This is a genomic window from Legionella longbeachae, from assembly GCF_004283175.1.
GTDB classification, from domain to species: Bacteria; Pseudomonadota; Gammaproteobacteria; order Legionellales; family Legionellaceae; genus Legionella; species Legionella longbeachae.
The window spans coordinates 115,344-173,014 of the sequence record NZ_RXNW01000005.1; the positions used below are offsets into that span (position 1 = coordinate 115,344).

Below are 57,671 nucleotides of genomic sequence, written 5' to 3' on the forward strand. Positions count from 1 at the left end.
TTCCAAATACAGATCAACGTTCCAGAGATTATGAAGAAATCAAAAATTTATTTCGTCCAGGGCATGCCGATTTTACCTATCATCATAAATACGGCCATAGGGATTATCGAGGTGGGGGCCGATCTTCAGCACGCGAAACTGCAGCTCGAGTTGCAGCTGGTGCAATCGCCCGTTTGTACCTACGCCATCATTTAAATGTTGAAATTGTGGGTTACTTACAACAAATGGGTGATTTGGTTTTAAGCGTTGAGGATGAAACAGAGATTCATAATAATCCTTTTTTTTGCCCTAATAATTCACAAGTCCAGAATCTTGCGGATGCAGTGGAACAACTAAGAAGGCAGGGGGATTCAGTTGGGGCCCGGGTAAAAGTTATTGCCCGTAATGTACCTGTAGGGCTGGGCGATCCTGTGTTCGATAAATTGGATGCGACTTTAGCCTATGCAATGATGTCAATTAATGCGGTTAAAGGAGTTGAAGTGGGAGCTGGTTTTGCAGCTGTTAGTCAGCTTGGTTCAGTACATCGAGATGAGATGTCGCATTTTGGCTTTTTGAGTAACAATGCAGGTGGGGTTTTAGGTGGCATCTCTACTGGACAAAATATAGAAGTAAGCATCGCATTAAAACCTACATCAAGCATTACTACTCCTGGAAAAACGCTCAATATTTTTGGGGAAGAGGTTTCTGTAGTAACTAAGGGACGACATGATCCTTGTGTGGGAATTAGAGCAGTACCTATAGCCGAAGCAATGATGGCTCTGGTATTAATGGATCATTATTTGAGGCATAAGGCATTAATGGGATAACCTATGGTGGGGTGTTTGGACTTATCAAGGATACAATTAATAGAACATAGAGTGAGGTTATAATGAGTAGAGAATTAAATGTAGCCATCGTGGGAGCTACGGGCGCTGTAGGGGAAACTTTTTTAACGGTATTGGAAGAAAGAAATTTTCCTGTGAAGGCTCTTTATCCTTTGGCGAGTTCTCGCTCTGTTGGCAAAACAGTAATGTTTAAAAACAATGAATTAGATGTTTTAGATTTAGCAGAATTTGATTTTAGCCAGGCAGATATTGCTTTATTCTCAGCAGGAGGAGCTGTATCTAAAGAATATGCCCCCAAAGCTGCTGCTAGTGGTTGTGTCGTTGTTGATAACAGCTCATGTTTTCGTTATGAAGATGATATTCCTCTAGTTGTTCCAGAGGTGAATCCTCATCGCATCGCTGAATATAAAAACAGAGGTATTATTGCTAATCCCAATTGTTCGACCATTCAGATGGTTGTTGCTTTAAAACCTTTATATGATGCTGCAGGAATTTCTCGTATCAATGTTGCAACTTACCAGTCTGTTTCGGGTACTGGAAAAAAAGCCATTAGTGAACTTGTTTCACAAGTGGGGGATTTATTAAATGGTAAGCCTCCCCAGGTCAATGTTTATCCCCAGCAAATTGCTTTTAATGCTATTCCCCATATTGATCAATTTGAAGATAATGGTTATAGCCGTGAAGAAATGAAAATGGTATGGGAAACACGTAAGATTATGGAGGATGAGCATATTATGGTGAACCCTACGGCTGTTCGAGTCCCTGTTATTTACGGGCATTCAGAGGCCATCCATATAGAACTAAACAGAGCAATGACCGCAGAAGAGGCTCGTACTATTCTTTCTAAAGCGCCGGGTATTAAGGTGATAGATAATATAAGTAAAGCAAGTTATCCAACGGCAATAAAAAATGCCATAGGCCGTGATGAAGTATTTGTAGGTCGAATTCGTACGGATATTTCACATCCAAATGGACTAAATTTATGGGTTGTAGCAGATAATATTCGTAAAGGTGCCGCATCTAATGCGGTGCAAATTGCTGAAATTTTGCAAAGGGAATTTTTGTGATTGGACCCCTGGTTTTGGTTTATTCCATTTAAGATCTTGAATCGAGCTTCGATATGCTCAAATCCAGGCTTTATGAATGAATGCTATAATAAAAGTATCTATTGACGATTTTGGTCACCTTCTCCGTGATGGGGAAGGTGGGTTGTTTTTCTATCATTCATTGTGATTGATAATTAGAACACTTAAAAATCCTCCTACTTTTTATAACCTAAGTTATACTTTGATTAACGCGATTGGATATTTTGAAGTATATGCTAAATGAATATTATTTAACTGATGATATTGAAGAGCCGGTTCTTGCTCACGCAGTTTTATCTTATGTGACGCCGAGTATATCTGGTAAGCAATTTCATGAATTAAAAACAGGACAAGTTCCCTGGGATGCAAAGTTAGATCTTTCAGGTTTACAGGCAGAAGATGCCCGTAAGGCTTTGTTAAAATTTATTCAAAAACAGGTAAAAAATAAGAAACACTCATTACTCATTATTCATGGTACAGAAAGTCGCAAAAATGCTTTTCCTTTATTAAAGAATTTAATTAATCATTGGTTACCCCAGATTGCAGATGTGGCTGCTTTTCACAGTGCAAATCCTAAAGATGGCGGTATTAATGCCGTATATGTTTTGCTTAAAAAAATATATGAGTTGCCTGAACTCTCTCGTATAGAAAAAGAATCCATTTTAGTCGCGGAAACTAAGGCAATGGAAAGACAAAGACGTTTAGCAGAACAGCAGGGGGAGCGGCGGCTGGCATCGGTAAAAGCGCGTGAGCATTCTAACCAGGAAGCGCAACCTGGCCCTGAAGGCGAATTGCAAAATAGTATTTTGCAACATCCAGAGCTAAACAGTCAGCGTTTTGATGGCGTTGATTCCCCCTTAAATCCTGAACCTCCTTTAAATACTGAAGCTAGGCGAGAATTTGATAATGAGCGCCGTAACCAAGAACAAGAAAAGCAACTGCGTTTAGGGCATATGCCAAAATTTACGAATACACCTAAACCTAGAGGACCTCAATGACAATTGCAAGTGACATAATCAGTCATCAAATGCCTGATTTTGAATCTTATCTTAGGGCAGGGGAGTCGTTAGATGACATTGATGAGTATGGTTTTACGCCTTTAATCGAGTGTGCTATTACTCGTCAAATTGAAATTGCCGAGCAATTAATTATTCGTAAAGTGGATGTGAATAAAACTGATGTAACTGGACGTACCCCTTTGCATTGGGCTGTAGATAATAATGATGTGGCGTTCGCACGTCTATTATTAGAAAATGGAGCAGACCCTAATGCCTATACACGCAATGGACTTTCTGTATTGGTCTATCCGGTACTCCGTGGTCAGGATGTACTCAAACACGTGCTCTATAATTATGGGGCAAAGCTTGATTTTGCGCTGGATTTCATTAATGGCAAACTTTTGGGGCATCGGTTCGAACTACAAGGAGATGTCGATATCGTAAATTCCAGGGATGAGTTTATTGAACTGGATTATGAAGGCTTTATACTGGAATTTACTGTTTCTGCAATAAAAGATGCTTTAAGGCGTTTTATTAGTAGTTTTTCAACACGGCATTTACGGGAATTTTTCCCATTTGCTCATACCATAATTGATGCATTTACTATTGCTGAGGAGCTTTTGCAATATCAGCATTTGCCATTTTTGGACAGACAACATCTTGTACGGTTGCAAACACTCGTAAACGCATCTATGTTAATATTGCCCGCAGCAAGTCGTGGCCATGCTATGGGCTTTATCCGTTTGAGGCAGTGGTGGGCAAAAATTGACAGGGGTGAAAATAGTCTAAAAGAAGGGAGTGTCAATATTTATAAGATCACGAGACCAGAGGCTTTTGATAGTTACTTTTTGCACGATTTTTTATATAAAAAACAAGCAAGGACTTATTTTCATCAAATGATCAACCAACAATTAGGGTTAGTTCCTGTAGCAAAAATGCCCATTAGTTCACAGATTAGTGGTAATTGTTCCTGGGCTAATATCCAAGCTATAGTAGCAGTGGCTTATGCTATTCAAGAGTTGGAGAAAACGAATCAGTTTAACCCTGATCCGGCCCTCGCTTTTTATAATGAGTGGGTTGTGTGGGATAAAGAAAGGGCAATCGATGAGTGCATTCAACGCTTTCATTTGGCAGGGCCAACCCGCAAGGCAAGTCTTGCGGCAATGCTTGGAGGTGTTTTATTTCAAGCGTGTGATTATGGGAAGAAGCGCGACCTGGAAATGGCTGAAAAAATACTCAAAGTTCTAACCTTACCCGAATATGAATACATTTTGAAAAGCTACCTTGAAGAATATTGTATTAAACGGTTAACCAAAAGAGGGAATAATTTACTTAAAATCCTTGATGACTGTGGCGTAAATCCTAACATAGGTATTAATCCTATTGCTACAGGTTTATAAGCTTACTATCCTCTAGTGTTATACCCCATGATTTCATAGTGTTTTCTTGGTTATTTCATTTTTCAGCTATAATCAAAAGTAAGGTGCCATTCATGCCTAAAAGAGCTTCTTTTCTCATTGCATGAGGACGCAGATTCTGAGATAAAATTTTCAATAAGAAGGATATTTAAAGAATATTTATTTTCTCGATAAGGAGATTATCATGCTAAAGTGGGCCCTTATATTCTTAGTTATTGCTCTAGTAGCAGGCCTGTTTGGTTTTCGAGGTATTGCATCCACAGCCACTAATATTGCGAAAGTACTCTTCTTTTTATTTATCGTTATTTTTTTAACGTTTTTAATTTTGGGCCTATTTGGATCTGCAACACTAACTGCAGTACCTTAGCTGAAATATTGATTTGACCTATAATTGGGTCGAATATATCTGTTTCCCTTTCCCTAGTTTAACGAAATAATCCTTTCGTTGAAAGGATTATTTCGTTAAGATGGATACTGGATCTAAATCAATTCTTTATCCCAAACTCACATAATTTTATGAAAGTGAGGCCATATCAATAACAAATCGATAGCGAACATCACTTTTCAAAACGCGTTCATAAGCTTCATTAACTTGGTGCATAGGAATTAATTCAATTTCAGAGACTATGTGATGTTTGCCGCAAAAATCAAGCATTTCTTGAGTTTCTTTGATACCACCAATCAACGAGCCTGCCAAATTTCTGCGGCGCTCTATCAAAGAAAATGAATTAATCAGGGCTGGTTCTTCTGGAATACCAACAACCACCATAGTTCCATCACGTTTCAGCAGTTTGAGATACTCATTCCAATCTATTTTTGCAGAGACAGTACAGATGATGAGATCAAAATAATTAGTTAGTTGTTCAAAAGTTTTTGGATTAGAAGTTGCAAAAAAATGATCTGCTCCCATGCGTATGCCATCAGCTTCTTTGTTCAGTGAATGGCTAAGGACGCTCACTTCAGCTCCCATTGCATGGGCGAGCTTTACTCCCATATGTCCAAGGCCGCCTAAGCCTAAAATCCCCACCCGTTTTCCAGGACCTGTTTGCCAATGTTTTAGTGGTGAATAGAGAGTAATTCCTGCGCACAGCAGGGGGGCTGCTGCATCTAAGGGTAAGTTGGATGGAATTTTTAATACATAATTCTCATCTACAACTATTTTAGTGGAGTAACCACCTTTGGTCGTATTCTTTCCATTGGGTTCTGTAGAGTTATAAGTTAAAGTCATGCCTTTATCACAAAACTGTTCAAATCCTTCATGACAATTGTCACACTGACGACACGAGTCAACAAAGCAACCAACACCTACTCGATCACCTATTTTAAATTGAGTAACCGCAGACCCTGTTTGGCTTACAAGGCCAATAATTTCATGGCCAGGAACCATTGGAAAGATACTTCCACCCCATTCGCCTCTTACAAGATGAATATCAGAGTGACAAATACCACAATAATGGATATCAATTAAAACATCATGTTCGCCTACTTCACGACGATTAAAAGAATAAGGAGTAAGGGGGGCTTTTGCACTTTGGGCGGCATAGCCTTTGACAGGTATCATTTCAAACTCTCCATGTTGGTGTATAAGATAAATGAATATTATTACATAAAATGCACCGTATTGGGCTCCTCAGTAGAACGTAATTCAACTGAGGGCACAAACTTATTTCTATTCTTTTATCGCAGGTTCCCTTTTTTTATTGCTTTCATTCCGAGCAGAGGGCGCTTTATTTGATTGTTGTGGCTGGTTTGATTTTTTACGATGCATGCCAGAACTTGATGAGCCACTATTTGTGTTTGCTCGTTGTTGTGATCCAATCGATCGACGTCTACGGTTGGTCGATTTTTTGTCACCAGAAGAGCTCTTGGAAGACTTGGCATGAGTGTGGCCGCGGTTTTGTGCCCTTGGAGATTGACTTTGAGTCGCTGAAACCGTTGACTCAGTGTGTCCACCAAATAAGCTGGTCCATAATCGTTTGATGAAGCTTGTTTGTGAACTTTTCACTGGTTGATGTTCAACAAATGATTTGACCGCGGGTTCATCATGTGAAGAAATATCAGTTTCACTGCTCGAAACCTGTAATTCAGGTTGTTGAATTAAGCTATAACTTGGTTTTTTAGATTTGCCTACGTTATCTTCTTTCAAACGAGTAATTGAATATTGAGGTAAGTGCATATACGGATTTGCAATGATCATTACCGACACACCATGTCTTTTTTCGATATCTCTAATGTAATTGCGTTTTTCATTCATAATGAAAGTAGCCATCTCAGGAGGAAGCTGTACCTGAATTTCGGCAGTTTTTTCTTTTAATGCTTCTTCTTCGATAAGTCGTGTAATGGATAATCCATGCGATTGGATATTACGAACGGTACCACGTCCTTCGCAGCGAGGACAAACCTCCTGGGCACTTTCACCAAGAGATAGCCTCAGACGTTGCCGAGACATTTCTAAAAGCCCAAAACGAGAGATCCGACCAACTTGAATACGCGCGCGGTCGGCTTGCAAAGCTTCTTTTAAGCGATTTTCAACTTCGCGTTGATTTTTACTGGAGCTCATATCAATAAAATCAATCACTACTAAACCGCCTAAATCGCGTAGACGTAATTGACGTGCAATTTCGTCTGCTGCCTCTATATTGGTATTTAAAGCGGTTGCTTCAATATCGGCGCCGCCTGTTGCTTTGGCCGAATTTACATCAATTGAAACCAGTGCCTCAGTTCTATCAATGACCAATGCACCTCCAGAGGGTAACATAACCTGTCGCTGGTATGCAGTTTCTATTTGGCTTTCGATTTGATAGAAATTAAATAAAGGAATGCTGCTGTTGTAGAGTTTTAGGTTGGGTAAAAACTCAGGTTTAACGCGTTCAATGTATTGTTTTGCTTTAATATAAGAAATCTGATCATCAATGATGATTTCACTAATTGATTTGCGTAGATTATCACGAATTGAACGGATAATTACGTCACCTTCCTGGTGGATCAAGCAAGGAGCCAGCTCTGTATTATAAGCTTGTTTAATGGATTGCCATTGATTACAAAGCATGTCCAAATCATCTTGTAATTCTTCCTGACTTTTGCCAACACCAGCGGTTCGAATGATAAGCCCCATGTCTTCAGGGAGAACGAGCGCGTTAAGTGTTTCCCGAAGCTCATCTCGCTCTTCACCTTCTATACGACGCGAAATGCCGCCTGAACGCGGGTTATTGGGCATGAGAACCAAATAGCAACCTGCTAAAGTAATAAAGGTTGTAAGCGCTGCGCCTTTGCTGCCCCGCTCTTCTTTATCAACTTGAACTAATAATTCCTGGCCTTCGCGGATTAACGAAGTGATTGGTGGTTTTTCATCGCCAAACTCATCGGGACTTTTACTTAAATATTCAGGTGCAATTTCTTTTAGTGGCAGAAATCCTTGACGCTTGGCGCCATATTCTACAAAAATGGCATCGAGGCTAGGCTCTCTCCGGGTAACCGTCGCCTTATATATATTACCCTTTTTTTTCACTTCACCGGGACATTCAATATCCAGATCAAATAAATATTTATCTTTAACAAGTGCAACACGAACTTCTTCAGTTTGCATTGCATTAATTAACATTTTTTCCATCTATTACCCCATATTTAGGGCGCTGTCATTTAAGATGAGATAGGGACTATTTTTAAATCTGCTATTTTGAACAAAATGTCTTGATTTTCTTTGCTACGATGCTTGCATATTTCGTGTATGCTGCACTTAACTGCTCGAAAACCATAATATTTTGTCCCAAATTAGCAAATAGTAAATAGGCCTGCTTATAAGGCTCAAAATTCCTTAGAGGTTCAATGTGATGGCTGACATTCCTATTTTTTTGGGTGGTTGCTAAATTTTCGATGCTTCGTTGCTGCATGAAGAGGCATGCTTTATTGCAATTGCTTGAAAATTTAGCCATTTCACCATAAGCCGTTAATAGGTCAGTGTCACCTGGGATTGAACAATAAGTGAAGTGATCTTTAGGCGAGCCCATAGCCTTGTGGACAGACCTCATGCATGTTCCCTGTATATTAGACTTTCGAGACGCTAAGGTAAAAGCAAATTGCTTGGTCAACACCATACCCAAGTCCCCGTGTTTTGTCGTGGACGATTTGATTGGGTATTTCGTATTTTCTTGCACTTCCTTCTTTGCTGAGTATTTCGAAAAAGTTCTAATGAAAGGTGCATACTGTGAGATATACTGGTTACGAGCTAAGTGGGTTGAAAAAGTAAGCCAACGGCGTGTGATAGCCCGGAAATAATTCGTAATCGGTATAAAGCATGTCTGGCATGCATAGGTTTCTGTCAAAAATGTGATCAATTTAGCCCTGGCACTGGGTCGCTTCCTTATATCTTTAAGCTTAAATGGAAGCGCTATTTTTCTTGTAACTACGTTTAAAATATATGTAGGTTGGCTGAATGGCCCAATTTCTACAATTGTCTATATATACTTTAAAAGTAAATAGTCACGCTTTTTTTCTATTTATGCGTTATAATTCGGTAGCATGAAAATTTTCCATGCTATTGGCGATCATATCAAAAAAATCGCACACAGCAAACAGGTTTATTGACAATGAGTGAAGTAAGTTATAAAGAAATTAGTAATGAAGAAGAAGGACAACGTCTGGATAATTACTTAATTCGTGTTTTGAAAGGTGTTCCCAAAAGCCATATTTATAGAATTATACGTGCAGGCGAAGTTCGGGTTAATAAAAAAAGAGCGCAAATTAATTCAAGGTTGCATGCTGGTGATAGTGTACGAATTCCTCCAGTTCGTGTGTCAGAACCAAAAGAAGTTTTTGTGGGTAATAATTTAGCAAAGCGATTACAAGAATCTATTATTTTTGAAGACAGCAGTCTGCTGGTAATTAATAAGCCAGCAGGTATTGCCGTTCATGGAGGAAGTGGTTTAAGCCTTGGGGTGATTGAAGCTTTGCGAAAAACACGATCTGACTTGGCTTACCTCGAATTAATACATCGTTTAGATAAAGAAACCTCCGGGTGCCTTTTACTCGCAAAAAAAAGAAGTGTTTTAAGGGCAATACATGCTTTGCTTGAAGCTCGAGAAGTGCAGAAAACCTATTGGGCATTATTGACTCATCGCTGGGAAGGAAAAAAACGAGTAATTGTTCAGGCTGCACTTGAAAAAAACATTTTAAAATCAGGGGAACGCATCGTTAAGGTCAAAGAAGAAGGCAAGGCCTCGGAAACGGCATTCAAGCTTCTTGAAAATTATGAGCAGGCCTGTTGGGTTGAAGCGAGTCCCAAAACGGGTCGTACTCATCAAATCCGTGTGCATAGTGCTCATTTAGGACATGTTATTGTCGGAGATAAAAAATATGGAGCACTTGCAGGACAAGTAGAAGGGATAGATAATCAGCAAAATCGTCTTTTTTTACATGCACGATCCATTCAATTTGAATTGAACGGTAAAAAGCATTTGTTTCAAGCCGATGCAGATGAACAATTTTCTACTACACTAAAACAATTGCGTGCGAGGAGCGTAGTGTTCGATGAGCAATCCATATGAGTTGGTAGTATTTGACTGGGAAGGTACTATTGCAGATACTTTAGGAGTAGTCTTACATGTAGTTTCTACCGAAGCAAATTTGCTGGGGTTTGGTGATTTTGATACTTTTGAGGCGAGAAATTATGTAGATTTGGGTTTAGTACAAGCATTGAAGAAAGCATACCCTCACTTATCCTCAGTACAGCACCAACAATTATTGCATGCGGTGCAGCAAGCCATGTATTCTCGTCCATTAGATGTGTTCTTGATGCCAGGTGTTCATGAGCTCATTTCTCAATTACATGAAGCTCAGATAAAGTTAGCTATTGCGACGAATAAAGGGCATCAGTCTTTATTGCGATCCTTGCAAGCCACAGGACTTGATAAGATGTTTAAAGTAACTCGTTCTGCAGGGCGGGTGCCGGCAAAACCTTGCCCGCAGATGTTGGAAGAAATTATAGAAGAAACAGGCATTAGCCCTGATAAAACGTTAATGATAGGTGATTCACCTACGGATATGGAAATGGCACGAAATCTTAATGTAGCGGCAATAGGAGTAGATATTTACCATCAGCAAGAAGCCGTACTTAAAGCAGCAGGAGCCTTAGTCGTATTTGATGATTATAAGCAGGTTGCTGATTTTTTAAATTTAGCGAGAGATAATTGAGTCTTAGTACCTATAGTTATTTGGGGGCTACTCATTGGATGGAGTGTGCTCTATTTAGTCATATGTAAAAGGGAGTATCAAGCGTTGAGTACATTAACCAGTTTACCCAATTTATTAACTTTGCTGCGCATTGTTCTGATCCCAGTATTAGTGATTGTTTTTTATTTGCCATTTAAATTTGCCTATACTTTGGCCGCAAGTATTTTTGCTTTAGCAAGCTTTACTGATTGGTTGGATGGTTATTTAGCAAGGAGGCTGCACATGATGTCTCCTTTTGGTGCTTTTCTTGATCCTGTTGCAGATAAGTTATTGGTTTCTACCAGTTTGTTGCTATTAGTCGGTGCTAACAGTATCCATTACATCACGATTCCTGCAATCGTTATTGTTGGACGCGAAATTGTGATTTCAGCATTACGTGAGTGGATGGCTGAGATAGGCCGCAGGGCAAGTGTCACGGTAGGCTATGTAGGTAAAATAAAAACTTTTTTACAGATGGTCGCTTTATTTTTATTACTGGCATTTAATTCATTAGATTCTTGGGGGGGGATTTTCGGCTTTGTGCTGCTTTATGTGGCTGCAATTTTAACTATTTGGTCTATGATTATCTACTTAGCGATTGCTTGGCCAGAATTAATGAAAAAAAATTAATTTTATTATTGACAGAGAATTAATTTTAGGTAGAATCACACCCCGTAGAGACGCGGGAATAGCTCAGTTGGTAGAGCACAACCTTGCCAAGGTTGGGGTCGCGAGTTCGAGTCTCGTTTCCCGCTCCAGATTAAGCGACGACCATGTCGCTTTTTTTTTAGAGCGTGTCGATTTAGAAGTATCAAAATGAGGCTGTGTGGCAGAGTGGTCATGCAGCGGCCTGCAAAGCCGTGTACGCCGGTTCGATTCCGGCCTCAGCCTCCATAAAATGATTGCCCAGGTGGCGAAACAGGTAGACGCAAGGGACTTAAAATCCCTCGGTGGTAACACCATGCCGGTTCGATTCCGGCCCTGGGCACCAATCAATACTTATTCTGTAGCAAATAAAATTAAAGCAAGAATTGCAAAAATCATTCCTAATCCATGTTTTAAGCTGAGTCCTTGTTTGAGAAATATAACCGACAATAATAAAGTAATCATGGGATACATAGATGTGACTAACACTACGGGCATTGTAGGTCCATTACGTAAGGCCATAATAAAGAAAATACAGGCGATGCCGCTCGCTAAACCATTCAATAAACCATAGGTGCCCCCTTTAGGACAAATATCCAGTTTAAAGTCAAGTAATATCAAAGCTATAATACCAGAAATAAGCACTCCTATACTGGAATAAAAGGTAATTGAAAGAGGGTTAATAAAACTTGATGCTCTGGTGCCCCAGTATCCCCAGGCACCATAAAGGCATAAGGCAATTATAGATGGATAATACCAAGAGCTAGGATTCATACAGATACGTTACCTTATAAGTATTTTTAGATTCTTGGCATAGAATAACTGGTCGTTAATTAAAATAATACTACTAAGTGTTCTCTTTTTAATTAATCCTTGGCTTGAATAGTGGCAATATATTTAGACTCCAGGTCGTTAGGTTAAGTTGGCATCCTGCCTTATTAAATATCCACAAAATCTGTGGATAAGTCTGTGTGATAAATGATGAAAAGGGATAGTTTATTTAGCAACGTCCCTTTGGTTCATGTCTTATTGGATAAAGCATATGCTTTGCGCTTTCTATTTCTTTTATTCGAAATAGATTGAATGGATACAAGAACTGTTTATAGGGTATATCGCTTGAGCGATTTTTTCTCTACAATATGGGTTTAACCAAAACCAAAGTAATTATGTATAAACCATTAGCCCTTTTTATGGGTTTACGCTACACCCGTGCTAGAAAGAAAAATCATTTTGTTTCTTTTATTTCTCTTAGTTCAATGCTTGGCATTGGCTTGGGAGTGATGGTTCTTATTACTGTTTTATCAGTAATGAATGGTTTTGATCAACAAATACATAAACGATTTTTTGGTATGGCTCCTGAAATTACCGTTTCTGGTCCCAATGAGCGGTTAAACAATTGGCCAGAAATTGCTAAAAAAATTGAAACGATTCCTGAAATCAAGGCATTTTCACCTTTTGTGGGAGGCCAAGGGTTACTGGTTCATGATGGGCAAGTGCTGCCTATTGTCCTAACGGGCGTATTGCCGCAAGAGGAAGAAAAAATGAGTCATCTGCAAGATAAGTTGCTTGCAGGCGATATTAATAATTTAAAAGATTTTGGCATTATTCTTGGACGAGGCTTGGCAGATAGTATGGGTACCATGATTGGGGATAAAGTAACCGTTATGATTCCCCAAGCGACGGTTACACCTGCTGGAATGATTCCTCGTTTTAAACGATTTACTGTTGTAGGTGTTTTTTCTGCAGGGACTGGATTTAATTTTGATACAAAATTAGCGTTTATTAACCTGGGAGATGCCCAGAAATTATTACAAATGGGCAATGATGTCACTGGTATTAAGATGAAAATCGATAATGTGTATCAAGCACCGGAATTGTCTTCTCGATTATCGCATTTGTTAGGTGAAGAATATCAAGTAGGTAATTGGACAGAGCAATATGGATCTTTTTTTCAGGCAGTTAAAATGGAAAAAACGATGATGTTTATGATCTTGTTACTGATTATTGCAGTGGCAGCATTTAATTTAGTATCTTCATTAGTTATGGTTGTAAATGACAAGCAAGCAGAAATTGCGATTTTGAGAACTATAGGAGCGACTCCTTCTACGATATTATGTACCTTTATAGTTCAAGGAATGATGGTTGGAATAGTAGGGACTTTTTTGGGGTTGATTGGTGGGATAATCTTAGCAGAAAATGCGACGACTATTGTGAATCATCTACAAACATGGTTCCATTTTAAAATTTTATCATCCAGTATATATTTTGTGGATTATTTACCCTCTGAAATTATGCTGAGTGATCTATGGAAAGTTTGTCTTATGGCATTATTAATGAGTTTTGTTGCAACTATTTATCCTGCTTGGAGAGCCTCAAGAACAGTGATTGCGGAGGCTTTACACTATGAGTAATCTTATTTTCAATGTTACAAAACTCTGTAAATCTTATAATGATGGTGCCTCCAAAGTTCATGTATTGCGAGGGATTAATTTGAGCATCACTGAAGGGGAGCGTTTGGCAATTATAGGCCCATCAGGATCTGGAAAAAGCACCTTATTACATTTACTTGGTGGACTAGATAAACCAACAAGTGGTGATGTATGTATCAAGGAGGTAAATTGGCAAAAAATAAATGAAAAAAAACGCTGTCAATTAAGAAATCAAGGCTTAGGGTTTATTTATCAGTTCCATCATTTATTGCCTGAATTTACTGCGCTTGAAAATGTTTCCATGCCTTTACTTTTAGCAAAAAAATCGGTTAAAGATGCCGAGGCTGAAGCAAGTCAAATGCTCGATGATGTCGGGCTTAAAGAAAGAAAAACGCATAAACCAGCTCAACTTTCGGGGGGAGAGCGACAAAGGGTCGCTATCGCTCGAGCTTTAGTCCATCAACCTTATTGTGTTTTAGCAGATGAACCTACTGGCAATTTAGATCAGGTTACTGCAACAAAGGTTTTTGAGTTAATGCTGGAATTGAATCGAAAAATGAATACGGCTTTGGTTATTGTTACTCATGATCATCAGTTAGCAAAACAAATGGATAGGGTATTAGTATTAGGAGAAGGGCTTTTATCTGACTTTAAGTAGATCTTAATAAACAGAACTTTTCTGCGGATGTAACTTGATTGTTTGCTACGGCACCTACTCACAAATTAAAAATTTGGGGAAAAGCTATCTTTGATTAATTATGCAGAAATCGTAGCTGATTTTAGTGATTCTCTTTTTAGATATCTCATTCTATCTTATAGAGATATTTATTAGAGATATTTATTTTTTAAACCGGAATTAATTAATAGGAGTACCAAAATGTTTACAAAAATTGAAGTGCTTGGAAATAATTCCGCAACCCGTTCAGCGTTAGAGCAAAATGAGAAAAAGATTGGTTAGTGAAGGGCAAACAAAACAGACCGCAACTCGAAATCATAGATACTGGTGTCCAATTAAACCCGCATCATTTTTTTCCCTTAAAAATATGTTTAAGAGTCAATTAAAAGTGACTAATCTTTTAAGCCCTGAAAGTAAAGAGTTTTCTAATTTATCGCCAATAAAAGGATAACCTGTGTTGCAGGAGTATCAGTACTAATAAAATTGTTCACTGATCAGAAGTTTCTTATTATAAATTCATTGTGACAATTATAAAATATCGCTATGATTTGCTTGCAAATTTTATCTATTTGCTATTAGTTTATCGGACTTTTTTCATACTATAATAAGGATATTTATGTTAAAGTTTAAATTGAGTACACTTGCAATTTTATCTGTAACCTCTTCTTTATGCTTCGGAGCTTTGCCAACTGATGGAATTTTCCCAGCCGCCCCAGGCATCTACCCTCCATTATTTGGAAAGAAAACTTATGATGTATTAGTTGATTTGGTACCCGGTGGAGCCAATCCATTAAATGCATTTGGTGCAGACGGTGGCGTGCAAGGCATGATAAGAAATACGGGTGCTGTTGACCTCTTTGGTGTAGCAGTTCCTTCGCCACAAGGACCGTTACCTCTGACTAGGGGTTATCAGTTTTTGGTCGCGGGGTATGTCTATCCTGCCAATTCCTTGGATTCATGTACCAAAAATCCTTCAACATCCTGTAATCCCAGTCAGAAACCAATAGGGAATTGGCTATGTTCGGGATGGGCACTGGCTGACGCTAATCAAAACCCATGGCCCAAAGGTAAAGCTTTAAATGCTGCCACAATGATGTTTAATATAACTCAGACAGTGCCTAATGAGCCTCAATATAAGGGTATTTTTACTTCAACGCTTTTTGAAGCGAATGCATTCGCAGATGTAGGTACTCAATTTGAGGCACCAATAAATGGTGGAACAGGAAGCTTCACTCATATTAATGAGATGACTGTAGTGCCTCTTGGTTTTGTGGGTGCTCAAGGCTTTCAGCCTGGCCTTAAGGTAGCATTAAGAGTCACTGTAAAAAAAGCGCTGTTTTTAGATGAATCAGAAAAATCGACTCAATAATTCATACCCTAAAATTAATTGCCGCCAAAACGTAATGCTAAGTTTTGGCGGCAACGCTTACATTTGCTTATGTGTTAGAGGGGCGCATGAAAATAAATTATAAGGATTAAAGCCTAATAATCTGCATGACCTGGGGTGCGTGGAAATGGAATTACATCACGTACATTCCCTAATCCAGTAACATAGCTTACAAAACGCTCGAGACCCAATCCAAAACCAGCATGTGGTACAGTACCATAACGACGTAAATCTCTATACCATTGGTAGCTTTCCTTATTGAGATTACTTTCTTCAATGCGTCTATCTAAAACATCTAAACGGTCCTCACGTTCACTACCCCCTATAATTTCACCAATTCCAGGAGCCAGGACATCCATGGCAGCAACCGTCTTTTCATCATCGTTAAGGCGCATATAAAAGCCTTTAATTTCTTGAGGATAATTAGTCAATATGACTGGTTTTTTGCAATGTATCTCTGCAAGGTAACGCTCGTGCTCTGATTGTAAATCAAGTCCCCAGCTGACAGGAAAATCAAATGACTGTTCACTTTTTTCCAAAATCTTAATGGCATCGGTATAGGTCATAATTTCAAAATTTGATTCAGCGATATGTTCTACACGCTCAATACAGCCAGGAGCAACAAATTGATTGAAAAAGTCCATATCGTCTGCCCGTTCTTCAAGAACAACTTTGCATAAGTAACGCAACATGGACTGACTCAAATCACATAGATCAGATAATCCTGCAAAAGCGATTTCAGGCTCCACCATCCAAAACTCTGCCAAGTGGCGACTGGTGTTGGAGTTTTCTGCACGAAAAGTTGGACCAAAAGTATAGACCTTAGACATGGCCAGGCAATAAGCTTCCACGTTTAATTGTCCAGAAACCGTAAGGAAAGTTTCTCTACCAAAGAAATCCTTGCTAAAGTCAATTTGGCCTTGTTCACCTTTAGGCACATTGAGTAGATCTAAAGTCGATACTCGAAACATCTCTCCAGCACCTTCGCAGTCGCTTGAGGTAATAATGGGTGTATGAATCCAAAAAAAACCTTGTTCGTGGAAAAAACGGTGTATGGCTTGTGATAAACAATGACGAATTCGTGTAACAGCACTAATTGTATTAGTACGAGGACGTAAATGTGCTACTTCCCGTAGAAACTCAAGTGTATGACGTTTTGCTTGTATGGGATAGGTATCAGGATTTTCTACCCAGCCAACGACGATGACTTGTTCTGCCTGAATTTCAAAAGTTTGGCCTTTTCCCTGGGAAGCGACTAATTTCCCTGAGACAATTAATGAACAGCCAGCGGTAAGTTTCGCCACGTCATCATGATAATTTGTTAATTTATCAGTGGCTACGATTTGAATGGGGGAAAAACACGAACCATCGTGCATACTGATAAAAGACAGTCCCGCTTTTGAATCACGCCGGGTTTTTACCCAGCCTCTGACAGTAACGTATTCATCAACACTGATTTCACCATCTAAACACTGTCTTATGGTAAAAACTTCGGTCATTTTTTACTCCTAATTATAAATATTCTTAGCTTGGTCACAAAGTAAGACTTTGCATTTCTATTTGCTTGTAAGATCCCGAAGTAGAAAAAGACAGAGGTGTATTTGTGTTACATCAGCATTTTCGATTGGAGAATCCACAAGCACAACACAGGTAGGTGATGCCAAAATCGCAATTTTGTGATCACGCGAAGATAGATACCTTTTACTTAAATTGAGATGATACACTGGGCATATCGGCATTTCTACTCTCTTGGCTAAAACGGGTTGATTTTCTTGGTTTTTATGGACTCTAAAATCATTTTATGCCCTAATACCTTGAGTAAAATCATTGAGGGATAACTATGATGCAAAAAATATTGTATTTATTTCTATTCATATACTCTTTTGACGTGGGCGCAAATGATACGATATTAAAATTATACAGACCCTATGGCGATGTGGAGAACCAGATTGCTCCCCAAGTCAGAAAGACGCTTAGAGGGGATTGTTATTCGCAATCTCGATTAATTGTTCGTGAAGATGCGTGGCGTTGCATGGCAGATGGCAAAACTTATGACCCTTGCTTTGTTAAATCTGGCCCTAATAGGACTACTGCTTTGTGTCCTCAATCTCCCTGGGTAGGTGATAGCGTGCAAATCATGGTAAAATTACCTTTGAATAATGAACAAAATAAAACCTTGGATATGTCGCGTACTTATCCTTGGGCAATAGAGCTAACCAATGGCGAACATTGTCAGGCTATCAATTCAGATAAAATTTATGACAAGATGCCCGTGCGTTATAAATGCAGTAAAAAGAATTACTTGATAGGGCATTTACAACGCTGTAAACCGGTATGGAGCATACTTGAAAAAACACCTTCTGGGGTTGTTACTGTAGAAATCAACAAGGCTTGGTTCTGATCAGAATGGTGTTGCTGTAACGTTCAACTGGCTCAACAAAAAAATTATTAAAATCCAGGTTGTCAGATATTGAGGCTTAAAGATATGAATGGTCTTACTTAGCTTTTTCAATACGATACATTTTGGAATCAGCTAGAGTCAGCATATCTTCTAGCGTTTGGTGTGTCTCTTGATTATATTGGACGCAACCCACACTGAATTCAAGGGGATAATCCTTTGTTTCCAGGGATTTTAAAGAAGTGTGTAATCGGTTAACAATTCTTGCCACATCTTTTTGATTTAACCCAGTACAAAATACACAAAACTCATCCCCGCCTAAACGTGCAACTACATCGTAACATCGAAAATTCTGGAGAAGAAAATTAGAAAATATCTTTAATACTTTATCCCCTTCTGCATGTCCAAATTTATCATTGATGTGTTTAAATTTGTCTAAATCAAAAAATAACAAGGTAAACTCTTTATTTTCTTTTTGGCATTTATGAAACAAATAGCTGGCAAGTTTTAAAAATCCACGCCTGTTAGTTAAGCCTGTTAATAGCAATGAGAATAAAGAGTAAAAGATGACGGTTTTGACCTGGTTTGGTGATTAATATCAGTACATAAATCGTTAATCTGTTTCTTTCTTACCTCTTTTGGGAGCAGTCGAAAAAATCTTGTCATGGCTATTCGTAATTATCAATAACTGAGGTAATTAAGGAAAAAGAGTTGGTGCAGTTTAGCAGAGTCGAACTGGTATGGAAAATCCCTCTGCTGCCTGTTACTTTTTTTAATTGCCTAAGGATTAGGAGCAAAAATTAATTGCTTGGCTAGTGAGTTGAATTTCATGAATCCTCAGGGACTGCTTTTTGAAATGCTTCAAGTGTTAAGCAATGGGTATTAATTTCATTTATAAGGGGATAATCATCCATTGCAAAGTGAAAACGATGTGCATTGTATACTTGAGGGATGAGGCAAAGATCTGCTAAAGAGAGCATATCACCAAAACAAAAAGGTTTTTGGCGAGGGAGTGTTTGTAGTTTAGCTTCAAATGCATCAAATCCGGCTTTAAGCCAATGGTAGTACCACTGTGTTATTTGCGATTCACTGGGATTAAATTGATTTTTTAATTGATTTAATACTCTCAAATTATTTAGAGGATGGATATCGCAGGCAACAATTAAAGCCAAAGATTTAACAGTGGCTCTATCTATGGCATTCTGAGGCAATAAAGGGGGGGTAGGGTAAATTTCATTGAGATAATCGATAATCGCCAATGATTGGCTTATAACATGGCCATTAATTTCTAAACTGGGCACTAAGCCTTGAGGGTTAACTTTGTGATATTCAGGGCTATGTTGTTCTCCTCCATGATTGATTAAATGAATATTTATTTTTTCGTAGGGAACATTTTTTATATTGAGTGCGATTCGCACTCGATAACATGCGGTTGAACGATAATAGTCATAAAGTTTCATAGCTTATACCTTTCAACAATTTGATCAATTGCACCAAATAGGCTGTTTTTTTGATGGTTTAGCATTTCAATGCGAATCCTGTCTCCAAAGCTCATAAATGAAGTTGTCGCTTGTCCTTGTTCTATGATTTCCAGCATTCTTTTTTCAGCAATGCAGGAAGAGCCTTTACTGCGATCAGTGTTAGATACAGTACCTGAACCAATAATGGTGCCCGCACTTAATTTCCTCGTTTTTGCAGCGTGTTGAATCAGTTCTGGAAAGGAAAAGGTCATATCCACACCAGCATTGGGTTGACCAAATAATTGTCCATTTAAATGACTTAATAGCGGCAGATGCACGCGTTGCCCATCCCAGTCAGAACCTAATTCATCAGGAGTAATGGCCACAGGAGAAAAGCTGCTGGAAGGCTTAGACTGAAAAAAACCAAAACCTTTCGCGAGTTCATTGGGGATTAAATTGCGTAATGATACATCATTAACTAACATCAACAATTTAATATGAGGTCCTGCATCCTTATGATTGATACCCATAGGCACATCATCGGTTATGACCGCAACTTCAGCTTCGAAATCAATTCCAAATGCTTCATCTGCAACTAAAATGGGATCTCTTGGACCCAGGAATGAATCTGCGCCTCCTTGATACATGAGTGGATCAGTCCAAAAATTAGCGGGGAGCTCTGCACCACGGGCTTTGCGAACCAGTTCGACATGATTAACATAAGCACTGCCATCCGCCCATTGATAAGCACGGGGCAGGGGAGAGGTACATTCTTGCGGATTAAAGGCAAAAGTATTTGCTAATTGCCCTTCATTAAGTTGTTGATATAGTTCTACTAACTTTGCTTCTACTAAATGCCAATGATCAAGCGCATATTGTAAGTTAGGTGCAATTTGGGGGACAGTGATTGCAGTAGTTAATGACTGATTAACTACACATAGTTGCCCATCTCGAGATGATGTTGATTTTAAACTTGCAAGTTTCATAAGATCCTCATTATCAGCCTAATTTAACCAGCAACTGGGTGTCGTTATCGCTCCATTTTACTGGTATAAACGCCTGGGTTTAATAGGTAAGATAGCCCAGGCTACAGTTTATATTTGTTGTAATAGAGTTTGCTTTCCCCCTGTCATTTGCTTTAAGGGGTTCGTCATTTTCGCGAGGACGACCTACAAATTTTTAAGTCAAATGCAGTACTTCTCCTGGCGTTTACGTCAACCACACATAGAGGAACCGATCTATTACTGTCCATTTATACAGATGTTTCTTTTAAAGTACCTCGTTTGATTTGGTCTCTTTCAATCGCTTCAAATAAAGCCTGGAAATTGCCCTCTCCGAAGCCTTGGTTTCCTTTACGCTGGATAATCTCAAAAAATACGGGGCCAAAGATATTTTCGGTAAAGATTTGCAGCAATAAACCATGTTTAGGATCTTGCTCTCCATCAATTAATATTTTTTCTTCATTCAGTTGCTTGACGGGTTCTTGGTGCCAAGGAAGACGATCATGCAGCATTTCGTAATAAGTATCGGGGACATCAAGGAATTTTACACCTTGCTCCCTTAAAGTGTGTACTGTATGGTAAATATTGTTGGTAGTTAACGCGATATGCTGGATGCCTTCACCTTTGTATTCATGGAGAAACTCTTCGATTTGTGAGAGATCATCTTTGGATTCATTTAAAGGGATCTTAATTTTTCCACAAGGACTACCTAATGCTCGACTTAACAACCCAGTCATCTTACCCTTAATGTTAAAATAGCGAATTTCTTGAAAGTTGAAAATCGATTCGTAAAAATGAGCCCATTTATCCATATTGCCACGAAATACATTATGGGTTAGGTGATCAATTAGAACTAAACCATTACCCTCTATTTTCTGATTGGGTTGATGTTGCCAATGATCCGCGAAGGGTTGATGCTGTTCATCCACAAAATAAATTACACTGCCCCCAATTGCCTGAATGCCTGGTAAGCCATGATGAGTATGATTGCAATCTTCAAATGCAATAGCTCCGTGTTTGATGGCATGGTCAAATGCTTCTTGGGCATTTTTAACTCTAAATCCCATTGCACAAGCGCCTGAGCCATGAGTTTTGGCATGTTCTTCTGCTTGGCAATTAGACGCTGCATTCACTATAAATTGGATTTCACCTTGCTGAAATAAAGTAATGTCCTGGTTTTTATGGTTGGCAGTAGCCTGAAAACCCATATCAGTAAACTGTTGGTGCAGACGTATTTTATCTGGGCCTGAAAATTCCAAGAAAGCAAAACCATCTAATCCGCAAGGGTTGTTGTTTTGTTGCATTATCTATCACTCCTTTAAAATTATTCTGCTGTATCAAACATAACCGTTCACATAATGATGCCAATTTAAGCCCCAAACCTGGTGGGGTAAGGTGTTTTGCTAGATGAAACCCGTGTTTTGAGTTTCTCGGACTGATGACTTAAATCAGTCCTGGGCTTATCATCGTTTTCTTAATGTTTCAAATGAAGGGCTTAAGTGTTGTTCGGTTGTATTAATAATAATCCATCAGCTATAGGTAACAGACTAATAAATACTCGTGGATCATTTTTAATTAAATCATTAAGTTTTCTAATTTCTCTCGTTTGTCCACCCGTTTCATTTTCATCAATTACTTTACCATCCCAAAATATATTATCTACAGCGATTAACCCCTGGGGTTGAATCAGTTTTAATGCCATTTCATAGTAATTGATATAATTTGTTTTATCCGCATCAATAAAAATAAAATCAAATTTATGTTGCCACCCTTCATGAACTAATTCATGCAAAGTATCGAGTGCACGGCCCAGTCGTAATTCAATTTTATGGTCTTGCTTTGCTTCTTTCCAGAAAGGAGGTGCTTTACTCGTCCATGTTGTATTGATGTCGCAAGTAATGAGTTTTCCATCATCAGGTAACATTAATGCCATGGCCAAGGCACTATAGCCGGTGAATGTACCTAACTCCAGGATATTTTTTGCATGAATCAAGCGCAAAAGTAATTGAAAAAATTGCGCTTGCTCTGGAGGAATTTGCATATTTGCCAACTCCATTGAGGATGTTTCTTTGCGTAATGCGGTTAAGGATGGGTGTTCACGCAAAGATTTATCCAGCATGTAGCTATATAATTCGGGAGTTAGATTAATATGCTTCATACGATCCTTTTTATTCTAAGAGAGTTTCTCTTGGGCTAAATTATCTGCTATTTCGTTTGTGGGTAAATTTTCTTTGGCAGATCGCGTAAAAATCTCCATTAAATGGGTGTATATTGCATCGATTTGCTCATTAATTTGTTCTTCAGGAGTATGAAGATATTTAGATGCTGCAAAAATTAATCCCCCAGCATTAATCACGTAGTCTACCGCAAATAAAATACTATTATCATGTAGTTTTTTACCATGATAGGTATGGGCTAATTGATTATTTGCAGCACCTGCAATAATTGTAGTTTGCAGTTGTGGAAGCGTCAGATCATTAATAACTGCCCCCAATGCACAAGGAGCAAAAACATCACAGGGAACTTTGTGAATTTGCTCGGTACTTACTGTTTTTGCTCCAAATTGAGTCACAGCACGTTCAACCGCGGCTGGAGACACATCAGCAACAGTCAGTTTGGCACCTAATTCATGCAAATGTTTGCAAAGCAAAAATCCAACATGGCCCAAGCCTTGAACTGCCACATGAATTCCGTTTAGGCTGTCTTTCCCTAGTTTAAAAGCAACAGCTGCTTGAATACCGCGTAATATTCCACGGGCAGTAGACGGCGATGGATCTCCATCATACTTGGATAAACTGGCAACATATGGAGTATGTTCTGCAATGATGTCCATATCCTTTAATTCAGTACCACTATCAAGAGCAGTGATGTAGCGCCCGTTTAATTCATGAACAAACTTGCCAAATTGATGCATGTATTGTGCACGATCGAAGGATTCTCTAGGTTTTATGATAACCGATTTACCACCTCCCAAAGGCAGATTTACAGATGCGGCCTTAAAGCTCATTCCACGAGCGAGGCGCATCGCATCTTTAACTGCCGCCTGAGTATTTGGATACTCAATAAAACGACACCCTCCTAAAGCAGGACCTAATTTGGTGTTGTGTATGGCTATTATTGCTTTCATTCCTGTTTCAGGATCAACCTTGAAGTGTAAATCACCAAATCCGTGAGAGAGCGCATAATCAAGAAAATCATCATCGGCTATTGTTTGGTTACTATTAGAGATATTGTCCACAGACATCATGTTTCGCTCCGATTGAAATATTTGCAGAAGTTATATTCCTATTTTTTGATTAAATCAATGGTACCGTTTAATAATTTGGTATCTTTGGGTTTGCTGATATACACTTATTCGATTATTTATCAAATTGGAGAATATGATGCGTCAGGTAGTTCAAAAGCTGGCTTTGATGGTAGTTACGCCGTTTGCCTTTGCGGAAAATGCCTTACCACCGCCACCGCCTCAATTAGTGCTTGATAAAATTGATTTTCAACTTTCGGCAAAACAATGGGTTACAACGAAAACTGCGTTGCTTGGCGTCAACATTAATGTAACTTTAAACAATGCGGATCTTGTTAAAGCGCGCTCCGATATTATGGAGCGATTAAACAAAATTGCCAAGGGAGATTGGCATCTCGTCCAGTTTGATCGCTCACAGGACAGTTCGGGGCTTGAGAAACTTTTTGTACAAGCTCAAGCGCGAGTAGGTCAGGAGGTATTAACTGATATTTATCAAAATGCCAAGACTGTAAGCTTGCCAGGCGCTCAATATGAAATCTCCAGTGTAGATTTCAAACCAAGTTTTGAGGAAACACAAATTGTTCTAACGCAAATTCGGCAGCGTTTGTATCAACAAGTAAATAATGAGCTTGCCCGTATTAATAAGGCCTATCCAACACAAAATTATAGTGTGAGTAACTTGGTTTTTGTTGATGGAAATAATCCTCCTCAGCCTAGACCTTATCAAGCCAAAGAGATGAATACGATGTTGGCTGTAGCTGCACCTGCAGCACCTGCTTTGACGGTAAGCAATGAACTTATATTAACAGCTATAGTTGAAGTTGCTGCAAATCGAAAACAATAATTTGATGAAACTGTTGAGTTTTAAGTAGCGCATCGCAGAAACTAGATGGTTATTGCTAAGCTTCATACCAGGTAATGGGAATTGATACTCTACGCAAAAGGCATTGAGACGAGGCTAAAGGAAGGGGGCAAGCCCTAACCTGGGATTTTTTGTGTCACAATGCCGCGCGTAGAGCATAGTGTTATGCTTTTACTTGAAGGGGATTAATTTGTTGGCTGTAGAAAAAATTATTGGGCATAGAGGCGCTTCTGCCTATGCTCCTGAAAATACCATAGCGGCATTTGATAAAGCTTTGGCTTTAGGATGTCGTTTCATTGAGTTTGATGTGATGTGCTCTTCTGATGGCGAACCTTTTGTTATTCATGATGATTGTTTAAAAAGAACTACAAACGGACGAGGGGATGTTGGTTTAGTTGATTCAAGTTACTTACAATCACTGGATGCTGGTTCCTGGTTTTCACGGCGATTTAAAGGGGAACCCATTCCTCATTTTAAAGATGCTTTGGACTGGCTTTCTGCTGCAAATGTGCAAGCAAATATTGAAATTAAACCTTATCCTGGCACAGAAGAGCAAACAGCAGTAGCAGTCATGAGTCATATCAATCGTTATTGGTCGTATGAAAAAAATTTACCTTTAGTATCGAGTTTCTCTTGGGAGGCATTGACATTATGTCGAAGCATTGCTCCAGAGATGCCTTTAGGTTTACTGCTGCATGTATGGGATGAGCAATGGTTGCAAAAAGCAAAACAATTAGAATGTTTTTCCATCCATTTTAATCGCAGGGTATTAACAAAAGAACGGGTTAAAGAGATAAAAGCAGAAGGTTATGTGCTTTGTGCTTATACGGTGAATCGCAGACGTTTAGCAAATAAATTATTTGATTGGGGTGTGGATGCGGTTTTTAGTGATTATCCTGACTTATTAGTATGAAAAAAATAACGCATCACTACTTTAGAAGCTTCATTATTTTTAGTTGCTTATTTGCTTTATTATGCGCTTTTCCAGTTCAGGCAGAACGAATCGAGCTGGTATTTTGGCATGGAATGGCAGGGCATTTAGGGGAAGAAGTCCAGGCACTCGCCCATGAGTTTAACCAAAGTCAAAGCAAATACTTGATTAAACCTGTGTACAAAGGAAATTATGTCGAAACTTTAACCAGTTTTGCTGCAGCATTCAGAGCACACCATCCTCCGGCAATAGTACAAATATTTGAAGTTGGCACTGAAATTATGAGCTCTCCCAAGGGGGTCATTAAACCCGTAGATGAACTCATGCAGGAACAGGGAGTTCGTCTTCCTAAAGAAGACTTTTTACAATCGGTTCGTGAGTTTTACAGCAGAAATGGGCAGTTGATGGGTTTGCCATTTAATCTTTCAGTCGCCACTTTGTATTATAATTTGGATATTCTTGCTAAGGTTGGTTATAACCAGACGAATTTTCCGCGCACCTGGGCTGATATGGAGGTACTGGCTAAAAAATTAAAAAATGCGGGCTATGATTGTACTTATACAACAGCATATCCCGGCTGGGTGTTGTTTGAATCTTTCTTGGCGATTCATGGTTTACCATTAACTCAAAAAAATTATGCTGTTTTTGCCACCCCACAATTATTAAGCCATTTTGAACGCTTAAAACGTTGGCATTCCCTACACTATTTTCGTTATGCAGGAAGAGTAGATGATGCTACTATTTTATTTACCAGTGGGATTTGTCCTTTATTTAGCCAATCTTCGGGAGCTTACAATAGTCTTTCTGCATTAGTTCCTTTTCATATGGGTATTGCAAGTATGCCTTTGGATACAGAAGTCAGCAAAATAAGATACGCAAATGTTGCCGGAGGAGCTGCACTGTGGGCGGTATCAGGACAAACAAAGGAGCAATATCAAGGAATTGCACAATTTTTTGCTTTTATAGTAAAGCCAGAAACCCAAAAACGATGGCATGAACACACAGGATATCTTCCTGTTGGTGTGCAAGGTATCTATGCAAGCATTCTACAAAGCAGTCATCATCCTACATTGTTTATGGCTCAGGCAGACTTAGAAGGCGAAACACCTAACAAAGCACTACAACGCTTTGGCCCACAAAATCAAATCCGTAGTATTAACGATGAAGTCCTGGAGGCTATGTTTGCGGGATTTATAAGCCCCAATGATGCATTAAAAGAGTCTTCTATGCGAACGAATCATGTGTTATTGCGCTTTGTCCAGAATACAGAGGGGCAATGATGTTATTTATGAATTATAATTGACTCGTATGTGTCTGTATCCGTAGGGACGTCTGGATACACAACTTGGGGTGGATTATAGCCTGGGGCATAAGTGTAATGAATCGGGACGTTTGATGTTCCAATGACAGTAGCGGTAGGAACACAACCTACCAAGGAAGTAAGTATTATCCCTAATAAACCACAAGAGAAAATCATCTTTATCATAAAAATCACCTTAAGGCATACAAAAAAGCAGTGCGCCTTCGAGTTTCATTGTATAATTATAGACCAATCTGATGCCAATAGGCCTAAGAGCAAACATTGAATTTGGGCGGTAGTTAGCACTACGCTTGCTATCGAATTTTTATAAAGGCTCTAGAAAATGATTTAGATTGGATTTTTGACCCAAACGATATTGATAAACAATATAAAATGCCATAATGTTTTTTAAATAATTACGCGTCTCTTGCCACGGCAAGGTTTCTATCCATACATCTATTTCTTTGGGGGGATGGTTTTTTAACCAATAAACTACTTGTTTAGGACCGGCATTATAAGCGGCCGCGATAAGTATAGGATGATTACCAAATCGCTTTGCTAGCTGTTTTAAATAAGCAACGCCGATATTAATATTTTTTTGGGGTAGGTATAATTGTTTTTGATCATTATAAGGAATTTTATCTGCTTTTGAGACTACTCGTGCAGTATAGGGCATAACCTGCATTAAACCACGAGCGCCTGCTGAAGAAGTCGCATCATCTCTAAATCCGCTTTCCTGGCGGATAATGGCGTAAATAAATTCGGGCTCAACGGTATATTTTTTAGAATAAATTGAGATGCTGTCTTTGTATGCGAGCGGAAATCGTAAAGAAAGTTGATTATTCAGTGTTTCATTATTACTGAGATAAACCGATTTACCGTGCCATTGCAGTTTATTATCAATCCAATAAACTAAAGCACTTGCCTCATCTTTAGGTAATTCACTAATAAAATCATTAAGTAGTCTAGATGCTTGTAGATTTTGTTTGGTGGCGTAGAGTGTTTGGATTTTATCAATAAAGGATTGATAAGGTTTTAAAACTGCTAAATTTGTTGTGGGTGCCTCATTGCTAAAGCTTGGTGTTTTATCTAGACGCAAACTAGCTAAAAATCCATAATATTGCCTGCTTTTTGCTAACGGTTCATATATTGCACGTGCCTCTGCTGTCTTACCTTGCTCTTCCAGGGAGCGAGCTAGCCAATATTGCCAACAAGGTTCGTCTTTATTTTTTGAATCATTAATTAAAATTGTGACTTGAGCCCAGTTTTTATGTTTTAATGCGAAACGTATTTGCCAATCCAGTAACGTGTCGTTGTAATATTGCGGCTTTACTTTTGCGAACCATTGCAATGTATCTTCATTGTTTCGCATTGCTTTATATAGCGCCACATGGGCTAAAAAGGCTTGTTGTTGCTCTTGGTTAAGCATCTTTTGGGTTTTACTTTGTTGCCATAATTTAAGCGCTTTATCCATATTTATGGAAACCATATGCTTAAGGCCATAAAGATAAATGGTACCGTTTAATCCACCGGGATTAAGTTTACTCACGTTAGCTGGATTTTGGATCACGGTATTTAAAGCCTGAATTTCTGTTCCACTCGATATGTTGTATTGTTTTAACAAATAACGAGCTAATTCAATGTTACGCTGGTCTAATGCGAGGTCAAAACGTTTTATAATTAAGTTTTTGTCTAATTTATTGGCTTTAAACAATAAATTAAATAAGCTATCGCATGATGGGGGCCTTGAGCTTCCTGATAACCACAAAGGAATAGATTCCTTTAAGGCTTCATCCTGCATCCCTAAATTATATTTTGCAATCTGGTCATAACATACAAGATTAATATCCTGAGAGGGGCGGTAATATTGATTAAAATCAGCCCAGTCTTTGTTTTTAGCCAATTCATAAAGCCATTTTTCTCGTAATTTGGTTGAAAGAGCGCCATCTCCGCTAATAAATTCGAGGAATGTGGTATCAGGTGTAGCAGGAATATTTTGACTGTAGGAGAGATAAGTATTAAATCTATCCATGTATGCCTGACCTGAAAGAGCATGGCATAGCTGTGATCCCATAAGTCCGCATAGAAGTAAAATGATATTTTTCATGACGCTCTACATTAAAATTTTTTATATATTGGCTAACTGTGTGCGCATAGCACTAATGGTGTCTTTATAATTGGCACTTTTAAATACAGCAGAGCCTGCAACAAATTGATTTGCTCCAGCACGTGCCAGGGTGGCGATATTGTCTGTTGTAACTCCTCCATCTACACAAAGATCGAGTTGGGGATAACGTTCGCGGATTTGCGGTATTTTGTTAATGATTTCAGGAATAAGTTTTTGACCACCAAAACCTGGATTCACGGTCATTATGAGCACAAAATCTAGTTTATGAGCACACCAGGTTAATACCTCTATGGGGGTTGCCGGGTTTAAGACCAAGCCTGCTTCGCATCCTAAGTCTTTAATCAGATTGAGGCTTCGATCTAAGTGGATGGTAGCATCCGGATGGATGCTAATACGCTTTGCACCCGCTTTTGCAAAAGATTCAATCAGTGCATCTACAGGTTCTATCATGAGATGCACATCTATGGGAAGCTGGGGAAAGCGTTGGATTAACGCGTCGCAAAATGCAGGGCCAAATGTCAAATTAGGAACATAATGATTGTCCATGACATCAAAATGAATAAAATCTGCCCCAGCTTTCATTACAGAGTCGACTTCAGCACCAAGGCAAGTCAGATCGGCGGATAGTATTGAAGGTAATATATGATAAGTCATGGTGTATGTATTTAAAATTCGGTGCATAAGCATATGATATGCTGTCTTGAAAAAACATTCTATTGCTATCTTGCGGAAAGCAATAAATTGTTTTCAGGTGACATTGATTAGGGCATCGGGAATTGGGAAGATCACTAACCTCTCCATAATTTGAACTCAACATTGAGAATTTGAACAAAATATGAGATAATATCAGACCTGTTTCTGATTTTATGTTGCGTTAAGTTATAAAGACCTAATCATGCTTTTAGGGAGAATAATATGAGTCAAAATTGGCCTACTAGAGACAAAGATTTACAAACTGCCCGCATGATTATGGAAGAATATGCCAGTGAGCGTGAAAGTGATACCTTAGGTCTTTTTGAAATCGTTGTCGATCAAACCGAAAAAAAGATGAGTTTTCGCTTATCCGGATGGGTTGTTGCTTTAGCAAAACATTTTAATTCAGTGTATGGAGTAGATCAGGGCGATTTTGTAATCCGACAAGTGATTACACGTTGTTTTACTCAGGGACAAACGTTACATTAAATTTTTCCTGAAATATTAAGGTGTTATCCACTAAATCCGAGACAAGGTGTCTGTTAAGTGCGGTGAAAGAGTGGCCTTAAGTTCATGGCCGAGCCGAAAAACTTGTAATGATGTATCCTGGTTGGCTGCTAGATGAGCTCGACATAAGACATGGAAATTCGTTTTATGTCAAAACACAAACTTAAGGTTTGTCTTTGCAATGGTATGAATGCGATTTATTGGTACAGCATTCAATTCTAAATAAATGCATTTCAATACAAAAGCTTATGCAAATGGAAAATTCCGCGTTGCTGCAATCAAAATCCTGGTTTATCGACAAATATCTATCTGATTTACAACATCCTTTGTGTGACAGTGCCAAAAGACTTATTCTTTTTAGCGACTATGCCTGCAGACATATCCAATTGTTAAAAAAAATACTGATGACCGATAACTGTCTTTCTGCCTTGTCTCGCGAGGACTATTTTCATGCGCTTAAAAGCATATCATCATGTTTACCGATTGCAACATACTTACGTGACGTACGCCAATTTAGAAATACCCATCTTTTGCGACTGCTACTTCTTGAGATGGCAGGGATTATTCATGTTGAAGAAGCAATCAAATCCTGGTCTGATTGTGCTGATGCCTTGATATTGCACGTTTTGGATTATTGCAAACAATCACTTTCTGTACGTCATGGAACGCCGCGTGATAGAGAGGGAAATGAAGTTTATTTATATACCCTTGCTATGGGGAAGCTGGGGGGACGGGAACTCAATTATTCTTCGGATGTAGATCTGATTTTTGCTTATACGCTTGTAGGTGAAACGGACGGTGAGGAGCGTATTGATAATCAACATTTTTTTAGTAAATTAGTCCAGCAATTCGTTCAAATTTTGCAAAATATAACGGCAGATGGATTTGTTTTTCGTGTTGATTTGAGGTTACGCCCAAACGGAGATAGTGGTCCTTTGGTTTCAAGTTTAGCAGCGCTGGAGACTTATTATCAAGAGCAGGGCCGTGATTGGGAGCGTTATGCTATGGTTAAGGCTCGGGTAATTACTGCGGTGCTAGACGAGGCGCATCCCTGGTTTACGCGGTTAATCGTCCCTTTTGTTTATAGGCGTTATGTTGATTTTAGTGTGATCGAATCTTTACGTAGTATGAAGGCAATGATAGAGAGGGAAGTAGAATTAAATCCGCGATTAGATGATATAAAACGAGGTAAAGGGGGGATACGAGAGGTTGAGTTTGTTATTCAGAGTTTCCAACTAATTCGCGGGGGACGACTACCGCAATTGCAAAAACAAAATGCTTTAACGGCACTGAGTGTTTTAAAACGGGAAAAACTATTACCACATACTGATGCTTTAAAACAAGCTTATCTTTTTTTGCGCCGATTAGAAAATGTTTTACAAAGTTTAAATGATCAACAGACGCATTCCTTACCTGAGGATACAATAAAACAGGAACAAGTTATCTTAGCTATGGAATTTTCTTGTTGGGATAGTTTAGTTATCAAATTAAACAAATATCAGCGCATTATTAGCTATGCATTTCATTCAGTACTTGGCAAAGTCAAAGATTATGAAAATGATAAAAGGTTATTGGATAATCAGTTATCCAGCCTTTGGCAAGGACATGTTGAAACCAGTATGGCAATTAATTTATTAACCAGTTTGGGTTATACAAATGCTTCCTATTGTTATCAAATGATTCATTCATTTCGTCATAGTCCTCGATGCCGGCGTTTAACCCAAGGTGCGCGTATGCGCCTGGATCGGTTAATGGTTATGTTGCTTGCTGAACTTACACATGTCGAGAAAACAGATGAAGTGTTGTTACAAGTAATGCATTTACTTGAAAATATTGTAGGACGCAGTGCTTATCTGGCATTAATCACTGAAAATCGGCAAGTGCTTACGGAGTTATTATTCTGGTTTGCTCACAGCCCGTTTATTACTTCATTATTAGTGAATCAACCGTTTTTGCTGGAAGTCTTGTTGGATCAAGGTCAGGAATGGCGACCATTGTCTTTACAGCAATTACAACAACAATTGATTGAAAAGTTGACTCATCATGATGATATTGAATTGCAAGAGGAAATTCTGCGACAGTTTAAATTGGCTAATTGGCTGATGGCTGCTCGTGCAGAATGTTATGGTTTCTGTAATGCTGTACGGATAGGGCAATTTTTGTCGGATGTGGCACAAGTGATTGTGGATCAGGTTTTACAGCTTGCCAGCGAACAACTGTATGCACGCTACCCTGAAATAAAACAAACCCAATCACATTTTGCAATAATTGCTTATGGGAAATTAGGTAGCCGTGAAATGAACTATTCATCTGATCTGGATTTGGTATTTTTATATACTGCACAACCATCAGAAGAAGCTTTGGTAACACGCTTAACCCAAAAGATTTTACATATGCTGACTACCCGTTCCCAATCTGGAGTCCTTTACAATGTTGATACACGTCTTAGGCCCTCAGGCTCTGCTGGACTATTAGTCAGCCATGTGGATGCATTTGTTGAATATCAAAAAAAACAGGCCTGGACCTGGGAGCATCAGGCTTTATTAAAGGCACGGATTTTAAGTGGTAATGCAAAAATTAGACATCATTTTATGCAATTAAAAAAATCAATAGTCCAGATAGAACGAAATAAAATCACCCTGCAGCACGATGTATTGTCTATGAGATCCAGGATAGAACATAATCAAACTAAAGATCCTGTTGCTCGCGGATTGCTGGATTTAGAGTTTTTAGTGCAGTATTTGATTCTTCATTTAAGAAACCCTTCTTTGGCCCGGTATACACACACATTAAGCCAATTACACCATTTATTTTTAGCTGGCGCTTTCAATAAAGAACAATACGCTCTTTTGAAAAAAGCTTATAAGAAACACCATCAGCTATTACATCTGAATTTATTACGTCCAAATACGGTAAGTAGCGATGGCATGCAAAATGAGATTATGTCTATTTCCCGCGAATTTTTTGATTAATCTTTAAACTCAGCATATAAGTCATAATCATCACTATCTGTAATTATTACTTCAGCAAAAGATCCACTTTTAATTCCTGGGTTGGGAGGAAGAATCACAAGCCCATCGATTTCGGGGGCATCACCTTTGCTACGCGCAATAATTTGATCCCCATGTATTTCATCAATTATTACAGTTTGGGTTTTACCGACTTTACTTTCTAATTTATCGCGACTTATTTCTGCCTGTAATTGCATGAAGCGATGATACCTTTCTTCTTTTATTTCTTCGGGAACTGGATCACTTAACTCATTCGCTTTAGCCCCTTCAACTGGAGAGTATTTGAAACAACCTACACGATCTAATTGTGCTTCTTCCAAGAAATCGAGTAGTTCTTCAAACTCTTCTTCTGTTTCTCCTGGAAACCCAACAATAAACGTGGAACGCAGCGTAATATCTGGGCAAATTTCGCGCCAAGAGGCAATCCGTAAGAGTGTATTTTCACTGCTTGCAGGGCGTTTCATTGTTTTTAGTATCTTTGAGTTGGCATGCTGCAAGGGGATATCCAAATAAGGAAGAATTAGGCCGTCGCGCATTAAGGGAATGATCTCATCAACATGTGGGTAAGGATAGACATAATGTAAACGGATCCAAATGCCTAATTGACCTAATTGTTCACATAAATCAAAAAATCGAGTATTGATGGTTTTTCCTTGCCAATTCACTGGTTGATAACGTGTATCTACCCCGTAAGCACTGGTATCCTGGGAAATAACCAAAATTTCATGAACCCCTGCATCTTTTAATCTCTTTGCTTCAGTTAATACTTGAGCCATTGGATAACTTTGCAATTTTCCGCGCATCGTTGGAATGATGCAAAAAGTACATTTTTGATTACATCCTTCAGATATTTTTAAATATGCATAATGGCGGGGGGTTAATTTAATCCCTTGTGGAGGAATCAGTTGGGTAAAAGGGTCGGTTGGTGGGGGAAGGTGTTGGTGAACCGCATTGACTACTTCTTCATAGGCATGTGCACCACTAATATGAAGAACATCAGGGCAAGCCTCTTTTATGATGTCAGCTTTTGCTCCTAAACACCCGGTAACAATAACGCGCCCATTTTCTGCCATTGCTTCTTTAATAGTGTCTAACGACTCTTTAACTGCACTATCAATAAAACCGCACGTATTAATAACGACAACACCGGCATCTTGATAACTGGAAACTAATTCGTATCCTTGAGCACGTAATTGGGTAATAATCCGCTCTGAGTCAACCAGAGCTTTAGGACAACCAAGACTAACAAAACCAACCTTATGATTCATATTATATTTTAACTGTAAAAAAAATGAACTAATTATACATCTTCTTCAATACTATTCCAATATCTTATTGAATTTTCTCATACATTGAAGAATGTGGTGGGGGCGAAATGAAGAGCGAGGATGGATGAATTAATGGTTTCATCCTTTTTGCGCAAGCGGAAATCGATTTCAACAGAAGCATTGTGCCGCCATGGACATGAGTCCTCGCTTGCGCGAGGACGACCACAAGCTCCATAAGCTAATGGTAATGGGGCTTAGTGAATGCCTGACTTTCTTATCCATAACGTTAATTTAGAGACATGCTTTTTCGAGCTTCCTCCAGATTTTCGTGAAGTTTACTACCACGGGATTTCCAGAAACCCATGGAGTTGCTTGCAGTTGTGGCACTTGGGATGAAGGGAGTTAGATACAACAGACTGGGTAACAATGTAGTGATAAGATGACGTGCCGCATAGATCACATTGGTAATGAATCTTGACAAGGAATCACGATGCGTTTTTAAGGTTTCCGCCCCTAGATTAAGAGTGGTAAAAAACTGATTAACACGATCGGAAGGTCTCAAAGAAGAACCAGTATCATTCAAATCGTGTATCAAATGCTCTATCAAATCGATTTTGCGCATGGTTCTTATTTTTTTAATTTCATCCATACTCTCTAAATCCTGGGACTTAAGATGATCGTAGTAATTCTGGGTCATCGGCAGCAATTTATTTTGAATAAGTTCAAAATACTTATGTTCAGTCTTATTATTTATCAGAGAGATTAAATGTTCATTTTCAAGGTGTAATCTCGCATTAATGCCAACACCTTCAGCAAATAGTTCTAAAAGCGTATTTATTTCATTTCGTAATTCTTTAATCTTGTTATTTTGTTGCTTTATTAACTCTTGAGTTTCATTTTCTAATTTTTCACAGCGCTTGCTCTTTTCATTGGCAAATGCGGTAGTTTCATTTAATGCGTTTTCCTTTTTCGCCAACTCATTAAGTTGTAAATTTATCAATTCTGCGAGACTAATCACTTTGGTTTCTGGATTGAAGTTCGGGGGGCCATTTTGCTTGAAAAGTTCAAATTGCTCTTTCCCTTTTAAACATCTTACAATATGCCAGCCTTTGTCGGTATCGGATAAATTAATAGGGGTGCCAATGAGGGTCTGCAGGCCTTTGTCTCTTAGAGTGCCATTTTGATTTTTCGCAGGTAGGTTGGTTGCGATGTGGTTGGCTTCTTCCGTTTCATCAATTTGATCGATGTTTATATTAGTTAGATCGTTCTTTTTTTGAATGCTTATCGCAATTGCTGCTTGATTTTTTCGATAATTACAAGTATCTCCCCCAATGCGATGTATGACTATCTCTTGTCCGTCCTGAGTATAAACCGTTTTACAAATGCGAGGGCGTCCCGCAGGAACATGACCATGATATAAATTGTACACACCGTTTTCTGACAGTTTACGCAGAGTTTCTTCATTTAATGCGCTTCCAAAAGCCCCATGGATTAAGGTTTCTCCATTATTGCGCGCAGCAGGAAGCCCCATATTGATAAGTTCAGCTAGTCCCTTATTTAAGAGTGAAGTTGCTTGTTCATCTAATTGCGCTGCATTCGCGTATAATGTGTATAAAGCAGCGTACCACGCATTTTCAGCGTCTAGCAATTCTTTAACATTTCGAGCAACAAATCTGCCTTTTTCATTTGCCTTAGGGATATCATTGTTAAAAATCCGAGCTAATGTATGGGCATCAACCAATTCGGTGAAAGTACGAGGCAAAATAAACGAATTGTTATCAATTCCACCATGAGTAAATAATGTGCTACCAATTTGTGCGCCTATTTGGCAATGTCCAAGATATTTGACATAGGGGCTGTTAGGATTGGTGAAGTAATCTTTCACGAATTCCAAAGTGGCTTCTTCATCATCTACCACTATTTTATTTTCTTGCCAATGAGCAAAACCGTTTTCTAAAGCTAAATCTTCCCATAATTCGGGAGACCCAGTGCTGTTTGCTAATTGCCATTTGATAAATAAAATCTGTTTTTGTCTCTCATTCAATTGATTAAATAATCTGATTAACTCTTCAGAATTAGAATTTTCTGGCCAATGAAGCTCATCAGTGACATAAGTTAGAAATAATTTTGCTTTAGGATTACCATCTACCCAAACAAGCGATGGGTTACGGGCAGCACCTTTCTTTTGGCGTTCATCATCAGTTAATTGAGTATCTTTCCTAAAGATTTCATTAATAGATTCAATTTTTAGTTCATTCAGAATGCGGAATTTGGTGGTCTCACGATTACCAACAATCGAAACCATTCGCTCTCCATATACCTCATGAGTATTGTTGATAATGTTAACAAGACTTATGTTATATGCACTTTTTCGGCCTGTATTGCTGCGTGATTTATCAGTAAGGTCACCAATGTTTACGCAAATGACATTTTCTGGTAGCTTGATATATCTCTTCTTTTCATCTGTCATTACTATGCCGAAATCGTCTTCTTCAAGATGATGATCAGGAAACCTAGCGTTATATTTGCTTTTATAAAGGGCTAGATTTCGTTCCAAAAAGCTTAAATCGCCCTCAAGATCTGCAAAGGTGATTATCATTTGTCCCTCATAAAATTCATGATGGGTTTGTTTTGTCATTATCAAATGCTCCTGAAAAGTTGAATTTTTCGAAATGCTACACAAATAGATATTTTTTTTGCCAATAAAATTTGTTAATATGTGATATGAAATTTACAAATAACTTATAATTTACAATGGGTTATTGCGATTTTTGGGTATAATAACTGCTTCATAGGTGGGTTGCAACTGAATTCAATGTGAACATATTGACTGATTTGGTTCTGTTTGGGGTTTGAAGCAGATACAAGTCAGAGGAGGTATGACTTGTATCTGTTTACTGGATTTGGTTTAACGTTTTTAAGAATTTATCGGTAGAAATTTCACCGACTAATTTAAATTGATTTATTTCTGCCCCTTTTGTGTTAAAAAAGACAAAGGTGGGAGGAGCTACAACATCAAAGTAAGTAAGTATCGCCTTATTTTCAGAATTCTGTGTGGTAACATCAATTTTAATTACCTTAAATCGCGTTAAGGCGTCTTGTACTTGAGGGTCTTTAAATGTGGTTGCTTCCATTACTTTGCAGGAATGGCACCAATCCGCATAAAAGTCCAATATGATTGGTTTGCCTTGCGCTTCCAAAATAGCTTGCTTTATATCACTTAAATTCAGTGTTTGTTGCGTTTTGACAGCGGGAGCGTTTGCAGTATATGCATTCGTTAAAGGCTGCAAAGGGTTGGTCGCTCCCATGCTGGCGCCTACCAAAATTAAGAAACCATACACCAGTAAAATTAGCCCTATTCCTTGGCTAAATTTTTCACGATTCGTGGTGGAGTAGGTAAGTGCACCACTATAAATACCCGAAAATATAAGCAAAAAAGCCCATAATCCCATGCTGATTAAAGAAGGAACTATGCGAGAGACTAAATCAATGGCAACTGCAATGAAAAGAATACCGAAAAGAGCTTTAATTGTATTCATCCAGCTGCCAGTTTCAGGTAACCATCTGCCTGCTGAGGTGCCAATCAAAAGTAGGGGGGTTCCCATTCCCAAGCCTAAGATAAATAAGGTCAAACAACCTAAAAGGACATTACCTGTTTGGGCAATATAAGTGAGCACTCCAATTAAGGGTGCGGTAACGCAAGGAGAAAGAATCAGGGTAGACAAGCATCCCATAATTGCGGCCCCTAAATAGTGGCCTCCCCTTCGATTACTTGTGCCGTGTATTTTGGCCTGCCAGGAATGAGGTAATTTAAATTCATAAAATCCAAACATGGATAAGGCTAAAAGAATAAAAATTAGGCTGAATATCCCTATGGCCCAAGGCGATTGCATGCTGATTTGTAGATTGGCTCCGAGAAGTGCAACTACCGCACCGATTATTGCATAGGTTACCGACATACTTAACACGTAGCTTAAAGAGAGGAAAAAAGCTTTTCGGGTTGAAAGTTCCTTTCCATGGCCAACGATGATTCCAGATAAAACTGGAACCATAGGTAAGATGCAAGGGGTAAAGGATAAAAGTAAACCAAAACCGTAAAAAGTAATCAGAATAAAAAACCAATTATGGCTTAAAAAGACGTTTGAAATGCTATCATTTTGAGTTTCTTCTGTAATCACTGGCTCCTTGGCTACTTGTTCCAGATTTGCTTGAGCCAATGCTAAATTGTTATCTATAGATAATCGTATTGCTTTTGTTTCCGGGGCATAGCAAAAACCATCGTCTGAGCATCCCTGGTAGTGTAAATCAACATATGTTTCCCCTGGCTTATCGGCTAAAATACTCACTGGAATAGAAACTTGGTTACGATATACAGCATACACGTGTCCTTGCTTATCAGTTTTTTTTACTGTAGGAGGCAAACGAAGTGGGCCTAAATGAATGCTGCTGTCTGACTTGGATGCTAGCTTAATGCGTTTACTGTATAGAAAATAATCTGGCTTAATTTGAAAATTAATAGCAAAAGTATTGGGATCGACTTTCGTTACATTGACATGAAACACTTCCGAAGCGGGAAGTGGGTTTGCATGTAGAGCAAATGAAGCAATGTAACAAAATACTAATAAAAACCATTTTCTCATGCTGCAACCTTTTTAATAAAATTAGGGTCTGGAACAGTTAGCTACTAAGACTTCTATGCTATGTCCGAAGGTATAAATAACTATATCAGAACATAGTGTAGTGTGAATAAAGTTAAAACTAAAATTTTTTTTGTTTTAACCCTTGAAAGTTTTTTCTTTGTCCCCATATGCGTTTCAGCAACATTGCAAATGAGTTTAAAGTTTAATTAATCAGGAGATAGAAGCATGAAAATTCGTCCTTTACACGATCGAGTTGTTGTTCGTCGTATGGAAGAAGAGCGTACCACAGCCGGTGGTATTGTTATTCCAGATAGCGCTACTGAAAAACCAATGCGTGGTGAAATCATTGCTGTTGGCGCAGGTAAAATATTAGATAACGGCGATGTTCGCGCTTTAGCAGTAAAAGTAGGCGATGTTGTTTTATTTGGTAAGTACTCAGGTACTGAAGTAAAGATCGATGGTAAAGAACTAGTTGTGATGCGTGAAGACGACATCATGGGTGTTATTGAGAAATAATTTGTTTCATTAGGAGAGATATATAATGGCAAAAGAATTACGTTTTGGTGACGATGCTCGCCTACAAATGCTTGCTGGTGTTAATGCATTGGCTGATGCTGTTCAAGTAACAATGGGACCTCGTGGCCGCAATGTTGTTTTAGAAAAATCATATGGTGCACCTACTGTAACTAAAGATGGTGTGTCTGTTGCTAAAGAAATTGAATTTGATCAACGCTTCATGAACATGGGCGCTCAAATGGTTAAAGAAGTTGCTTCTAAAACTTCTGATACCGCTGGAGATGGTACTACTACGGCGACTGTATTGGCTCGTTCTATTGTGGTTGAAGGCTATAAAGCAATTGCTGCTGGCATGAACCCTATGGATCTGAAGCGTGGTATTGATAAAGCAGTAGCTGCAATCACCAAAAAACTACAAATCATGTCTAAGCCTTGCAAAGACAATAAAGCAATTGCACAAGTAGGTACTATTTCTGCTAACTCTGATGAAGCAATTGGTTCAATTATTGCCAGTGCAATGGATAAAGTAGGTAAAGAAGGCGTTATTACTGTTGAAGACGGTAATGGATTGGAAAATGAATTATCTGTTGTTGAAGGGATGCAGTTTGATCGTGGATATATTTCTCCATACTTCATCAACAATCAACAAAGCATGACATGTGAGCTTGAGCATCCATTCATTCTGTTGGTTGATAAGAAAATTTCCAGCATTCGTGATATGTTGTCTGTATTGGAAGGTGTTGCAAAATCAGGCCGTCCATTATTGATTATTGCTGAAGATGTTGAGGGCGAAGCTTTAGCTACCTTAGTAGTGAACAACATGCGCGGTATTGTTAAAGTATGTGCTGTTAAAGCTCCAGGATTTGGTGATCGTCGTAAAGCAATGCTACAAGACATTGCAATTCTGACTCATGGCCAAGTAATCTCTGAAGAAATTGGCAAAAGCTTAGAAGCCGCTACTTTAGAAGACTTAGGTACTGCGAAACGTATCGTAGTGACTAAAGAAAATACCACCATTATTGATGGCGAAGGTAAAGCTGCAGAAATCAATGCGCGTATTGCCCAGATTCGTGCTCAAATTGAAGAAACTACTTCTGACTACGATCGTGAGAAATTACAAGAGCGAGTTGCTAAATTATCTGGCGGTGTTGCCGTGATTAAAGTGGGTGCTGCTACTGAAGTAGAAATGAAAGAGAAAAAGGCTCGCGTTGAAGATGCATTACACGCTACCCGTGCTGCTGTAGAAGAAGGTATTGTAGCTGGTGGTGGAGTTGCTTTAATTCGCGCACAAAAAGCTTTGGATTCATTGAAAGGTGATAACGACGATCAAAGCATGGGTATTAATATTCTTCGTCGTGCTATTGAAGCTCCAATGCGTCAGATCGTATCTAACGCTGGTTATGAAGCATCTGTTATTGTCAACAAAGTAGCTGAAAACAAAGATAACTATGGTTTCAATGCTGCTACTGGCGAATTCGGTGACATGGTTGAAATGGGTATTTTAGATCCAACTAAAGTAACTCGTATGGCATTACAAAATGCTGCTTCTGTAGCAAGCTTAATGTTGACTACTGAGTGCATGGTTGCTGATTTACCAAAGAAAGATGAAGCTGGTGCTGGCGATATGGGCGGCATGGGCGGAATGGGTGGCATGGGAGGTATGGGCGGCATGATGTAAGCCTCCTCTCTTATAACCTATTCTTTTAAAACCCGTCTTTATGACGGGTTTTTTTTAATAGCGTCTACTAAAATATTTTGTATTGGTTCAAAAAGCATTTATTATTCAATAAATAAAGAAATTAAAGAGCTAGGAGTAATGATGGGAACAATAATTAAAAAATTGGAAGTAGTCTTGGCAGATACATACGCTTTGTATCTTAAAACGCAAAATTACCACTGGCATGTTAAGGGGGTGCAATTTAAAAGCTTACACGAGTTGTTTGAAATGCAATATAAACAATTAGCGGAGGCTGTAGATGAAATTGCAGAGCGAATTTTAATTATAGGCCATAAAGCTCCAGCTACTTTTTCTGAGTTTAATGCACTAAAAACTATAAAAGATGGTGATTCCAGTGCTGATGCAAACCAGATGGTGAGTGAGTTAGCTGAAGATAATCAGGCTTTGGTAAAGGATCTTAATAAAGCAGTTCGTTTGGCTCAAGAGCATGGTGATGAAGGTACTGTAGCATTATTAAGCGAGCGTATTGCAGCTCATGAAAAAGCACATTGGATGTTAAGTGCTTCTCGCTAAGACCAGTTGGTAATCCTAAATCTGCAAAAAGCATTACCTGCTGTGAATGCAAACGCTATTCCTGGTTGCAAGCAACCAGGATAGTATCTGCGGCGAGTTTGCTGCCATCCATGCCAATCTTTATTTGAGATAATCGTGAATAACTCTACCATAAGGTAAAGTAAGGTCAGATAATATATGTACGGCATTCACTACGCGGCGAACTGGAAGATCCGCCACTGGGGCTAAAGCATGGTGCGCTAACTCTAATTGGGCAGGTCCTTGCCAGGATCCTTTAATCACAACATCTTCCAAGTGATACTCGACAAGCTCACAAATACGGACGCTTCCATCTACATGGGGAATGATTTTGAGTAAATAATTAGGAGCATTCATTGACTCTAGCACTTTTTTTGCATCTAATGTTTCGTATTTGTAGCCCATTGTTGCGGTTGCAATACGAAAAGGGCCATATTCGAGAGTGCCTAGCAATGTTTCATGAGCAACCTCAAGCTTTGGCTGGGCTAATTTCTTGGGAAAGCCCCAGATTTCTCGGCCTCCGGCTATAGGAGGGAGATCATCTAAAAACATAGCGTGAGTATACCCCCCCATTTTACCCTTATAGCGCACAGGGATTACTTGTCCTGATTCAGTATAATCACCAAATCCTGTTGAATCAGGCATGCGAATGAATTCAAATTTAACTAAAGGATCTACTATCTCTAAAGGTTCAGGCACTATTTTACGCAATAAATCCATATCGGTTTCATAAGTAATGATTAAATATTCTCTGTTGATAAAGCGATAAGGGCCACGTGGATAAGCTGGGCTGGTAAGTGGCATTGCAAACGCCTGTTCTATTACCTCTGCTTCTTTCATGTGCAAACTCCTTTGGATGTGTTTATGGCGACAAGCTGTTTTTAGTAATTTAGCTTTTGTCGCCAGTGATATGCACTGATATGTCAATTTATTCCATGAACCAGCCATGACTTACTACAAGTGATTGCCCTGTCAATGCATTAGATTCAAAAGAAGCAAAAAATAAAGCGGTTTGTGCTACGTCGTCAGTAGTAGTGAATACTCCATCGACAGTATCTTTGAGCATGACATTTTTAATGACCTCTTCTTCAGTAATTCCTAATTCTTTGGCTTGCTCTGGAATTTGTTTGTCTACAAGTGGTGTCCGAACAAAACCCGGGCAAATGACATTTGCTCTTACATTATGGGCAGCCCCCTCTTTAGCAACAACTTTACATAAACCAAGCAAGCCGTGTTTTGCGGTTACATAAGGTGCTTTAAGCTTGGAAGCTTCTTTGGAGTGTACCGAACCCATATAAATAATACTGCCTCCTTTACCGGAAGCATACATGTGTTTGAGTGCGGCACGGGTTGTTAGGAATGCACCGTCTAGATGGATAGAGATTAATTTTTTCCAGTCCGAAAAAGCTAATTCATCTACAGGGCTTATAATTTGAATTCCGGCATTGCTGACCAAAACATCTACTCCACCAAAATTTTCAGCTACAGCGTCTATGCCTTGATTGACCTCGTTTTCATCGGTGACGTTCATGGCCACTGCCATTGCTTCTCCACCTTTAGACTTTATTTCCTCAGCAGCAGTATTGGCTTGAGCCAAGTTCAGATCAGCAATTGCAACTTTTGCCCCTTCTTTGGCATAAACTAAAGCTATTTCTTTACCAATTCCACTGGCGGCTCCAGTGATGATAGCTACTTTATTTTTTAAGCGCATGATAACAATCCTTGTATAATTTTTAAGTTAATGGGCAATCATATTGATTGAACTAAATTTTTAAAAAGTATAGCAATGTAAATAAAATATTGCTTACTCTTCTTTAAGAATTTTTGACATTTCATTTTGTCGTTTTAGTCCCAATCTTTAAGTTGGGAGCCCAATGGCGTAAAACAATTTGTGGAAACTAATTGTCACCAGCCTCTCATCTGTCATCGATTCATTATATAGGTTAATACATGAGGCTCAATGGATTTATAAACTTTAACCCCTTTAATTAATAGAGGTTAAAGTTATTTTTTGTATTAGTAATAATAGTAATTATGACCAGGGCGATAGTAACGATGACGGTAATAATATTGTCGGTCTTGTTGCTGACCAATAGCATTGCCTATTAGAGCTCCAGCTCCGGCACCTATCACTGTGCCTACCGCACTTCCACCAGTAGCTGCATAACCTATACCCGCCCCAGCTGCTCCGCCAACACCGGTTCCTACTTCTGTATTAGTGCAACCACCGAGCATAAAAACAGATAAACTGATAAAAAATAATGGAGCAATAATTTTTTTCATAGTGAACTCCCTTTTATGATTTTAAGAATTTCTGCATTTATAAATTGATTTTTATTTGCAAGAAGATTCTAATTGCTTTATCTCCATTATGATTTTAGTACAAAAATTTTAATTATTGTTAAATTATTAAACATAAATTGTATTTATTGGTGGCATTTAAAAGACAAATTTTACTCTGACCCTCATTTTCCAGTAGTATTAGCATTATCGATCATAAAAAATAGAGGAAGATATGTTTAAAGGAAGCATAGTTGCTTTATTAACACCCATGCTCAATGATCAAGTGGATGTTTCACGTCTGCGTGAGCTTGTGGAGTATCATATTGAAATGGGTAGCCATGGCCTCGTTGCAGCAGGTACCACCGGTGAATCAGGTACCTTATCTCACGAAGAAAAGATTCTTGTGATTAAAACTGTTGTTGATCAAGTTAAGGAGCGAATTCCTGTAATTGCTGGAACGGGTATGAATGCCACTCGTGATTGTATCCAATTAACTCAAGAAGCGATGGAATGTGGTGCACATGCGGCATTAATTATGACTCCTGCCTATATTAGACCCACCCAAGAAGGTTTATATCAGCATTACAGCCAAATAGCACATGCGGTTGCTATGCCTATCATTCTTTATAACGTTCCAACCAGGACTGCTTGTGATATGTTACCTGAAACCGTAGCAAGACTGGCAAAAATTTCTAATATTGTGGGAATAAAAGAAGCTACAGGGCAAATGACCCGGTTACAACAAATTTTGCGTCTTTCCGAAGGAAGCATTGATGTGTTTAGTGGTGATGATTTTACCGCCGCATCCTGGATGTTAGCTGGAGCTAAAGGAAATATTTCCGCAGCAGCTAACGTAGTTGCTAAGTTGATGGCAAAATTATGTGATTTGGCTTTAGATGGGGATCATGCGGCATGTTTGCGTCTCAATGAGCAATTAATACCTTTGTATGAATTATTGTTTGTTGAAACAAATCCAATTGCTATTAAATGGGCAGCAAACAAAATGGGTTTAATGGAAAATGAGTTAAGAATGCCATTGACACCTTTATCAAAAGAGCATCATGAGCCTTTAGAAAAAATATTGAAGAATTTGGAGTTGATCTAAGTGAAAAAGTTGAGTTTTATTCTCGTTTGTATTGCTCTAATTTGTTCTGGATGCAGTCGTTATGCAAGTAATGGGGAACGTCTTTACTTAAATAGCCGTAATGGTCCAGTTTTGGAGGTTCCGCCTCCATTATCGAGGGCAAATATAAGTAATTTTTATGATTTGCCACAACAAAACCAGGATGCACGTGTAAGTATTGCTCCACCTGTATCATAGAGGGGTTATTATGACACCATCAGAATCAGCCGAATTACATATTATTCAGGACTTATCACAGCGAATTGTTGATGCGCAACGCAAGATTAGGATTCTTGATAGTATCAAATGGGATGATTCTATAAAAAAAGAATTTTTTAAACACCAGGGCAAAAAGCTTCCTGCGGTAGATAAAGAATATTATGAGAAAAAGCCGCTACCATTTGATGTGTTTGAAAAGCAAGAAGAGTTTCGCAATATTTTACGTGATGCCCAGAATCAATTAGGACAATATTCTACTTTAACTCGTTTAATTCGGCGCCAATGCGAAGAATACATCAGAGCAACACAAATGCTCGCTGTACGAGGTACGCCTGCATTTTCCGAAATAGCAACAGAACTGTATGGCAGTCCCAATGATGTATTTTATGCTGGAGGACCTCGTATGTCAGAGATGGGTACATTACTCTTTGATGTATTATCAGGGCTTAGTGTTCAATTGCAATCAGAAGCAGACGTAAAACATTACACGCCCCAGCAGGCACAAGAAATTTTACAAGCTCGATTGGGACAATTCTTTGACAAACACCCTGGTAAAGTCACGGTTATGGTCAGTGATGATATGATTGCCGATGCTTCAGCAGGTGCTGATAGTATTAAGCTGAGTCAGCAAGCCATGTTTAGTGATCGAGATCTTCGTTATTTGGAGGTGCATGAAGGATGGGTTCATGTAGGTACAACCCTGAATGGTTCGATGCAACCTAATTGTTTTTTTCTTTCCAAAGGTTCACCATCAAGTAGTGTTATCCAGGAAGGTTTAGCTGTGATCACCGAAGTTGTTACCTTTTCTTCCTACCCAAGCCGTATGCTAAAAATTACTAATAGAGTAATTGCACTAGATATGGTCACACAAGGAGCAGACTTTCTTGATATTTATAATTATTTTTTAGGATGTGGTTTAACCGAGGAAGACAGTTACAATCAAACAGTACGTGTTTTCAGAGGCAGTATACCTACAGGGGGGCCATTTACAAAAGATCTTTCTTATGCCAAGGGTTTTGTGTTGATTTACAATTACATTCGTTTTGCGATAAGCAAAAAACATGTTGAGTCGATTCCATTATTATTTACAGGTAAATTGGTTTTGGATGATTTGCCTTTGCTCACCGAATTAAAGGAGCGCGAGATATTGACCAATCCTGTTTATCTGCCACTTCCATTCCGCGATTTGGCTGCATTAAGTGCCTGGATGAGTTTTTCCTTGTACTTAAATCAATTTGATTTGAATGAAATCCAAAAGAACTTTCGATTTTTGCTGGCTTAATTTTTAGAAAAGTTTAGATGTTGTTGACCGTTTTTTTTTATTAGCGAGATGATGCACCTGGGTTTTCTTTAATCTGAACACTATGTGCAAACATCTTTCAGGATTTAAGCACAACACCTGGCTTTGCAAGAACCTGTCATTGCTTCAAATAGATGCACACCCTTGGTTTGAATGTGAAATACGTATAAAAAGTTATTTTTTGGAACGAGGCCGCTTTTAAGTGACCCCTTGAGTTCAATTTCTCAGCTTAATCTTGGCAAAGCTGTGTTACAAAATGCGGCCAAACTTCGTTGTAGGGGACTCTTCATCATTCGACTCCCTTTCTTTCAATAGTTCTTCTTGCAACTGTTTTTCAATATAGTCATCATCAAATAAAGGTTCATTTTTCTCATATTCTTTAATTTTTTCCTTTATTTTTTTATTCTCAAAAAATTTGTTTTGTATCGATTCATCTTGATTATCTGAATTATCAGGTTTATTTGTTTTATATGGCATTTGATTTTCCTCTATTCGGCGTAAAGTAACTTTTAATAGTCTAGTTTCTGATCACTGCTATTACTTACATCATATCCTGATTTAGATAATAGTTCACTGGAACTCATAGATAAACTTCTTTTCATCGATCGAGAGAAAAATTGTTCCCGATTAAGAATTGGTTCTATAAGTCTTTTACCACGAAATTCCGCTAATTTTACCGAATCATAAATTTCTGCTTTTTTATCTTTTATATCTATCCATGCAACATACACAGGCGTAGAACCATGAGGCACATTTGTATCATAAATAGAGACTTGAATGTTTTTATTTCCAATTAATTCTTGATTGGAAAGCATTTCATAAGTGGATAAAGTTACATTGCGATGGGAATTAATTAAATATGAAGTTTGTACGTAACGACCGGTAGTTTCCCCACGTTGTTGGGCTCTTTTTACCGAGCTTTCAGGATCAACTGTAACAATTGAGATTTCAAGTTTTCCATTATTTTGTGTTCCTAGCTGAATCCTGTCATTAGCCGGGGCTACTCCATCAATCAACATATGGGGGGCGCTGTTTTGGCTAATTTTTTGACGCATTTTTTCATAGCCCATGAGCGTAATATAAGATGCTTCATCATTGTTTAAGGACACATGAAGCTCATTATTCGTCCCTAATTGCTCCTGACGTCCTTGGCACACTAATATTCGATGTGTATCCGTATTAATTTTTACCATATCTCGTTCATCGATACCATTGGTTATTTTGGCTTCATAAAGTACTTTAGCGAGAATGGTACCTTTTCCTGATGCAGGGGCTCCAGCTAACATAAGCGTCAGTCGTTCTGCTCCTTCATGGAGTGATAGTTTTTGTAGTGGTGCTTCCCCGATGATTGTTCCCTTTGCATCATGTATGGGAAAAAGAGTTTCTTCTGCAACCACCTTGTTAATAATTTTTGTTATTTCAGGTGTTATGTTTGACTGAATGCATTTTTTCATTTCTTCGTTGTAAACCATATCTTCTATGGTCATTTTTACTAACAAAGGAAATGCTTCTTCTGGATTAATATGGTGTTTCAGTAAAAATTTATTTGATACTTGATATAAGCCACTTTCAAAGGCTGCTTTTATCCTATCATATACCTCTTTATATTTAGCCAAAGAAGGATCTAATCCTTCTTTATTATGGATCGCATTAAAAGCTTTTAGTGCAGTGACTTGCGCTGTTTCTTTAATTGCGTGTTCAAAGTCCTTAAAGTCGATTTTAGAAACTTTGTCGTAGATGTAGTCTACATATTTATATAAATCAAGCTCTTCACCACATTGAACTTCTGTTTCAATGGTTGCGATAGTATCGAAGTATACGATACGCTCAATTGGATAGGTAATAAGGCTTTGGACTTGGGGGTATTTGGGTTTTTCTGTATTAGAGTATACGGCATTACAAGCCATTATTTCAGCAATATCTATTTTGGGGCGTTGACAGCTTTGTAAATTTGTATGAGTATATATTGGTTCTATCCCAGATTTGATCATTTCTAAAACATGAGTTGCTGGAACATTTTCAATATATTTGATTGATTCGTCAATTTTATTTTGCATAACTTACACCTATTTCGATAGATATTTATTTTAAAAATAGTAAATAAATCCATATATGTCATTTAATGACCAATATGGTTGTTTGTTGTTTATATCAAGGCTATTTTGTATCCACTGCTATTATGCTAAGGAAGTGTCCATCCCTGAGTTGGGGAAAGACTACTTTTGACGCATCTTGTGCAGGCGACACTTGTTAATAAATGGATTATCGCGCGCACAGAGATGGCAACTTTCTAAACTTACTGATATTTCCCAGGTACTAGGTTACCCAGTGGATGTATTTGTATTAAATTTTACATGCAACTGCTTCTATATATTTGTTGTTTACCTCTTTTTCTGGTACACGGGTAAAGAACTGATGAATATTATTATATAACTTAGGCTTGGCCTGTTCATTCATTGTTCTAGCTAATGAAGGACGATCTTTAACCAGTTTTTGAGCTTGCTCTTTAATGTATGAATCATTGGATTTTTGAATCATTCCTAAATAATGAACAGCCTTTTTTAAGTCATTCGCATCATTTGTTTTTGCCAATATTTGGCACATCACCAACATTGCATTAGTACATCCCAAATTAGCAGATTGGCGCATAGTTTGTTTGTACTGAGAAGAGTTTGGTGGATAGATATGCGCTAAATGATATAATGCCATGGGGTTATCTTGAGCTAACGCCAACATTTTAGGTAAATGCTTTACCACAGCTGCTTTTATGGCCGGATCATTTGGTGTTTCATGTAACTGGTTTACTAACGCAGCAAATTCATTACTGGATGTGGTCATTTCCTTACCCCCAACGTTATACTCTTGTGTGTAGAATAAAAGATGAAGGTTAAGGTAAGATTAAGCCCGAATGTCTTTACGATTTTTTTACAGTTTCAAATATTGCCCATCCTAAATGAAACAACATATGCGCTAATATCACTGTAATTAGCCCATATTTCCAGAAAACATATCCAAAAAGAAAGGATTGATAAAGGCTAAGAATAATAAATGGATAGAAAAAGCGCCTACTTGAAGTACACCCGGCAGCTACATAGGCTGGAAGTTGTCCTAGAGCAAATATTAATCCACTAATAAATATTGCAATCCATGTGATGAGGGTCAAATAATCCTTAGTGAAAATTAAACCAAAAAATAATGTCAAATTCATGAGCCCCCAACGGGCAATGACTTCTTCTACAACTCCTCCATAAAGGGCACAACCGTCAACCCCCAGAGTAAAACGAATTTTCTCCATAATTTCCAGACTTTTTTTGTCAATAATCCGTTTCATTACCCCATAATACAAGGCACAAAAAATAAGGAGTCCGAAAAATGCATATATGAGCGCGGGTAATAAAACGGGTAAAAGCACACCCACACCAGCGGTTCCTTGTAACAATGCCTCAAGTTCAGGGGCACGTAAACCAGTAGTTGGCGATAAGACTGCACCAGCGATACTCAAGATTAAAACCATAAATAGAGTTTGTATAATGGCAAATCGACTTATTCTTTTTTTTAATTCTTCAGAATTATCAGGTAATAAAAAATAAATTAAACGTTTTATAGCTATTGTCACTCCTGGAATTGATAAGCAGAATAAAACGATGATTAAAGGCCAATTGAGGGTCATTTTTCATCCTTAAATAATACAGCGTAAAAGAAACCATCCATACATTGTTCCCCAGGTAGAATTTGTTGACCATATTTTGTTGTATGTCCCCAGGGCCAAGATTTCGTGATTAGGTTGCAGTCTGGATTGTTTTTTATAAAATTAGCTATTTGTTGTTCATTTTCAGCAAGCATTACCGAGCATGTGGCATAAACAAGCAATCCACCTTTTGTCAATAAAGGCCAGAGGGAGCTAAGCATAGTATGCTGAATTTTTGTAATTGTGGCAATTTCTTCATCGTTTCGAAGTAATTTAATGTCTGAATGGCGTCGAATAACTCCTGTTGCCGAGCAGGGTGCATCTAATAAAATACGATCGAAGAGTTTTCCATCCCACCATTGAGAAGGGTTTGAGGCATCTCCTTGCAGCAAAGTAGCATGTAAATGAAGACGATTTAAGTTCTCCCGAACTCGATCTAATCTTTTCGAATCAATATCTACAGCAACACATTCTGCGAGATGCGGCTCCTTTTCTAAAATATGGCATGTTTTCCCGCCTGGGGCACAACAGGCATCAAGCACACGAAGGCCTGGTTTTAAAGATAATAATGAAGTCGCTAATTGGGCTGCTCCATCTTGCACGGAAACTAACCCTTGAGCAAACCCGGGTAATTGATGTACATCACAAGGTGTTTCCAGAACAATTGCTTCGGCTGCAATAGAATGAGGGGTGGCTGTGATATTTGCTTGTTTTAAAACATTCAAGTATTCCATCACCGATATTTTTCTCAAATTGACCCTTAATGTCATGGGAGGATGGGCTTCGTTTGCCTTGGTTATTGCTTGCCAATTGTTAGGCCAATCCTTTTGCAAACGTCTTAATAACCATTGGGGATGGCCATAAAGAAATAATGGATCCTTATTAAGTCGGGTTAAAATTTCATCATGTTGGCGACAAAAATTACGTAATACCGCGTTTACCAAGCCTTTTGCCCATCCCTTTTTTATTTTTTCAAGTAATGCTACGGTTTCTTTAACTACAGCATAATCAGGTAATTTCATATAGTGCAATTGATAGATTCCTATCAACAGGGCAACCCATAGTTCTATTTCTTTAGGTTTTTTGTGTATGAGACAGTTTGCTATTGCTTGCAGGCGAAAATAATGTCGGCAAAAGCCAAAACAAATTTCTTTAGTCATTGGTGAGACTTCAGCAGATGATGCCATAAGCTGCGACAATGGCGTTTTTTCAACCAGTAAATGGGTCAGAATGTATAGGGCATGTAATCGTTCATTAGGCTTCTTTCGAGGCTCACTTGTGGTGGTGCATTGTTTTGAGTCTCTTCGCACTTTTTTCTCTGTAATGAATTTTGAAGGAGGTTTATTGTTGTTCATCAAAGCAAAAACCTACTTGCACTTGTGATTTAGAAGAGTTTAACCAATCGGCTATAGTAATGACTTTTGCACCAGGAAGCTGGATTTTCTCTACAAGCAAACCTTGACTTCCAGTTGCAACCAGTAAACCTTTTTTATCGATGCTGATTACCGTTCCAGGAGCTTGTGCAAATGGTGTTGCTATAATTTTGGCTTGATGAACACGTAAAATTTCATGGCCAAAGATGGTATAGGCTATAGGCCAAGGGTTGAACGCACGAATTTTTTGATCAATTTCTGTTGCGGTTTGTTGCCAGTTAATACAAGCATCTTCTTTCTTAATTTTACTGGCATAAGTGGCTAATTCGTTATTTTGGATTTCTGGTTTTGCTGTCTGATTGGCTAATTGATTGAGTGTATCTATTAATGGTTGAGCTGCAATTTGAGCTAACTTATCATGCAAACTGCTTGCAGTTTCTGTCGATGTTATGGGACAAATTACTTTATTCAGCATCGCTCCGGTATCCAAACCTACATCCATTTGCATGATGGTAACACCAGATTCTTGATCGCCATGCAAAATGGCTGATTGTATTGGGGAGGCTCCCCGCCAGCGAGGTAGTAAAGAAGCATGCACATTAATGCAACCTAATCCTGGAGTGTCAAGAACGGCTTTAGGGAGAATTAATCCATAAGCGATAACAACCATGATATCTGGTTTTAAAGCGTTTAACTCAGCAATTGCATCCGGATTCTTAAAATTAATGGGTTGATAGACCGGGATTTGATGTTTTAAAGCCCATTCTTTTACGGCAGAAGATTGGAGCTTTCTGCCTCGACCAGCAGGGCGATCGGGTTGGGTATAAATTGCCTGGAGATGATGGTTTGAATGCAATAATGCATCAAGACAAGGAATGCCGAATGCAGGCGTACCCGCAAAAACTATATTTAATTGGTTCATGGTTTGCGTGTATGTTGGCGTTTAAATTTTTCTAATTTTTTTCGTGCCATGGCTTTTTTTAATGGCGAGAGCAAATCAATAAATAACTTCCCATTCATGTGATCAATTTCATGTTGCAAGCATTCAGCAAGTAAGCCATCGGCTTGGATTTCAAAGGGTTTACCTGTTCTATCCAATGCTTTTACTATGACTTTCTCTGCGCGAATCACTGTATCATAAGCACCAGGGACAGAAAGACAGCCTTCTTCGAATTTTTTTTCCCCTTCGGATGCTATGATTTCAGGATTAATAATAACCAGTTGATTTTTTTTGTCGCCTGCAATATCGATGACAGATAATCTCAAACCAATGCCAATTTGGGGTGCTGCAAGTCCTACTCCATGAGCTGCATACATAGTCTCAAACATGTCTTCAATTAAAGTTTGTAATTTATCATCAAAATGAACAACAGGTTTTGCAACCTCTCTTAATCGAGCGTCAGGTAAATACAGAATTGTATGAATAGCCATCGTTTATCTGGTTCTCTACATAAAAATCATGTTATTATCCTTGATATATTGTAAGGCTGCAAGATATTCCAACAAAGGATTGACTCCATGAGATTTTTTCTCTCATTTTTCTTTTTTTTCTTTTCCGCTTTGAATTACGCCCTAAGCTTAAAGCCAGATGCTCCTTCGCGTTATATTGTTCAACATGGAGATACTTTATGGAGTATCGCAGGCCATTACCTGGATAATCCTTGGGAGTGGAAAGAACTTTGGCATGCTAATCCCAAGATAAAAAATCCTAATCGATTATATCCAGGGGCGGTGCTGACCCTTGCATATATTGGTAATAAACCTTACATCAAAGTTTTATCTAATGGCACGATAAAATTGTCACCGAACGTACGCCCTTTACCGTTAGATGAGGCTGTTCCAGCAATTCCATTAAGTGAAATTAAGCCTTTCTTGAATGAATCTTTGATCTTGGATCAAGATGTTCTCAATTGGGCCCCTTATATAGTTGCTTTTGTAGGGGAACGTATGGTAGGAGGACAAGGAGACGAAGCTTATGTACAAGGCTTGCATCCTTCTCGCGAGCTACCCATGAAGGGGGTTCCTGCATATTCTATTTTTAGAGGTGGTAAAAATTATGAGCATCCCAAAACCAAAGAATTTTTAGGGTATCGTGCCAATTTAGTAGGGTATTCCGAACTTGTTGCAGGGGGGGAGCCCGCTACCATTTTATTAACCAGTATCAATGAAGGAATTAGAATCCAGGATAGTGTGTTAATCAATAATAGTCCCGAGTTTAATCTATATTTTGAGCCTAAAGCGCCTAATTTTCTTGAAAGAGGCTACATCATTGATATGCCAAATGGTATGCCTAATGGAAATGCACAGGAGGCTGTAGGAGGGGTCGTGGTGATTAGTTTAGGTGCGCGTGATGGTCTAGAAGCAGGGGATGTGCTTGGGATTTACAGGGACTCGGGTATAGTTAATGATCCTAAAGATAAGCTGGTTCCTATCCATTTACCGCCGGAGCGTATCGGGGAAGTTATGGTTTTTAGGGTATTCACCAAGGCAAGTTATGCATTAATTGTGCGTTCAACGCGTGCTGTTTATTTATTCAACCTAGTGACTAATCCATGAGTAATTTACTCTTTTATCTGGCTTTAAACCGTATGGAACAAGTTGGCCCACGTACCGTGATGAAGCTACGTAAACGCTGGCCTGATTTACAACAAATGTTTGGGCTTACAGCAACGGAGTTGGAACAAGCGGGAGTATCTGGTTCTTTGGCGCAAACCATAACTGGTTTTGATTTCAGTTTGATCCAAATGGATTTACATTGGTTAAATGCTGCAGAAGATCATCATCTATTGACTTGGGATTCACCTGAATATCCCGCACTCTTAAAAGAAATTACTGATCCACCCCTGGTTTTATATGCTAAAGGCCAACTTTCCTGTTTGCAGCAGCCAAAGCTTGCTATAGTGGGAAGTCGGAATCCAACTGTAACGGGTAGTGAGAATGCACGGATGTTTGCAAAATCAATTTCGGCTTATGGTGTTACAATTGTAAGTGGCCTGGCTTTAGGAATTGATGCTCAGGCCCATATGGGATGTTTGGAAGCTGGAGGCCAAACAATTGCTGTTCTGGGCACGGGAATTGATTGTATTTATCCACATCGACATGTAACACTTTCGCAACAGATTAGTCAAAATGGTCTTCTATTAAGCGAATTTCCCTTAAAAAGTCCACCAATCGCTGGACATTTCCCGAGAAGAAATCGTATAATAAGTGGTTTATCATTGTGCACTTTGGTTGTTGAGTCAGCAGTGAAAAGTGGCTCATTAATCACAGCACGAATGGCCTTGGAACAAAATCGCGATGTTTTGGCGATTCCAGGCTCCATTCATAATCCTATGGCTCGAGGTTGTCATTACCTATTACAGCAAGGAGCTAAGTTAGTGACGTCAGTTGCTGATGTTCTCGAGGAGTTAATGATTGATTCAAAAGGGCAAACAACGAGTAAAGCAATTTTACCTCTTGCCAGCGGGAATAAAAACCTAGTAAAGTTCATTGGTTTTGAAATGACTACTGTTGATCAGATCATTTTACGTAGTGGATGCACCGTTGAGCAAGTGACTCGTGAGCTTGCAGAATTAGAATTGAGTGGGGTTGTTGTATCTGTCCCCGGTGGCTATATGAGGTGTTAGTATATGAAAGATAACTTATTTGAAATGTTGTTGAGTTTATTTGAAACAAGTCTTACGCAGCTACAAAAAAGCCATAAAACCGCTGATCAAGATGTAATTGAATCTAACGATGAAGAAAATCTGGCTTCCGAAGAGCAGATGGTGCATTTGAAATCGCAACAACATACATCAACCCGGGTCTTTACCTATGATGAACAAATAAAGTTAACTAAAGCCAGTTATCAGTTTCTTGTACGCATGAAATTGTGGGACGTTCTAAATGCGGAAACTTTTGAAATCATTTTGAATCAATTACAATTCTCTGAATCTCGCATTGTGACCCTTCAAGAGACTAAATGGACAATAAGAAATGTACTGGCTAATGGTTTAGATGAAGAACAATTGGCTTTTCTTGATTTAGTTCTTTATCAATCTGAAGATGGGTTGACATTACATTAATATCATCTATTACCTATATTACAAGTAGTTATTTTAATTAGTTCATTCTTTAGCGCCAATGTTCGCCTATAATTCGCGGATTTTTGGCATTTTTGTGTTGAAATGGGGAAGAAGGATAAGGTTAACATTAAGATGAGTAAACATTTGGTAGTTGTCGAATCACCCGCTAAAGCAAAAACAATTCAAAAATATCTAGGTAATGATTATGAGGTCATAGCTTCTTATGGCCATGTGCGTGATTTACCTGCACGTAAAGGATCAGTCAATCCAGATAAGCAGTTTGCTATGACTTATGTTCCTATTGAAAAGAATGCCCGTCATATTGAAACAATTGCAAAAATACTCAAAAAATCGGATTCCCTATTGCTTGCAACTGACCCTGATAGGGAAGGTGAAGCTATTTCTTGGCATATCTATGAGTTAATGAAAGAAAAAAATCTTACTAAAGATAAGACCGTTCATCGTATTTTTTTTAATGAAATTACTAAATCAGCCATTCAAGATGCCATAAATCATCCGCGCACTATTTCAATGGATTTGGTTAATGCACAACAAGCACGACGGGCATTAGATTATCTGGTAGGCTTTAATCTTTCTCCCCTTCTTTGGAAGAAAGTCCGAAGAGGGCTGTCTGCAGGAAGAGTACAAAGTCCTGCTTTGCGTCTTATTGTGGAACGCGAAGAAGAGATCGAAAGTTTTGTTGCCCAAGAGTACTGGAAGATTTTAGCTCAATGTTTCCATGCAAACAGTCCCTTTGAGGCGCGTTTAACTCATTATAAAAATGAAAAAATACAACAATTTACAATAGTTAATCAAGAGCAAGCACAGCAAATTAAAGAATTTTTGATTGATCAGGCTAAAGGTTCTTTGTTCGTTACAAATATCGAGAAAAAGCAACGTAAACGCAAACCTTCTCCTCCTTTTATTACGTCTACATTACAACAAGAAGCAGCGCGAAAATTAGGTTTTACCGCTCGTAAAACAATGATGGTTGCCCAACAACTCTATGAAGGAATAGATATAGGGACTGGAACAGTGGGTCTTATCAGCTATATGCGTACTGACTCAGTGAACTTGTCGGTAGAAGCGATAGAGGAAATTCGCCAATTTATTACAGAGCGTTTTGGCGCAGCGAATTGCCCAACAAGTCCAAGAGCTTATAAAACCAAATCTAAAAATGCTCAAGAAGCTCATGAGGCGATTAGACCCACATCAATTAAACGTGTACCGGAAATGGTGCAGTCGTCCCTGACTACGGATCAATATAAGCTTTATAATTTGATTTGGAAACGTACAATCGCGTGCCAAATGGCTGATGCGGTTTTAGATACGGTCGCCGTGGACTTAACTTGTGGCGAAGGTACGATTTTTCGTGCAAATGGTTCTACAGTTACATTTCCTGGATTTCTTTCAGTCTATGAGGAAGGGCGAGATGATGCTAAAGACGACGAAAATGATGGTTCTTTATTACCAGTATTGGTCGTTGGTGAAAAAGTTAATGTACAAGACATACTGGCTAATCAACATTTCACTGAGCCACCGCCACGATATTCTGAAGCAACTTTGGTTAAGGCATTGGAAGAATATGATATAGGTCGTCCCTCAACCTATGCGACAATCATACATACCTTACAACAGAGGGAATATGTCGTTGTCGATAAGAAGCGATTTTTTCCAACAGATGTAGGTCGTATCGTCAATCGCTTTTTGACGGGCTACTTTAC

At 38.6% G+C, this 57,671-nt stretch carries 55 protein-coding genes and 3 tRNA genes (2 of these 58 cut by a window edge); 31 read left to right on the forward strand and 27 right to left on the reverse strand.

Annotated elements, in window-relative coordinates; genetic code table 11:
- The 5 genes from aroC to EKG34_RS06540 form a co-directional block, all read left to right on the forward strand.
- Window positions 1–806 carry the 3' portion of a chorismate synthase gene (gene aroC, locus EKG34_RS06520; RefSeq protein WP_012978826.1) on the forward strand. Its footprint begins 253 nt before the window's first position, so 806 of the gene's 1,059 nt are visible here — the last part of the coding sequence; the start codon falls outside the window, past its left edge; its stop codon occupies window positions 804–806.
- A gap of 62 nt (window positions 807–868) precedes the next feature.
- On the forward strand, window positions 869–1,891 hold the full coding sequence (locus tag EKG34_RS06525) for an aspartate-semialdehyde dehydrogenase (RefSeq protein WP_003632942.1): 1,023 nt from the start codon (window positions 869–871) through the stop codon (window positions 1,889–1,891).
- A 251-nt stretch (window positions 1,892–2,142) separates the two neighbouring features.
- Window positions 2,143–2,907, forward strand: coding sequence for a Smr/MutS family protein (locus EKG34_RS06530; protein WP_003632939.1), 765 nt, complete (start codon window positions 2,143–2,145; stop codon window positions 2,905–2,907).
- Entirely contained in the window at window positions 2,904–4,307 is a 1,404-nt protein-coding gene (gene ankH, locus EKG34_RS06535) for a Dot/Icm T4SS effector AnkH/LegA3 (RefSeq protein ID WP_003632937.1), read from the forward strand. The genes EKG34_RS06530 and ankH overlap by 4 nt, the downstream gene beginning before the upstream one ends.
- Window positions 4,308–4,509: 202 nt before the next feature.
- Complete coding sequence (locus EKG34_RS06540) at window positions 4,510–4,692, forward strand: DUF1328 domain-containing protein (protein WP_003632936.1); 183 nt, start codon at window positions 4,510–4,512, stop codon at window positions 4,690–4,692.
- 147 nt (window positions 4,693–4,839) lie between these two features.
- Here EKG34_RS06540 and EKG34_RS06545 read toward each other — a convergent pair whose 3' ends face one another.
- The 3 genes from EKG34_RS06545 to EKG34_RS18560 all read right to left on the reverse strand — a co-directional run bounded on the left by EKG34_RS06545 (window position 4,840) and on the right by EKG34_RS18560 (window position 8,353).
- Entirely contained in the window at window positions 4,840–5,886 is a 1,047-nt protein-coding gene (locus tag EKG34_RS06545) for an NAD(P)-dependent alcohol dehydrogenase (RefSeq protein ID WP_003632934.1), read from the reverse strand.
- A 108-nt stretch (window positions 5,887–5,994) separates the two neighbouring features.
- A complete protein-coding gene (locus EKG34_RS06550; RefSeq protein WP_003632932.1) occupies window positions 5,995–7,935 on the reverse strand; it encodes an Rne/Rng family ribonuclease in 1,941 nt (646 codons plus the stop codon).
- 61 nt (window positions 7,936–7,996) lie between these two features.
- Entirely contained in the window at window positions 7,997–8,353 is a 357-nt protein-coding gene (locus EKG34_RS18560; protein WP_223800099.1) for a hypothetical protein, read from the reverse strand.
- A 558-nt stretch (window positions 8,354–8,911) separates the two neighbouring features.
- Between EKG34_RS18560 and EKG34_RS06560 the strand changes: the two genes are divergently transcribed.
- The 6 genes from EKG34_RS06560 to EKG34_RS06585 all read left to right on the forward strand — a co-directional run bounded on the left by EKG34_RS06560 (window position 8,912) and on the right by EKG34_RS06585 (window position 11,523).
- Window positions 8,912–9,868: an RluA family pseudouridine synthase gene (locus tag EKG34_RS06560; protein WP_003632928.1), complete on the forward strand. Its 957-nt coding sequence runs from the start codon at window positions 8,912–8,914 to the stop codon at window positions 9,866–9,868.
- Window positions 9,852–10,514, forward strand: a complete 663-nt coding sequence (locus EKG34_RS06565; RefSeq protein WP_003632927.1) for an HAD family hydrolase — start codon at window positions 9,852–9,854, stop codon at window positions 10,512–10,514. The genes EKG34_RS06560 and EKG34_RS06565 overlap by 17 nt, the downstream gene beginning before the upstream one ends.
- A gap of 84 nt (window positions 10,515–10,598) precedes the next feature.
- Window positions 10,599–11,162, forward strand: a complete 564-nt coding sequence (pgsA, locus tag EKG34_RS06570) for a CDP-diacylglycerol--glycerol-3-phosphate 3-phosphatidyltransferase (protein ID WP_003632926.1) — start codon at window positions 10,599–10,601, stop codon at window positions 11,160–11,162.
- A gap of 52 nt (window positions 11,163–11,214) precedes the next feature.
- Window positions 11,215–11,290 (forward strand) — tRNA-Gly (locus EKG34_RS06575).
- A 62-nt stretch (window positions 11,291–11,352) separates the two neighbouring features.
- A tRNA-Cys gene (locus EKG34_RS06580) sits at window positions 11,353–11,426 on the forward strand.
- 10 nt (window positions 11,427–11,436) lie between these two features.
- Window positions 11,437–11,523: transfer RNA gene (locus EKG34_RS06585), tRNA-Leu, on the forward strand.
- Window positions 11,524–11,531: 8 nt separating this feature from the next.
- On the opposite strand, the gene EKG34_RS06590 is transcribed toward EKG34_RS06585, so the two are convergent.
- Window positions 11,532–11,951, reverse strand: a complete 420-nt coding sequence (locus EKG34_RS06590) for an EamA family transporter (protein ID WP_003632925.1) — start codon at window positions 11,949–11,951, stop codon at window positions 11,532–11,534.
- 392 nt (window positions 11,952–12,343) lie between these two features.
- On the opposite strand from EKG34_RS06590, the gene EKG34_RS06595 reads away from it, so the two are divergent.
- The 4 genes from EKG34_RS06595 (at window position 12,344) to EKG34_RS06610 (ending at window position 15,651) form a co-directional block, all read left to right on the forward strand.
- Window positions 12,344–13,588 carry a lipoprotein-releasing ABC transporter permease subunit gene (locus tag EKG34_RS06595; RefSeq protein WP_012978829.1) on the forward strand — a complete coding sequence of 415 codons (1,245 nt, stop codon included), beginning with the start codon at window positions 12,344–12,346 and terminating at the stop codon, window positions 13,586–13,588.
- Window positions 13,581–14,264 carry a lipoprotein-releasing ABC transporter ATP-binding protein LolD gene (gene lolD / locus EKG34_RS06600; protein WP_003632923.1) on the forward strand — a complete coding sequence of 228 codons (684 nt, stop codon included), beginning with the start codon at window positions 13,581–13,583 and terminating at the stop codon, window positions 14,262–14,264. Before EKG34_RS06595 ends, lolD begins: the two co-directional genes overlap by 8 nt.
- 280 nt (window positions 14,265–14,544) lie before the next feature.
- On the forward strand, window positions 14,545–14,733 hold the full coding sequence (locus EKG34_RS06605) for a hypothetical protein (RefSeq protein ID WP_125461278.1): 189 nt from the start codon (window positions 14,545–14,547) through the stop codon (window positions 14,731–14,733).
- Window positions 14,734–14,898: 165 nt separating this feature from the next.
- Window positions 14,899–15,651: a hypothetical protein gene (locus EKG34_RS06610; RefSeq protein WP_003632921.1), complete on the forward strand. Its 753-nt coding sequence runs from the start codon at window positions 14,899–14,901 to the stop codon at window positions 15,649–15,651.
- Between the two features lie 113 nt (window positions 15,652–15,764).
- Here the strand turns inward: EKG34_RS06610 and asnS are convergent, their stop codons facing one another.
- Window positions 15,765–17,168 (reverse strand): asparagine--tRNA ligase, encoded by a 1,404-nt coding sequence (gene asnS, locus EKG34_RS06615; RefSeq protein WP_003632920.1) that lies wholly within the window; start codon window positions 17,166–17,168, stop codon window positions 15,765–15,767.
- Window positions 17,169–17,509: 341 nt separating this feature from the next.
- Here asnS and EKG34_RS06620 point away from each other — a divergent pair, with 341 nt between their 5' ends.
- Window positions 17,510–18,070 carry a hypothetical protein gene (locus tag EKG34_RS06620; RefSeq protein WP_003632919.1) on the forward strand — a complete coding sequence of 187 codons (561 nt, stop codon included), beginning with the start codon at window positions 17,510–17,512 and terminating at the stop codon, window positions 18,068–18,070.
- Window positions 18,071–18,164: 94 nt separating this feature from the next.
- Here the strand turns inward: EKG34_RS06620 and EKG34_RS06625 are convergent, their stop codons facing one another.
- From EKG34_RS06625 to EKG34_RS06650, 6 genes are all read right to left on the reverse strand, one after another.
- Window positions 18,165–18,614 carry a GGDEF domain-containing protein gene (locus EKG34_RS06625; RefSeq protein ID WP_003632918.1) on the reverse strand — a complete coding sequence of 150 codons (450 nt, stop codon included), beginning with the start codon at window positions 18,612–18,614 and terminating at the stop codon, window positions 18,165–18,167.
- 280 nt (window positions 18,615–18,894) lie between these two features.
- Window positions 18,895–19,527: a maleylacetoacetate isomerase gene (gene maiA / locus EKG34_RS06630; protein ID WP_003632917.1), complete on the reverse strand. Its 633-nt coding sequence runs from the start codon at window positions 19,525–19,527 to the stop codon at window positions 18,895–18,897.
- The gene (locus EKG34_RS06635) at window positions 19,524–20,513 is read right to left on the reverse strand and encodes a fumarylacetoacetate hydrolase family protein (protein ID WP_003632916.1); all 990 of its coding nucleotides are present in this window, start codon (window positions 20,511–20,513) and stop codon (window positions 19,524–19,526) included. Before EKG34_RS06635 ends, maiA begins: the two co-directional genes overlap by 4 nt.
- Before the next feature lie 266 nt (window positions 20,514–20,779).
- Window positions 20,780–21,832 (reverse strand): 4-hydroxyphenylpyruvate dioxygenase, encoded by a 1,053-nt coding sequence (gene hppD, locus EKG34_RS06640; RefSeq protein WP_003632915.1) that lies wholly within the window; start codon window positions 21,830–21,832, stop codon window positions 20,780–20,782.
- 191 nt (window positions 21,833–22,023) lie between these two features.
- The gene (locus tag EKG34_RS06645; protein ID WP_003632913.1) at window positions 22,024–22,686 is read right to left on the reverse strand and encodes an O-methyltransferase; all 663 of its coding nucleotides are present in this window, start codon (window positions 22,684–22,686) and stop codon (window positions 22,024–22,026) included.
- Between the two features lie 15 nt (window positions 22,687–22,701).
- Window positions 22,702–23,775 (reverse strand): Leu/Phe/Val dehydrogenase, encoded by a 1,074-nt coding sequence (locus EKG34_RS06650; RefSeq protein ID WP_012978831.1) that lies wholly within the window; start codon window positions 23,773–23,775, stop codon window positions 22,702–22,704.
- 136 nt (window positions 23,776–23,911) lie between these two features.
- On the opposite strand from EKG34_RS06650, the gene EKG34_RS06655 reads away from it, so the two are divergent.
- From EKG34_RS06655 to EKG34_RS06665, 3 genes are all read left to right on the forward strand, one after another.
- Window positions 23,912–24,616 (forward strand): hypothetical protein, encoded by a 705-nt coding sequence (locus tag EKG34_RS06655; RefSeq protein ID WP_003632911.1) that lies wholly within the window; start codon window positions 23,912–23,914, stop codon window positions 24,614–24,616.
- A gap of 211 nt (window positions 24,617–24,827) precedes the next feature.
- On the forward strand, window positions 24,828–25,547 hold the full coding sequence (ugpQ, locus tag EKG34_RS06660) for a glycerophosphodiester phosphodiesterase (RefSeq protein ID WP_012978832.1): 720 nt from the start codon (window positions 24,828–24,830) through the stop codon (window positions 25,545–25,547).
- A complete protein-coding gene (locus EKG34_RS06665) occupies window positions 25,544–26,845 on the forward strand; it encodes an extracellular solute-binding protein (protein ID WP_003632909.1) in 1,302 nt (433 codons plus the stop codon). The genes ugpQ and EKG34_RS06665 overlap by 4 nt, the downstream gene beginning before the upstream one ends.
- 2 nt (window positions 26,846–26,847) lie before the next feature.
- On the opposite strand, the gene EKG34_RS06670 is transcribed toward EKG34_RS06665, so the two are convergent.
- From EKG34_RS06670 to rpe, 3 genes are all read right to left on the reverse strand, one after another.
- Window positions 26,848–27,051 carry a hypothetical protein gene (locus EKG34_RS06670; RefSeq protein WP_012978833.1) on the reverse strand — a complete coding sequence of 68 codons (204 nt, stop codon included), beginning with the start codon at window positions 27,049–27,051 and terminating at the stop codon, window positions 26,848–26,850.
- Between the two features lie 139 nt (window positions 27,052–27,190).
- Window positions 27,191–28,972 carry a transglycosylase SLT domain-containing protein gene (locus EKG34_RS06675; RefSeq protein ID WP_003632908.1) on the reverse strand — a complete coding sequence of 594 codons (1,782 nt, stop codon included), beginning with the start codon at window positions 28,970–28,972 and terminating at the stop codon, window positions 27,191–27,193.
- 21 nt (window positions 28,973–28,993) lie between these two features.
- On the reverse strand, window positions 28,994–29,647 hold the full coding sequence (rpe, locus tag EKG34_RS06680; RefSeq protein WP_012978834.1) for a ribulose-phosphate 3-epimerase: 654 nt from the start codon (window positions 29,645–29,647) through the stop codon (window positions 28,994–28,996).
- 261 nt (window positions 29,648–29,908) lie between these two features.
- On the opposite strand from rpe, the gene EKG34_RS06685 reads away from it, so the two are divergent.
- Both EKG34_RS06685 and glnE read left to right on the forward strand, forming a co-directional pair.
- Window positions 29,909–30,175 (forward strand): hypothetical protein, encoded by a 267-nt coding sequence (locus tag EKG34_RS06685; protein WP_003632906.1) that lies wholly within the window; start codon window positions 29,909–29,911, stop codon window positions 30,173–30,175.
- 266 nt (window positions 30,176–30,441) lie between these two features.
- A complete protein-coding gene (gene glnE, locus EKG34_RS06690; protein WP_012978835.1) occupies window positions 30,442–33,165 on the forward strand; it encodes a bifunctional [glutamate--ammonia ligase]-adenylyl-L-tyrosine phosphorylase/[glutamate--ammonia-ligase] adenylyltransferase in 2,724 nt (907 codons plus the stop codon).
- On the opposite strand, the gene rimO is transcribed toward glnE, so the two are convergent.
- The 3 genes from rimO to dsbD form a co-directional block, all read right to left on the reverse strand.
- Complete coding sequence (gene rimO / locus EKG34_RS06695; RefSeq protein WP_003632904.1) at window positions 33,162–34,472, reverse strand: 30S ribosomal protein S12 methylthiotransferase RimO; 1,311 nt, start codon at window positions 34,470–34,472, stop codon at window positions 33,162–33,164. The two genes, glnE and rimO, sit on opposite strands and share 4 nt — an antisense overlap.
- A gap of 286 nt (window positions 34,473–34,758) precedes the next feature.
- Window positions 34,759–37,110: a hypothetical protein gene (locus tag EKG34_RS06700; RefSeq protein ID WP_003632901.1), complete on the reverse strand. Its 2,352-nt coding sequence runs from the start codon at window positions 37,108–37,110 to the stop codon at window positions 34,759–34,761.
- A gap of 256 nt (window positions 37,111–37,366) precedes the next feature.
- Entirely contained in the window at window positions 37,367–39,112 is a 1,746-nt protein-coding gene (gene dsbD / locus EKG34_RS06705) for a protein-disulfide reductase DsbD (RefSeq protein ID WP_003632900.1), read from the reverse strand.
- A gap of 225 nt (window positions 39,113–39,337) precedes the next feature.
- Here dsbD and groES point away from each other — a divergent pair, with 225 nt between their 5' ends.
- The 3 genes from groES to EKG34_RS06720 all read left to right on the forward strand — a co-directional run bounded on the left by groES (window position 39,338) and on the right by EKG34_RS06720 (window position 41,879).
- Window positions 39,338–39,628: a co-chaperone GroES gene (gene groES, locus EKG34_RS06710; protein ID WP_003632899.1), complete on the forward strand. Its 291-nt coding sequence runs from the start codon at window positions 39,338–39,340 to the stop codon at window positions 39,626–39,628.
- Between the two features lie 25 nt (window positions 39,629–39,653).
- A complete protein-coding gene (gene groL, locus EKG34_RS06715; protein WP_003632898.1) occupies window positions 39,654–41,306 on the forward strand; it encodes a chaperonin GroEL in 1,653 nt (550 codons plus the stop codon).
- Between the two features lie 141 nt (window positions 41,307–41,447).
- Entirely contained in the window at window positions 41,448–41,879 is a 432-nt protein-coding gene (locus tag EKG34_RS06720) for a Dps family protein (protein ID WP_003632897.1), read from the forward strand.
- A gap of 120 nt (window positions 41,880–41,999) precedes the next feature.
- Here EKG34_RS06720 and EKG34_RS06725 read toward each other — a convergent pair whose 3' ends face one another.
- The 3 genes from EKG34_RS06725 to EKG34_RS06735 all read right to left on the reverse strand — a co-directional run bounded on the left by EKG34_RS06725 (window position 42,000) and on the right by EKG34_RS06735 (window position 44,180).
- Entirely contained in the window at window positions 42,000–42,737 is a 738-nt protein-coding gene (locus EKG34_RS06725; RefSeq protein WP_003632896.1) for an acetoacetate decarboxylase, read from the reverse strand.
- Between the two features lie 88 nt (window positions 42,738–42,825).
- Window positions 42,826–43,608: a 3-hydroxybutyrate dehydrogenase gene (locus EKG34_RS06730; RefSeq protein WP_003632894.1), complete on the reverse strand. Its 783-nt coding sequence runs from the start codon at window positions 43,606–43,608 to the stop codon at window positions 42,826–42,828.
- Window positions 43,609–43,913: 305 nt separating this feature from the next.
- Window positions 43,914–44,180 carry a glycine zipper domain-containing protein gene (locus EKG34_RS06735; protein ID WP_003632892.1) on the reverse strand — a complete coding sequence of 89 codons (267 nt, stop codon included), beginning with the start codon at window positions 44,178–44,180 and terminating at the stop codon, window positions 43,914–43,916.
- Between the two features lie 232 nt (window positions 44,181–44,412).
- Here EKG34_RS06735 and dapA point away from each other — a divergent pair, with 232 nt between their 5' ends.
- The 3 genes from dapA to EKG34_RS06750 are packed head-to-tail and all read left to right on the forward strand — an operon-like array spanning window position 44,413 to window position 46,804.
- Window positions 44,413–45,285: a 4-hydroxy-tetrahydrodipicolinate synthase gene (gene dapA / locus EKG34_RS06740; protein ID WP_003632890.1), complete on the forward strand. Its 873-nt coding sequence runs from the start codon at window positions 44,413–44,415 to the stop codon at window positions 45,283–45,285.
- Window positions 45,286–45,501 carry a hypothetical protein gene (locus EKG34_RS06745; RefSeq protein WP_003632889.1) on the forward strand — a complete coding sequence of 72 codons (216 nt, stop codon included), beginning with the start codon at window positions 45,286–45,288 and terminating at the stop codon, window positions 45,499–45,501. It begins immediately after the preceding gene.
- A gap of 10 nt (window positions 45,502–45,511) precedes the next feature.
- Complete coding sequence (locus tag EKG34_RS06750) at window positions 45,512–46,804, forward strand: flavohemoglobin expression-modulating QEGLA motif protein (RefSeq protein ID WP_003632888.1); 1,293 nt, start codon at window positions 45,512–45,514, stop codon at window positions 46,802–46,804.
- Window positions 46,805–47,071: 267 nt separating this feature from the next.
- Here the strand turns inward: EKG34_RS06750 and EKG34_RS06755 are convergent, their stop codons facing one another.
- The 7 genes from EKG34_RS06755 to def all read right to left on the reverse strand — a co-directional run bounded on the left by EKG34_RS06755 (window position 47,072) and on the right by def (window position 53,314).
- Window positions 47,072–47,299, reverse strand: coding sequence for a hypothetical protein (locus EKG34_RS06755; RefSeq protein ID WP_003632887.1), 228 nt, complete (start codon window positions 47,297–47,299; stop codon window positions 47,072–47,074).
- Window positions 47,300–47,331: 32 nt separating this feature from the next.
- On the reverse strand, window positions 47,332–48,879 hold the full coding sequence (locus tag EKG34_RS06760) for a zeta toxin family protein (RefSeq protein WP_003632886.1): 1,548 nt from the start codon (window positions 48,877–48,879) through the stop codon (window positions 47,332–47,334).
- Window positions 48,880–49,165: 286 nt separating this feature from the next.
- Window positions 49,166–49,660 (reverse strand): hypothetical protein, encoded by a 495-nt coding sequence (locus EKG34_RS06765; protein ID WP_003632884.1) that lies wholly within the window; start codon window positions 49,658–49,660, stop codon window positions 49,166–49,168.
- A 76-nt stretch (window positions 49,661–49,736) separates the two neighbouring features.
- Complete coding sequence (locus EKG34_RS06770; RefSeq protein ID WP_003632883.1) at window positions 49,737–50,492, reverse strand: CPBP family glutamic-type intramembrane protease; 756 nt, start codon at window positions 50,490–50,492, stop codon at window positions 49,737–49,739.
- On the reverse strand, window positions 50,489–51,865 hold the full coding sequence (rsmB, locus tag EKG34_RS06775; RefSeq protein ID WP_003632882.1) for a 16S rRNA (cytosine(967)-C(5))-methyltransferase RsmB: 1,377 nt from the start codon (window positions 51,863–51,865) through the stop codon (window positions 50,489–50,491). Before rsmB ends, EKG34_RS06770 begins: the two co-directional genes overlap by 4 nt.
- Window positions 51,852–52,805 (reverse strand): methionyl-tRNA formyltransferase, encoded by a 954-nt coding sequence (fmt, locus tag EKG34_RS06780; protein WP_003632881.1) that lies wholly within the window; start codon window positions 52,803–52,805, stop codon window positions 51,852–51,854. The genes rsmB and fmt overlap by 14 nt, the downstream gene beginning before the upstream one ends.
- Window positions 52,802–53,314 (reverse strand): peptide deformylase, encoded by a 513-nt coding sequence (gene def, locus EKG34_RS06785; RefSeq protein WP_003632880.1) that lies wholly within the window; start codon window positions 53,312–53,314, stop codon window positions 52,802–52,804. The genes fmt and def overlap by 4 nt, the downstream gene beginning before the upstream one ends.
- A gap of 87 nt (window positions 53,315–53,401) precedes the next feature.
- Between def and EKG34_RS06790 the strand changes: the two genes are divergently transcribed.
- From EKG34_RS06790 to topA, 4 genes are all read left to right on the forward strand, one after another.
- Entirely contained in the window at window positions 53,402–54,439 is a 1,038-nt protein-coding gene (locus EKG34_RS06790) for a LysM peptidoglycan-binding domain-containing protein (protein ID WP_003632879.1), read from the forward strand.
- Entirely contained in the window at window positions 54,436–55,509 is a 1,074-nt protein-coding gene (gene dprA, locus EKG34_RS06795; protein ID WP_003632878.1) for a DNA-processing protein DprA, read from the forward strand. Before EKG34_RS06790 ends, dprA begins: the two co-directional genes overlap by 4 nt.
- 3 nt (window positions 55,510–55,512) lie before the next feature.
- A complete protein-coding gene (locus EKG34_RS06800; protein WP_003632877.1) occupies window positions 55,513–55,947 on the forward strand; it encodes a DUF494 family protein in 435 nt (144 codons plus the stop codon).
- Window positions 55,948–56,079: 132 nt separating this feature from the next.
- Window positions 56,080–57,671, forward strand: partial view of a type I DNA topoisomerase gene (gene topA, locus EKG34_RS06805; protein WP_003632876.1) — the 5' portion only. 688 nt of this gene lie beyond the right edge of the window; only the first 1,592 of its 2,280 coding nucleotides appear in the window; its start codon is at window positions 56,080–56,082; the stop codon falls past the right edge of the window.

What these genes read in the sequence shown, in the direction of transcription:
- EKG34_RS06525 (WP_003632942.1), top strand. Translation starts at nt 869, where the DNA reads ATGAGTAGAGAATTAAATGTAGCCATCGTGGGAGCTACGGGCGCTGTA.
- EKG34_RS06530 (WP_003632939.1), top strand. Translation starts at nt 2,143, where the DNA reads ATGCTAAATGAATATTATTTAACTGATGATATTGAAGAGCCGGTTCTT.
- ankH (WP_003632937.1), top strand. Translation starts at nt 2,904, where the DNA reads ATGACAATTGCAAGTGACATAATCAGTCATCAAATGCCTGATTTTGAA.
- EKG34_RS06540 (WP_003632936.1), top strand. Translation starts at nt 4,510, where the DNA reads ATGCTAAAGTGGGCCCTTATATTCTTAGTTATTGCTCTAGTAGCAGGC.
- EKG34_RS06545 (WP_003632934.1), bottom strand. Translation starts at nt 5,886, where the DNA reads ATGATACCTGTCAAAGGCTATGCCGCCCAAAGTGCAAAAGCCCCCCTT.
- EKG34_RS06550 (WP_003632932.1), bottom strand. Translation starts at nt 7,935, where the DNA reads ATGGAAAAAATGTTAATTAATGCAATGCAAACTGAAGAAGTTCGTGTT.
- EKG34_RS18560 (WP_223800099.1), bottom strand. Translation starts at nt 8,353, where the DNA reads ATGAGGTCTGTCCACAAGGCTATGGGCTCGCCTAAAGATCACTTCACT.
- EKG34_RS06560 (WP_003632928.1), top strand. Translation starts at nt 8,912, where the DNA reads ATGAGTGAAGTAAGTTATAAAGAAATTAGTAATGAAGAAGAAGGACAA.
- EKG34_RS06565 (WP_003632927.1), top strand. Translation starts at nt 9,852, where the DNA reads ATGAGCAATCCATATGAGTTGGTAGTATTTGACTGGGAAGGTACTATT.
- EKG34_RS06590 (WP_003632925.1), bottom strand. Translation starts at nt 11,951, where the DNA reads ATGAATCCTAGCTCTTGGTATTATCCATCTATAATTGCCTTATGCCTT.
- EKG34_RS06595 (WP_012978829.1), top strand. Translation starts at nt 12,344, where the DNA reads ATGTATAAACCATTAGCCCTTTTTATGGGTTTACGCTACACCCGTGCT.
- lolD (WP_003632923.1), top strand. Translation starts at nt 13,581, where the DNA reads ATGAGTAATCTTATTTTCAATGTTACAAAACTCTGTAAATCTTATAAT.
- EKG34_RS06605 (WP_125461278.1), top strand. Translation starts at nt 14,545, where the DNA reads ATGAGAAAAAGATTGGTTAGTGAAGGGCAAACAAAACAGACCGCAACT.
- EKG34_RS06610 (WP_003632921.1), top strand. Translation starts at nt 14,899, where the DNA reads ATGTTAAAGTTTAAATTGAGTACACTTGCAATTTTATCTGTAACCTCT.
- asnS (WP_003632920.1), bottom strand. Translation starts at nt 17,168, where the DNA reads ATGACCGAAGTTTTTACCATAAGACAGTGTTTAGATGGTGAAATCAGT.
- EKG34_RS06620 (WP_003632919.1), top strand. Translation starts at nt 17,510, where the DNA reads ATGATGCAAAAAATATTGTATTTATTTCTATTCATATACTCTTTTGAC.
- maiA (WP_003632917.1), bottom strand. Translation starts at nt 19,527, where the DNA reads ATGAAACTTTATGACTATTATCGTTCAACCGCATGTTATCGAGTGCGA.
- EKG34_RS06635 (WP_003632916.1), bottom strand. Translation starts at nt 20,513, where the DNA reads ATGAAACTTGCAAGTTTAAAATCAACATCATCTCGAGATGGGCAACTA.
- hppD (WP_003632915.1), bottom strand. Translation starts at nt 21,832, where the DNA reads ATGCAACAAAACAACAACCCTTGCGGATTAGATGGTTTTGCTTTCTTG.
- EKG34_RS06645 (WP_003632913.1), bottom strand. Translation starts at nt 22,686, where the DNA reads ATGAAGCATATTAATCTAACTCCCGAATTATATAGCTACATGCTGGAT.
- EKG34_RS06650 (WP_012978831.1), bottom strand. Translation starts at nt 23,775, where the DNA reads ATGATGTCTGTGGACAATATCTCTAATAGTAACCAAACAATAGCCGAT.
- EKG34_RS06655 (WP_003632911.1), top strand. Translation starts at nt 23,912, where the DNA reads ATGCGTCAGGTAGTTCAAAAGCTGGCTTTGATGGTAGTTACGCCGTTT.
- EKG34_RS06665 (WP_003632909.1), top strand. Translation starts at nt 25,544, where the DNA reads ATGAAAAAAATAACGCATCACTACTTTAGAAGCTTCATTATTTTTAGT.
- EKG34_RS06670 (WP_012978833.1), bottom strand. Translation starts at nt 27,051, where the DNA reads ATGATAAAGATGATTTTCTCTTGTGGTTTATTAGGGATAATACTTACT.
- EKG34_RS06675 (WP_003632908.1), bottom strand. Translation starts at nt 28,972, where the DNA reads ATGAAAAATATCATTTTACTTCTATGCGGACTTATGGGATCACAGCTA.
- rpe (WP_012978834.1), bottom strand. Translation starts at nt 29,647, where the DNA reads ATGACTTATCATATATTACCTTCAATACTATCCGCCGATCTGACTTGC.
- EKG34_RS06685 (WP_003632906.1), top strand. Translation starts at nt 29,909, where the DNA reads ATGAGTCAAAATTGGCCTACTAGAGACAAAGATTTACAAACTGCCCGC.
- glnE (WP_012978835.1), top strand. Translation starts at nt 30,442, where the DNA reads ATGCAAATGGAAAATTCCGCGTTGCTGCAATCAAAATCCTGGTTTATC.
- rimO (WP_003632904.1), bottom strand. Translation starts at nt 34,472, where the DNA reads ATGAATCATAAGGTTGGTTTTGTTAGTCTTGGTTGTCCTAAAGCTCTG.
- EKG34_RS06700 (WP_003632901.1), bottom strand. Translation starts at nt 37,110, where the DNA reads ATGACAAAACAAACCCATCATGAATTTTATGAGGGACAAATGATAATC.
- dsbD (WP_003632900.1), bottom strand. Translation starts at nt 39,112, where the DNA reads ATGAGAAAATGGTTTTTATTAGTATTTTGTTACATTGCTTCATTTGCT.
- groES (WP_003632899.1), top strand. Translation starts at nt 39,338, where the DNA reads ATGAAAATTCGTCCTTTACACGATCGAGTTGTTGTTCGTCGTATGGAA.
- groL (WP_003632898.1), top strand. Translation starts at nt 39,654, where the DNA reads ATGGCAAAAGAATTACGTTTTGGTGACGATGCTCGCCTACAAATGCTT.
- EKG34_RS06720 (WP_003632897.1), top strand. Translation starts at nt 41,448, where the DNA reads ATGGGAACAATAATTAAAAAATTGGAAGTAGTCTTGGCAGATACATAC.
- EKG34_RS06725 (WP_003632896.1), bottom strand. Translation starts at nt 42,737, where the DNA reads ATGAAAGAAGCAGAGGTAATAGAACAGGCGTTTGCAATGCCACTTACC.
- EKG34_RS06730 (WP_003632894.1), bottom strand. Translation starts at nt 43,608, where the DNA reads ATGCGCTTAAAAAATAAAGTAGCTATCATCACTGGAGCCGCCAGTGGA.
- EKG34_RS06735 (WP_003632892.1), bottom strand. Translation starts at nt 44,180, where the DNA reads ATGAAAAAAATTATTGCTCCATTATTTTTTATCAGTTTATCTGTTTTT.
- dapA (WP_003632890.1), top strand. Translation starts at nt 44,413, where the DNA reads ATGTTTAAAGGAAGCATAGTTGCTTTATTAACACCCATGCTCAATGAT.
- EKG34_RS06750 (WP_003632888.1), top strand. Translation starts at nt 45,512, where the DNA reads ATGACACCATCAGAATCAGCCGAATTACATATTATTCAGGACTTATCA.
- EKG34_RS06755 (WP_003632887.1), bottom strand. Translation starts at nt 47,299, where the DNA reads ATGCCATATAAAACAAATAAACCTGATAATTCAGATAATCAAGATGAA.
- EKG34_RS06760 (WP_003632886.1), bottom strand. Translation starts at nt 48,879, where the DNA reads ATGCAAAATAAAATTGACGAATCAATCAAATATATTGAAAATGTTCCA.
- EKG34_RS06765 (WP_003632884.1), bottom strand. Translation starts at nt 49,660, where the DNA reads ATGACCACATCCAGTAATGAATTTGCTGCGTTAGTAAACCAGTTACAT.
- EKG34_RS06770 (WP_003632883.1), bottom strand. Translation starts at nt 50,492, where the DNA reads ATGACCCTCAATTGGCCTTTAATCATCGTTTTATTCTGCTTATCAATT.
- rsmB (WP_003632882.1), bottom strand. Translation starts at nt 51,865, where the DNA reads ATGAACAACAATAAACCTCCTTCAAAATTCATTACAGAGAAAAAAGTG.
- fmt (WP_003632881.1), bottom strand. Translation starts at nt 52,805, where the DNA reads ATGAACCAATTAAATATAGTTTTTGCGGGTACGCCTGCATTCGGCATT.
- def (WP_003632880.1), bottom strand. Translation starts at nt 53,314, where the DNA reads ATGGCTATTCATACAATTCTGTATTTACCTGACGCTCGATTAAGAGAG.
- EKG34_RS06790 (WP_003632879.1), top strand. Translation starts at nt 53,402, where the DNA reads ATGAGATTTTTTCTCTCATTTTTCTTTTTTTTCTTTTCCGCTTTGAAT.
- dprA (WP_003632878.1), top strand. Translation starts at nt 54,436, where the DNA reads ATGAGTAATTTACTCTTTTATCTGGCTTTAAACCGTATGGAACAAGTT.
- EKG34_RS06800 (WP_003632877.1), top strand. Translation starts at nt 55,513, where the DNA reads ATGAAAGATAACTTATTTGAAATGTTGTTGAGTTTATTTGAAACAAGT.